Source organism: Lentisphaera marina (genome assembly GCF_028745505.1).
Classification (GTDB): domain Bacteria; phylum Verrucomicrobiota; class Lentisphaeria; order Lentisphaerales; family Lentisphaeraceae; genus Lentisphaera; species Lentisphaera marina.
Window position 1 is genome coordinate 115,343 of the sequence record NZ_JAQZZL010000003.1, and the last position, 52,430, is coordinate 167,772.

Below are 52,430 nucleotides of genomic sequence, written 5' to 3' on the forward strand. Positions count from 1 at the left end.
TTGCTGGACCTGAGAACTTCCAGATTGACTCATCAACACCAGCAGTTTTAACGATGCAGCCATCTAAAGCGATATTACCAAAGAGAACACCTAAACCACCATCCTGTGAATACGCATTTTCTATACTGCGGATACAGCCATTTTCACGATCGTCATCCAATGAATCGTAACGGCAGTCTTGACTAAAAGCTGTCTGAGTAGGAATACCGGCAGGGCCAGCGCGGAAAAATTCTTTTACTGCCTGATCTTTCGTGGTGATGATATCATAATTCTCAATAGCCTCGCCAAGGGTTGAAGTGTGAACTGTAGGAACATCTGTATTTAAAAGTCCTGCACGCTTTAACTCTCCAAGTAAAGCAAAGATACCACCCGCACGGTGAACATCTTCCATGTGGTAGTGCTGAACAGCAGGAGCTACTTTACTGAGGTTGGGAACATTTCTTGAAAGCTTATCAATATCTTCCATTGTGAAATCAACACCAGCTTCTTGAGCTGCAGCTAAAATGTGAAGAACTGTATTTGTCGAACCACCCATGGCGATATCGAGCGTCATGGCATTTTGGAAAGCCTCAAAAGTCGCAACAGAACGCGGAAGTACTGAGTCATCAAACTTCTCGTAGTAGCGCTTGGTGATATCAACAATCAATTCACCCGCTCTCAAAAAGAGTTGCTTACGATCTGCGTGGGTCGCAAGCGTCGAACCATTACCAGGAAGTGAAAGACCTAGAGCTTCAGTTAAGCAGTTCATTGAGTTTGCTGTGAACATACCTGAGCAAGAACCACAAGTTGGGCAAGCTGAACGTTCATAATTAAGCGCATCTTCATCACTTACATTGCGGTCAGCACCAGCAATCATTGCATCTACTAAATCAGTAGCATGCTCTGTACCATCAGCGAGTTTAGTTTTACCAGCTTCCATTGGGCCTCCAGACACAAAAACAGCAGGGATATTCAAACGCATCGCCGCCATAAGCATACCAGGAGTAATCTTATCGCAGTTGGATATACAAACAATAGCGTCGGCCTTGTGACCATTAACCATATACTCAACTGAGTCGGCAATAATCTCACGTGATGGCAAACTGTAAAGCATACCGTCATGCCCCATCGCAATACCATCATCAATAGCAATAGTGTTAAATTCTTTGGCTACACCACCGTGCTTTTCAATTTCTCTAGCCACTAACTGGCCCATATCTTTCAAGTGTACGTGACCTGGAACGAATTGAGTAAATGAGTTAACAACAGCAATGATTGGCTTACCAAAATCCTCATCTGTCATTCCCGTTGCACGCCAAAGTGCTCTTGCACCTGCCATATTGCGACCTTCTGTCGTCGTTTTAGAGCGATAATTACCCATGTCTTAATACCTTATATATAATATACTTTAATCTGCCCCTATTTTATCGCGCCTTATTACTTACTCAATTCACCGCGATCATTTTTTGTCTATTTTAGATAGTTTATCTAATGTTTTGAAGATGGGAGCTTAATTAAGTCAAAAAGATACCTATTTCGTATTTAATAAAAATAGTTTACATAATTGTAATTAAATGATATAAATATCATTTTTTACGTCATTTTTACTCTTAGTATAACTTTTTTATCGAAAAATGGCTTGGAAAATAATTCCTCATAACTACTTTCGATACGTAAATAGAAAATTTAATGAAGTTAATTACGAATTTGTAATAACTTAAAAATGCAGGTAAGTAAAATGAAAGAACAAATTGTTGTTATTGGTAATGGCATGGTCGGTTACAAATTTTGTGAGCGACTCCTCGAAAAAGACACACAGAAAAAATTTCAAATCACAAGTTTTTGCGAAGAGCCTCGCCCGGCTTATGACCGCGTTCACCTATCCTCTTACTTTGACGGTAAGAGCGCTGACGATCTTCTCATGGCAAAAATCGAATGGTACGAAGACAACGGCATCACTCTCCATCTCGGCGATAAAGCGACTATCATTGATCGCAAAGCCAAGCTCGTTACTTCTTCTAAAGGCTTAACAATCCCCTACGACAAACTCATTCTCGCCACTGGCTCCGACGCTTTTGTCCCTCCCGTTCCAGGCATCGACAAAGAAGGCGTATTTGTCTACAGAACTATTGAAGACCTCGAAGACATGCTCGAATACTCTAAAAAAGTAAAAACTTGTGCTGTCATTGGTGGTGGTCTTCTCGGACTTGAAGCTGCGAAAGCCGCACAAGATATGGGACTAGAAACAGAAGTCGTGGAATTTGCACCTCGCCTCATGCCTAGACAGGTTGACGAAGAAGGTGGCGAAATGCTCAAAAACCTTATCGAATCTCGCGGCATTAAAGTTAATTGCAGTAAAGCCACTTCAAATATTGCTGGTGAAGGCAAAGTAACTGCCATGGAATTTGCTGATGACAGCAAAATTGAAACTGAAATGATCATTGTTTCAGCTGGTATTCGTCCTCGTGATGAAATCGCTCGCGAAGCTGGACTCACTTTAGGCCCACGTGGTGGCATCCTCGTCAATGATCAACTCAAAACATCTGATGAAGACATTTACGCTATTGGTGAATGTGCGCTTTACAATAATATGATTTACGGTCTCGTAGCCCCAGGTTACGCCATGGCCGATGCCGTAACGGAACAACTTCTTGGTCGCGACGCTGAATTCAAAGGTGCCGACATGTCGACTAAACTCAAACTTCTCGGTACTGACGTAGCAAGTTTTGGTGATATCGATCCACAAGGAGTGGCAGTTAAACACTTAAAATTCAATAACCCTCACTCAGGCGTCTACAAAAAGATTGTCGTTTCTGAAGACGGTCAAAAGCTCTTAGGTGGCGTTCTCGTTGGTGATGCTGAAGAATACGGTACCCTCCTACAAATCTACCAAAATGGTATGAAACTCCCTGAAGACCCAATGTCCCTCATTTTGCCGGCGAATGATGATGCCCAAACTGGCATTGGCATTGGTGACCTCCCTGATACAGCACAAATTTGTTCTTGCGAAAACGTTACAAAAGGCGATGTTTGCAAAGCTATTGAAGAAGGCGCTTGTAGTGTAGGCGAACTTAAATCATGTACAAAAGCAGGTACTGGTTGCGGTGGTTGTATGCCACTTCTCACTGACCTCTTCAAGCACCAAATGGCTGAATCTGGTGTTGAAGTTTCTAATGCACTCTGTGATCACTTTGATATGTCTCGTTCTGAAATGTATGAACTCGTCCGTAAAACAGGTATTGATAACTACGCCACACTTCTTGCTAAGCACGGAAAAGGTATTGGTTGCGAAGTCTGCAAACCAACTGCAGCTTCGATTTTCGCCTCTGTCTTCAACCGCCCTATTCTCGAACACGCTCCCTTACAGGATACAAACGACATCTACTTAGCTAACATCCAAAAAGATGGTACTTACTCAGTCATCCCACGTATCCCAGGTGGAGAAATCACTCCTGACAAACTCATTGTTATCGGGCAAGTGGCTAAAGACTTTAACCTCTACACAAAGATTACTGGTGGCCAACGCGTTGACCTTCTCGGTGCTCGCTTAAATGACCTCCCTAAAATCTGGCAGATCCTCGTAGATGCTGGCTTCGAATCAGGTCACGCTTATGGTAAATCTCTCAGAACAGTAAAATCATGCGTCGGCGAAACCTGGTGTCGTTACGGTGTGGGCGATTCAACTTCACTTGCGATCCGCGTTGAAGAACGTTACCGTGGTTTGCGTTCTCCGCACAAACTTAAATCTGCAGTATCTGGCTGTACTCGTGAATGTGCTGAAGCTCAAAGTAAAGACTTTGGTATCATTGCAACTGAAAAAGGCTGGAACCTCTACGTCTGCGGTAATGGTGGTATGAAGCCACGTCACGCTGACCTACTTGCAGCTGACCTCGACGAAGAAACGCTAATCAAATATATCGACCGCTTCCTCATGTACTACATCAAAACGGCAGAACGTCTCGAGCGTACCTCTACATGGATGACCAAACTCGAAGGTGGCTTAGATTTCCTCAAAGATGTTGTCATTAACGATAGCTTGGGTATTAACGAGGAGCTAGAAGCCCAAATGCAACACGTGGTCAACACTTATGAATGCGAATGGAAGAACGCCATTAACGACCCAGTGAAAATGAAGCGATTCACTCACTTTAACAACTCAGAAGCTCAAGATGAAACAGTTGAGTTTGTCCTCGAACGCGATCAAATTCGCCCAGCAAACGAAACTGAAAAAATTCACGTCACAATTTAAGGAAAAATTTCATGTACACTCAATGGCACCCCGTAGGTAAAACTACTGACTTCCCCCAAGATTTGGGAACCAATGTAAAAGTTAACGATAAGCAAATCGCCATCTATCATCTCACTGATGGTCACTGGTACGCAGTACAAAACTTATGCCCTCACCAAAAGCGCATGGTTTTATCTAGAGGTTTAGTGGGCGGAGACTTTGAAAAACCCACAGTTATCTGTCCTTTACACAAACGCGCTTTTAGCCTAAAAGATGGCCAACTTGTGAGCGATAATAAGGATTGCGACAACATCAAGACTTACCCTGTTAAGCTCGAGAACGACCTAATCCTAATAGAAGTCTAAACTTAAAGGGCGCTGAGCGCCCAATGAGATGGAAAATGAAAAACTGTAAAACAACCTGCTCTTATTGCGGTGTTGGATGTGGTATTTCTTTAACAAAAGACAAAGATAACTTCCTCGAGCTCGAAGGAAACGAGCAGTACCCCGTTAATGGGGGTATGCTCTGCTCCAAGGGAATGAATTTACACAATGTCGTCATGGACAAAAGCGACCGTTTGCTAGAACCGCAAATGCGTACGGCTAAACACCACCCCATGCAGAAAGTCAATTGGGAAAGTGCCATGACACGTGCGGCAGCAGTCTTTAAATCTATCATAAAGAAATACGGCTCCGATTCAGTGGGACTGTACGTATCTGGTCAACTTTTGACGGAAGAATACTACTTAGCCAATAAGCTCACCAAAGGTTTCCTCGGCACCAACAATATCGATACAAATTCACGTTTGTGTATGAGTTCTGCCGTCGTTGGTTATAAAAAAACTATTGGTGACGATGCTCCTCCCATTTCCTACGACGATATTGAAGAGAGTGATTGCTTTTTTATTGCTGGGGCTAATCCAGCCTGGTGTCACCCCATACTTTTCCGTCGTATAGAGAAAAGAAAAGAACAATTTCCCGATGCCAAAATCATTGTCGTCGACCCCCGTAAAACACAAAGTGCTGAAATGGCGGACCTGCATCTGCCCCTTATTCCAGGCACAGATGTCTACCTCTTTAATGCCATCGCAAAACTTCTCGTACAATATGGTGCGGTGGATTATCATTTCTTAGAGAATCATTGTAATGGTGGACATCAACTACTCGAGTTTCTCAAAGACATTGACCTCTTTGAATCCGCTAAGAACTGTGGCCTTGAACTCAACTTAATTGAGCAAGCCGCAAAAATGATTGCTGAATCCAAAAGCTTACTCTCCATGTGGACCATGGGCTTAAATCAAAGCTCCATTGGAACAAATAAAAACTTAGCACTCATCAACCTCAATTTACTAACAGGCCGCATTGGCAAAGCCGGAAGTGGTCCATTTTCACTCACTGGTCAACCCAACGCCATGGGAGGACGCGAAGTCGGCGGCCTCTCCAACCTGCTAGCTGCCCATCACGACCTCGCTAACCCTGTTCATTGTAATAAAGTCGCCAATTACTGGGGTTGCGGGTCGGTTTCTTCTCAGCCAGGTCTAACTGCGACAGAGATGATTGATGCACTTGAAGATGGTCGCCTAAAAGCCGTCTGGATCATTTGTACCAATCCCGCTGTCAGTTTACCTGATCTTGAAAAAGTCGAACGCGCTTACAAAAAAGCTAAGTTTGTCATGGTGTCTGATATTTCATCAAAATCAGACACCTTAAAATTTGCCGACATGATTCTCCCCGCCGCTGGCTGGGCAGAGAAAGAAGGCACTATGACTAACTCCGAGCGTCGCATTTCATATTTGCCCAAGCTTATTGAGCCCCCTGGAAACGCCCGTCCTGACGTAGACATACTCATGCATTTTGCTCAAAAAATGGGCTTCGAAAAAGCATTTACTTATCCCAATGCCGAAAGTATTTTCAATGAACACAGAGAGCTCACTCGTGGAACAAACATCGACATCTGTGGAGTTTCTTACAAACGCTTAAAACAGCAGTCTATCCAATGGCCCTGCCCAAGTGAAGATCACCCAGGAACGCCACGTCTATTCGAAGATTTTAAATTCTTCACCAGTGATAAACGCGCCAAAGTTCACGTCGTTGAAGCCCCTCACAAATCAGAAAAAACAAACTCTGACTTCCCACTAATCCTTACTACTGGTCGCGTCCGTGATCAATGGCACACAATGACTCGCACGGGAAAAGTTCAACGCCTCAATCAACATATTCCAGCACCAAAACTCGAAATTCACCCCGATGATGCGCAGAGAATCGGACTTAATCATGGAGAGAATGCCGAAATCACTAGTCGCCGCTCTTCTGTTATTGTTGCCTGCCAAATCACTGACTCCATACGTCCAGGAACCGTCTTCCTACCCATGCACTGGGGATATATTGATGGCTCAAAAAAAGCTCGTGCCAATAATCTCACTTCCGACTTAGTCGATCCTATCTCAAAAGAACCCGATTTTAAGTACTCTGCTGTTCAAGTTCGTGCTCTAGCCAAGAAGAAACGTAAAATAGTTTTGGTTGGTGCGGGTGCTGCAGCACTAGAATTTATTCATAGCTACCGCAAAACAAACCAAGAAGATGAAGTTCATGTATTTGGTCGTGAACCCCACCTCTTCTATAATCGTGTCATGCTCCCAGATTACATCAATGATGAAAAGAGCTGGGAAGCTATTCTTTTATCAGAGAAGCAAGAACTCGAAAAACTCAAAATCACCTACCACGAAGGGACGGCTATTGATAAAATTGAGCGCAAGAATCAAACTATTATCGATAGCAAAGGCCTAAGCCATACTTACGACACTCTCATTTTAGCAACGGGCAGTCGCCCAACACAAACCATGCAAACACCCAAAGACATGCAGGGCTTTTTTGGTTTGCGTACTCGACGCGACGCCGATCGCATTAAATCTTATCTCAAAGATGGTGGCAAAGCTGTTATCATCGGCGGTGGACTCCTTGGACTCGAACTTGCAGGTTCATTGGCTTCGCTAGGAATAGAAGTCACTATTATCCAACGTTCTTCACGCCTCATGCGTGGTCAACTCGATGATACGGGCAGCGACATTTTAAACGATGAAATTGTCAATCGCAACATCGATATACTTTACAATGATGAAGTCGCTAATTTTGTTGGCGATAGCCACCTAAAAGCGATAGAGCTCAAATCCGGCAAGAAACTCGCTTGCGATGCACTCTTCTTTGCCGCTGGAATAAAACCCAATATTGAAATTGGCCAAGACGCTGGTTTAAAATGTGATCGTGGGATCATTGTCAACGATCAATTGCTAAGCTCTGATCCAAATATTTTTGCCATGGGAGAAATTGCCCAACACCGTAACAAGACTTATGGCACCACACCCTCAGCACAAGATCAAGCTCGAGTTGTTGCCGCTCACCTTAATGGCGATCGCTGGGCTAGCTATAAGGGATCTTTAAATTTCAACATCCTCAAACTCAAAGATCTACAACTCGCCTCCTTGGGACAAGTTCGCAAACCCGAAGGCCCCGAGTACGACGAAGTTACCTTAATTGACCGTAGGAAAAACTATTACAAAAAATGCATCTTGCGTAACGATGTTCTCATTGGCGCCATCCTCATCGGCGACAAATCTGAGTTCAATCACTTCAAAGACCTCATTGAGCAAAAAATTGAACTAGCTGATCAACGTCTTCCTTTACTAAAAGGCAGTGCTGAACCTACTGAACCTGCCATTGGAAAAATTGTTTGTGCATGTAACAATGTTGGGGAAGGTAACATAGAAAATATTATTAAAGAAGGCTGTTGTAATTTCCAAGAAATTTGTTCAAAATCTGGTGCTGGAACTGGATGTGGCTCTTGCCGTCCCGAAGTCAAAAGAATTCTCATGAAAAACATTGCTAATCAAGCCGAGGAGGTGAAATCATGAATATGAAAAACCTACTCACGATTAATGCTCCAGGCGGAATGTTAACTCCCAACGACCTGCTTAAATTAGTTGAGCCCGAATCAGTCGATGGCTTTATCTTGGGAAGACGTCAAAATATACTGATTGATTACCCTGGTTCTCCTCAAGGTTTATCTCGTCGTGTTAACGTTGATAAAGTCCCGCTTATCCATCCCAACATCATTTGCTCACACGCATCTGGTGGGATTGATCTGGAAAAAAATGATTGGGCATATATCAATGAAGATTACCAAACAATTTTTGATTCATTCAATTTTAAACCAACTATTTCTGTAAGTATTTGTAGTTATCAACAAAGCATGTTTGCCTTATTTTCTAGTAAGCTGAATTTCATCTCCTCAGATATTGAGGGTTTATGGCATTTAGTCATCATGCTGAAAGAAAAGCGCGTCCTACTTCCACATTTATTCAAAACGACGCAAGTAGCTCCTGCTGTTCAAGCCATGCAAAAATTCATCGAAGATGATCAATTCATCACTTCTCATCATCTGGCTGAACTTCTGGAAGCTTCGCTACCCCTAAGTGAAAACAAGAGCACTGAACTTATTTTACCTCCGCTTCTCAATAGAGACTTCGAAGGTTTTACCACCATGAAAAATGGACGTTTAGCACTCAATATTTTCTCTAACCACCGCCCGTGGAAAAGAGAATTTATTCAAGATTTTGCGAAGCTCGCAAAAGACCAAGGCCTCAATCGACTTTACGTAACTGCTGGGCGTTCTTTGCTTATGAAGCACATAAGTAAGAAGGACCTTCATTCATGGGAAGCTCTTCTCGGCAGACACAATATTAGTATCCGCCACTCAGAGCAAGACTTAGCCTGGATCGTTCCTTCACACAAACCCAATGCTATCAAGCTAAAAGAACAACTCATCCAAGAGTTAAACCGCGAAGGCTTCGCCTGCCATGGCCTTAATATTGCGATTGACCCTAGGGATTCAGATTGCGGCGCCCCCATCATTATTTATACATCAAAAAACTTCATGAGCCTCTCATGTAAAGTTATATATAAACCCAACTTTGACTACCGGAGTTCCGGCTTCAAGACGGCTGGGAAAAACCTTAATTTTGATGGACTCATTACTTGTCTAAGAGATTTACAACAACAATTCCATAACCGCCAAATTGATTCTTCAGGCCTGAGGATACAAGCCATAAGTCTTGAGGAAAACCAACCAGAGCATTATCAATGCCCCGATTGCCTTGGTGAATATCACAAAAACACCGGTGATCCAGACAATGATATTGCACCAAATACTGATTTTATCGACTTACCTGTATACTGGTCATGTGACTTATGTGAATGTCCAAAAACTAGATTCATCCCTATTTGATACTCACCTAATTAATCCTTACTAATCATTGAATTTCCTTTATAAAACCCAAAAACTATTCTCATAAATTATTGCTCACTCAAAAAGACGTACCATATTAGACCAACGTTTTAGGAGTTAGCATGAGTTCAGATTACAACACCCGACATACCTTAATCGCCAAAATACGCGATCAACATGACGATCGTTCTTGGGAAGATTTTGTTTATTTTTACCAACGCTACATTTATGTGGTCATCGCTAAAATGGGGGTGAATAATCAAGATGTAGAAGATTTAGTTCAACGCGTACTTCTAGCTCTTTGGGAAAAGCTGCCTACTTTCGAGTATGAACCCAACAAATGCAAGTTCAGAACTTGGATGAACCAAATCACTCGCAACACTGTGATTGCTTACTTCCGTAAACAAAAGCGTTACAAAAACGACCTTGATCGTGCGGCATCAATCCGACTCAACGAAGAAGACCCCGAGCAAAGCGAGCCAGAAATTTATAACATGGCCGAAAAGGAATGGAAGCTACACGTTTCCAACTTAGCTTGGGAGAATATCAAAGATGATTTCAAAGGTAAAGCGGCTCAAGTCTTCCTCGCTTTCAGCGAAGGCAAGGAAATCGAGCAGATCTGCGTGGATATGGATATCAAAAAGAACACGGCCTACGTTTTAAAAAACCGTGTTCAAGACAAACTCTACAAAGAGATCCGTCGCTTAGATGATGAACTGAGTTAGTAAAAGGCTCAATTAATCTTCAAATTAATTAGCTCTCATTCCCGTATTTGCCAATCTCGCAAAATAAGCACACCACTCTTGAATCAAAGGCCTAACTTGACTGTAGCGCTTCAACTTGCCTTGCAACTCTTGTTTGGGACTATTCTCTATTCGACGATCACTAAACATCATCAACATTTCTCCTGTTCCGCCATTAAAAACTTTACCTTCTATCGCCATTGTCCCACCTTTAATAGAGCCGATACCAGGAAAATATTTTTTAATCGGAACCAACTCAATTATCTGAACTTCCATTAAGAGAGTCTGATTATCTAAAAAAGTGTGAGGTACAAAGCGCACTTTTTTTTCTGGATCATTGAGAAAAGCCTGACGGATTTCAAAGTCGAACATCTTGGCAACCTCGGCTGCAACTTTGCGATTATCCCCATTATCAAAACCTGGGAACACGTCATTCTCCTCATAGCTTGTCGCATTTTTTTTATCCCACCAACCTAAGCGTCTCATATAGGTTACGCCCACAGGCTTCATTGCAAACTTAGTGTATTGACCAATATGAGCTCGTGGCGATTTCCAGACTAGCTGCAAGTTCCTGCCCTCTTCCATCTTCCAAGCATCTTCTAAAAAATTTGTTGGCGATGCCGGTGAAGTTCCACAAGCAGATAAAAAAATGGCTATAAGAAGTGCTCCAATAAACTTCATTTTGTTCTCCTAAATTAAAAATTAGTTTAAACATAACTCAAGTGATGATTTAGACTAGTACGATGCGCTATAGCACTTGTTTAATCTAAATAAAAAGTCATTTTAATAGGGTTAATTTGGAGTTATCATTTGGCGTATCAACATCGCAATACCTTAAGCATTGACCTAAAAGCTATCAAAAGAAACTTTCTCAAACTCGAAAATTTGAGTCAATCAGCCTCAGTCATGCCCGTACTCAAAGCCAACGCCTATGGCCTAGGAGCCAAGGAAATTGCAAGTACACTCAAAGACTCTGGCGCTCAAATCATCGCCGTTGCCGACCTCAACGAAGCCCTAGAACTTCGCGATTTAGATATTGATATCCTAATATTAGGTGACATTACCCCCGAAGAAATCCCTCTGGCCATAAGAAACAACTTCATTCTTCCAGTTGGCTCCTTTGAATCCGCACAAATCATTTCCCAACATGCGGGTGAGCGTCGAGTCTTCTGTCACCTCGTCATTGACTCAGGCATGGGAAGACTTGGTATCCCCATCAAGAATGCTCTTAAGGAATTTGCTGACATCGCAAAATTAGATAAACTACATTTCGATGGGGTCTACACACATTTCCCCGTAGCTTACAGCGACCGAGATTTCTCCCTTCAACAAATTGATCAATTCAAAGAATTCCTTGAATCATGCCCCATTAAGTTTAAATGCATTCACATTGCCAACTCAGATGGTATTCATAATATCCCTGAAGCCTGCCAAGCTCCTTTCAACTATGTCCGCACGGGTCTAAACCTTTATGGGTGCTTCGACCTAGAAGGTCAACAACGCGTCGAACTCGAAGAAGTTTTACAATTAGAGTCACGCCTTGTTCGTGTTCGCGAACTCGAGGCGGGCACTAGTATTGGTTATGGTCGTGAATGTATCCTCGATAAGAAAACTTTAGTTGGCACCGTCGCTCTCGGTTACGCCGACGGCTTCCCATTCAACAAACAAGCTTACGTTCTTTACAAAGGCTTTAAATGCCCCCTACTAGGACGTATCTCAATGGATTACATTACCATTGATCTTAGTCCGTACCCAACCGCTAAAAGTGGTGACTTGGTCCTTTGCCTAGGTGGAGAGGTCCCCATTTCAAAATGGGCAAAATGGAAAGGTACCATTACATACGAAATCATTTGTTCCTTGGGACAAAGAATTAAACGCATATATAAAAAATAGGAGAAAACATGAATAGAAGAACCTTTATCCAAGCGAGTTCCTTGACACTTATAGCGAGTTCATGTGCAACAAATACTGCAAAAGAAAAAGCCATGTACTTTGTTGGTGGTGGCTCAGGTAAAAAAGGCGGCCTCCACCTTTATAAAAGCATTGATCAAGGCGAAAACATAGAGCTTTGTTCTATTGCCGGTGAAGGCGAAAATCACGGTTTCCAAATTTTTCATAATGACACTCTTTATACTTGCGTAAATACAGGGAGTAAAAAAGACAAGCGTTACTCTGTACAGGCCTATAAATTCAACCCTAAAGAAGAAAACCTAGAAAAGATTAGCTGTTTTGATACGGCTGCTAGCCTGTGCCACCTTGCTGCACACGACTCATTACTCGTGGTCACAGCCTATGGCGGAGCTTATATAGAAAGTTTTCAAATCGCGAAAAGTGGTGAAATCCAGAAGCAATTACAAAAATATAGCTTCATTGGGGGCAGTAATGTTAACCCAAAACGCCAAAATGCCCCACATCCCCACTGCTTCACTTTTGACAATGAAGGCAAATTTGGCTTTATGCCCGACCTCGGCCGTGATTTAATCCAAGCTTTTGAAATAGAAAATAACAAGCTCACTTACCGTCGTGACCTAGATTACAAATCGGCTCCAGGTGCAGGACCTCGTCACTTCACTTTTCACCCAGATGGTATGCGTGCCTATTTGATCAATGAGCTCGACTTCACACTCATAGCTTTTATTTACCAAGAGGGTAAACTTACTGAAACTGATAATAAACGTTGCCTTCCAAAAGATTTCACTGAGTGGAATAGTTGCGCTGACGTACACGTTCACCCTAACGGCCACTACGTTTACGCATCAAACCGTGGGCACAATAGCCTAGCCATCTTCAAAATTGCTTATGATAAAATTGACTTTATTAAAAACGAGCCTACACAAGGAAGTATCCCTCGTAATTTCGCAATCCATGAAAACTTTGCCCTCGTAGCCAATCAAAAAAGTGACAACATCATTTTCTTTGATTTAGACCCCGAAACCGGCATGCTGACTTATAAATCTAAAACTGAAGGCATTGGAATGCCTAGTTGTGTCAACCTCATTGATTAAACTTAAGCAAATCAATCAATAAAGCTAAGGCCTTTCTCTGTCACAATTCTTGCAGTTGAAAGGCCTTCCTTTATATTGGCGCATCAACTGAAACCAGATTCTAATTCAAGGACAATTCAATGCCTGCGATTTCCGCACTCCAAGCTGCTCGCGCCGCTTACCAACCCAAATTACCCACTGTTTTTGCCAATGGCGCTGCCGTTAATATTATTGAGGGCGAAGCAACTACTGCTGCTGCTGACCTCGACCAAATTAAAGCCCTCTTTCCCGAAACTTATGGCGCTCCAAAGGTCACTTTTGAAGTAAACGCTACATCCGATTCAGCTGCGATTAACGTCGCCGTCATCCTCTCTGGTGGACAAGCTCCCGGTGGGCACAATGTTATTGCCGGTATTTTCGATGGGATCAAATCTTTAAATGCCGATTCAAAACTCTATGGCTTCCTCGGTGGACCTGGTGGTGCTGTAGATAATAAATACATGGAAATCGACTCTGCCATCATGGATGCCTACCGCAATACAGGTGGATTCGACATTATCGGTTCTGGACGAACTAAATTAGAAGAAACAGCTCAGTTCGACAAAGTCATTGCCAACTGTAAAGCACTAAACATTGGCGCCCTCGTAATCATTGGTGGAGATGACTCCAATACTAATGGCTGTGTACTCGCCGAATACTGTAAAGCTCAAAACTCTGGCATTCTCGTTATTGGTGCTCCAAAAACGATTGATGGCGATCTCAAAAATGAAGATATTGAAGCGTCTTTTGGCTTCGACACTGCCTGTAAAGTCTATAGTGAACTCATTGGCAATATCTCACGCGATGCATGTTCAGCTCGTAAGTACTGGCACTTTATCAAAGTCATGGGTCGTTCAGCATCACATATTGCTCTTGAATGCGGACTTCAAACTCGTGCTAACGTGACTTTAGTATCGGAAGAAGTTGAAGCCAAAGCGATGACTCTTAATGGCATCGTTGCGGATATCGCAGATAAAGCTGTGAAGCGTGCAAACAAAGGCGAGCACTTTGGTATTGTCGTCATCCCAGAAGGTGTTATTGAGTTCATCCCCCAAATGAAAGTGCTCATTGCTGAACTCAACGACTTACTCGCACATGACACTAGCCTTTCTGAATCTCTTCCAGTAGCTCAAGATATTGCCCAACTACAAGCTCATGGATTAAGTTCAGAATCTGCCGGCGTCTACCTCTCAATGCCAGCTAATATTCGTCAACAGCTCGTAATGGATCGCGATCCACACGGCAATGTACAAGTCTCCCGTATCGAAACTGAAAAGCTCATTGCAAGCATGGTCGAAATGTACATGCAAGAAAATCATAGCGATATTCATTTCTCTGAGCAGCACCACTTCTTTGGCTATGAGGGACGCTGTGCAGCTCCCTCAAACTTTGATGCCGATTACTGCTATAGCCTTGGCTACACGGCAGCCGCTCTCATTGGTGCCGGTAAAACAGCCTGTCTTGCCTCAGTTAAAAACTTAAAATCTCCTGCTTCTGAATGGATTGCAGGTGGCATCCCTCTGACTTCTATGATGAATGTTGAACGTCGCCACGGCGCAGATAAGCCAGTGATCAAAAAAGCTCTCGTAGAACTCGATGGTGCACCTTTCAAAGAACTCGCCGCCAATCGTGATCAATGGGCTCTTCACTCCGCTTACGTCTTCCCTGGACCTATCCAATACTTTGGTCCTACAGAAGTCTGCGATCAACCCACCATCACTCTGACTCTAGAACAGAGTTAGGTATATATAAGTTTCAATAAAAAAGCCCTGCTCATTTGAGCAGGGCTTTTTTATTGATTTCAAGGAACCAGTAGTACATCCTCTTCATAGTTATTTAGCAGCCAACGCATGGTACTGCCCATGAACAAGCGCTCTATACTTGAATGAGAAGAACTACCCATAACTAATAGTTCCGCATCAACTTCATCACATAGGCGTTTCACTCCATCTGCCGCTCCACCTGAAAGGATCTTTTCTGCATAACATAAGCCTTCCAAATCAAGTGAGGCCATCATATCGGCCATGACTTCAGACACTTTTGTATTCACTTCTTCCCTTTCTACATCTTCTTGAGGGTAATAAACATTTAATTGCCCCTCCAAATCTACATAACCCGTACTTTCGGGAATAACATGAACAAAATAAAGCTGTGCCGCACAAGATTTTGCCACCATAACAGCCACTTCTGCCGCACGTTTACAGTTTTCAGAAAAATCTAAGGCGCAAACTATCGTCTGAGGCAATCGACTAATATGTCTATGAGGATGAACCCAGACAGGAGTACTTGCATGGGCAATTATACGTTCCGCTTCCGTGGTCACGAATTTATGCATCATCCCCTCGTTGTGCCTACCTACTACTATAAGAGAATTATCATGCTCATTAGCCACGCGAACTAACTCATTGTGTATTCGACCTATTTGAACTACGGGTTCTTCTACATGACTCGCGCCATGTTTATTATATAAATGGTCTACATCGTCTTTAAACTTATCTAAAGCTTCTAAACGTGATTCTTCAGTTTCACGTGGATAAAAGGGGTTGAAACCAAGTGTTTCAATAACATGTACTGGACGAACTTTGGCTTTAAACACATTGGCTAATTTTTGAGACTCTCTAACAGCCATACTAAAATGATGTTCAGAGAAGACTCCAGTTATTATGTTGTCTACGTGCATCATAACTAAACTCCACTATTAGGTTATGTCTCAATATACAACATTTATTATGGCAATGGAAATTTCCTTTAAATATAAATCTTGATCTGGTTAACAAGCTATCTTATAGTATGTCACTATTAATATTAACTAAGGTCAGCCCATAATGAGAACTATCCTATTAACTCTAGCTATGCTATTTCTATCGAGTTGCGCACTCTTTCAACCCACCAATAAAGATCTCTTTTATACAGAGTATGAGACTAACCCGGATTATACTACGCGAAAAATGGGAAGCTATTTTGTTGTTTTGACCTTTAAACCAAAGTCCATATACAATAACTATAGTGTAGAAGATAATGAAACTAAATTCATTTGGCGCATTGGAGACAACGAAATCATCATTGAACAAGACAAACTCAGCATCAACAAGATTAAGTTTGGCAATGTTGAAAGTGCGCGAATTATCAAGATCACTGAAGGAAAAGTCTACATCGACAATAAATATCGACGCGCCGTAAAATAGTTCACTTTATTCATCCCTTACTTATTGCTAATTCATAGACTTAAGCATTAATTATCTTTAGATCTACTTGACGCTAGCATTCATAAGGTTATAGTACCGACCTTTAAAAGTCATTTAGGCTACAAATTTTTATATAAACATTTCAATATTAAGTAATAAAATACATAAACTTTAAGGAAAGTACATGCCATCAGAAGTTAGTGCAAAAAAAGGCGAGCCGATCGATAAAGCTCTTAGACGTCTTAAAAAGAAATTGGACCGCGAAGGTGTACTTCGTGAATTGCGTAACCGTCGCTGCTACGAAAAACCCAGCGAAATCAAAAGACGTGAAGGCAAAAGCCTCGCTAAACGCATCAGAAAAGAGAATCGCATTCGCTAAGCGAAAAGTTGATTTACCCCTTTCAAGCTGGTCTTAACGACCAGCTTTCTTTGTTTATGTCGATTCAAAAAGAACCCCACCATGAGTAAAAAACGCTTAATCACCTCAGCTCTTCCCTACGTTAATAATGAACCCCACCTCGGAAATTTAATCGGCTGTGTACTATCGGCTGACTGCTTCGCTCGCTTTTCGCGATCCAAGAACTACGAAACTCTATATATCTGTGGGACAGACGAATACGGAACAGCTACCGAGACCAAAGCAGCGCAAGAAGGCTTAAGCCCAAGAGAAATTTGCGACAAGTACCACGTCATTCACAAAAATATTTACGAGCACTTTAATATTAGTTTTGATGCTTTTGGACGCACATCTACTGACATCCATACCGAAACGGTTCAAGAGATCTTTAATCAAGTAGCCGATAATGATCACTTTAAAATTGTAGAGAACGAGCAATTCTACAGCGAAAGCATGAACAAATTCTTAGCTGATAGACTCATCAATGGCACCTGCCCAAAATGCGGCTATGACGATGCCAGAGGCGATCAATGCGATGGTTGCGGTGCACTTTTAACTCCCACAGAGCTCATCGACCCAAAGTGTAGTCTTGACAAATGCACGCCCGTTCTTCGCAGCACAAAACATCTTCATCTCAACTTACCTGAACTGAGCTCTAATTTAGAAGTATGGCAGAACCACTCTATTGAAACAGGACATTGGCCAAATAACGCTGATACAACAACACGTTCATGGATGAAGCGCGGTCTTGAATCTCGCGCCATTACAAGAGATTTAAAATGGGGCGTCCCCGTTCCTTATGAAGGTTTCACTGACAAAGTTTTTTATGTATGGTTTGATGCTCCTATTGGTTATGTTTCCATTACTCGTGGCGCATACCCCGACACCTGGAAAGATTGGTGGCACGACCCCGACAACACACAACTCTACCAATTCATGGCAAAAGATAACATCCCGTTCCATTCAGTTATTTTTCCTGCCACACAAATCGCCTCTGGTGATAAATGGACTATGTGCCATCATTTAGCCTCTACAGAATACTTGAACTACGAAGATACAAAATTTTCAAAATCTCGTAATATTGGTGTTTTCGGCTCAGATGTCATCGATTCCGGTATCGATGTCGACCTATGGCGCTTTTATCTCTTGGCTATTCGACCTGAAAAACAAGATTCTGCTTTTACTTGGCAGGAGTTTTTTGATAAAGTCAACAACGAATTTTTGGATAATATCGGCAACTTAGTCAATCGCTCATTGGTATACGCCAATAAAAACTTTCCCGGCCCCATCACTCTTTGCGATGCGAGCGAAGCTCAGGAAGAGTTTAAGAAGAAAGCACAGGAACTCATAAAAAGTATCACCGAAGCTTTTGAAGCCTGCTCATTCCGTGAAGCTATTCGTTTAACTCTTACACTCGGAAAACTTGGCAACAAATTCTTCCAGGATGAAGAACCCTGGGTAAAAATCAAAGAAGGTAAGGAAGACGAAGTACGTAGCTCAATCAACATTCTCGTTCATTTGGTCCGCGACATCTCTATTTTACTCTCTCCTGCCATGCCCGACACGGCTCAGAGAATCCAATCATTTATTGGTCTAAAAGATTTAAAATGGGATCAACTAGGCGACTTTAGCAATCTAGCTGGTCAAGAAGTCAGTAAGCCAAGTATTCTTTTCCCTAAACTCGATACTAAGCGCGTCGAAAAGCTACGCAGCAAGTTTTCTGGTGAAACGGATGTTTTTGAAAAAGTTGATCTTCGTGTAGGAAAAATCAATTCTGCAAAAATCCACCCCGAAGCCGATCACCTCTACGTTTTAGAAGTTGACCTCGGGGAAGATAAAACTCGTACAATATGCTCTGGCTTGGCCAAACAAATTGATGCAGATACACTCATCGACAAACATATTGTCGTTGTTGCCAATTTAGCTCCTGCGGAGTTACGTGGTGTAGCTTCTGAAGGTATGGTTTTATCTGTAGCGAAAAAGAAAAAGCTAGAAGTCTTGGACGCAGGAAACATATCTGTCGGCACTTACGTACTTCGCAAAGAAGATAAAGTCCAAAACAAAGAAGAAATCACGATTGATCAATTTAAAGAAGTCAGTCTTCGAGTTAAGGATGGTTTAGCTGTATGTGATGGCGAAACCCTCTATGCTGATGGACAAGAATTGAAAACTGTAGAAATCCTCAATGGTAAATTAGCCTAGTCATCACCATGACCTTAATTGAGTGAGTTTCACTTATTAAAACTCACTCACACTTAAGCTATTGCTCTAAGAAAAAAATGGCATATCTTATGCCAACTACATAAGGAACACGTAATGAAAAAAATGCTCAGCTTATTTACACTCATCTTTACTGCCTGCTCTAACCCGCAGTACAACGTAAAAGAAAAATCACTTCATGAATTCATCGTAAAAGATATCGATGGTAAAGAATTCAAATTAGATAGCCTCAAAGGTAAAACTGTATTAGTTGTCAATGTGGCAAGTAAATGCGGCCTCACAAAACAATACACTGATTTACAGAAACTCTATGAAAAATACAAGGGACAAAACTTTGTTATTGTGGGTTTCCCTGCGAATGACTTCATGGGACAAGAACCTGGTAGCAATGAAGACATCAAAACCTTCTGTGCTACTAAATATAATGTATCATTCCCAATGATGAGTAAAATTTCTGTAAAAGGCGACGAAATAGCCCCTATCTATAAATTCCTAGTATCGGACCCTAAACACGGTGGTAAGATCAAATGGAATTTTGATAAATTCCTCGTCGACAAAGATGGTAAAATCATCAATCGTTTTAGCCCTAGAACTAAACCACTTGATGCTAAACTCACAAAAGCGATTCAGGATACCCTATAAAGAATGCAGCAAATATCAGGATCTGGGCAAGGCTTCTTCTCTAGCTTAATGTTATTTTTAATGCGACTTTGGCGCTTTATTGCCCTTAGTCTCTTAGCAATTGTGGCACTTATTTTAGGTGCTGCTGCTTTCCTGATTATAATCGTACCACTGATTATTTACCTTCTCATTACCAAGAGAAAATTTATCAACGTCATGCGCAGTAGTACCTCTCGCTTTAACAATAAGAGCTCAGCTCAAACCTTCAAAAATTTTTCCTCACAACAGGCACCTCCATTTCAAAGCCAAGAAGAAGAGGTTGACATCGATATCCCTGCAAAAAAAGATTAATTAAAGAAAGCCACTTCTTCCGTGCTCAAATCTCGCCATTGGCCCTCAGCTAGATCTTCATCTAGGATTAAATCCCCTATCTGTTCACGATGAAGACTTTTGACCATATTACCAACAGCCTCGAACATACGTTTAACCTGATGATAGCGACCTTCCGTAATTTTTAAGCGATAGGTTTTTGCATCTATCTTCTCAATCTTGGCTGGCGCAGTAATCTTGTCATCTCCATCCAAATAGACGCCCTCTTCCAGCTCCTTCATATCCTCTAGACTCAATTCAGATGCACTGCCAACTAAATAAGTTTTCTCGCACTTCCTTTTTGGCGATGTAATTCCGTGTGCCCATGTCCCATCATCAGTCAGAATTACTAGACCCGTCGTATCAATATCCAAGCGACCACAGGAAAAAGGCTCTCGGCTTGCCAAAGCTGGTGGCAGTAAATCTAAGACAGTTTTCAAACGCTCATCTTTGGCTGCACACACATAAGCTTTGGGCTTATGTAACATGAAATAAATTGTTTCGCGATACTCTAAAATTTCGTCATCAAAAGTAACGACATCATTCTTTAGATCCACCATCGTCTTCCCCTGCTTCTGCGGAATGTTATTTAATTTCACAAAACCATTTTTCAGCGCCCTAGTCGCCTCGGAACGAGTTAGATCAGTACATTTGGCTATCAATTTATCCAAACGTACTTTTGACTTTACTTTTGCCATTTTTTCATCCTTGAATATTTTCTTTTCACATAAAGCCATATTGCGTATTCCGCAAGCCGGAAAGCATAGAATAAAACACTAGCCAAGCTTATAAACTTGAACTTGTAAGTCATTAAAACAGTCATATTTTCAGCTCAAAATAACAAGGAAATATAATGGACCCCGATCTATTCAATCTCAGTGGCCTCAGTGAACCACAAAGCGAAGAAGCCTCATCCGAGAACACCGAAATCTCTATGGCCGAGCTACTTGACCAACTCTACCAAGACATCAGCTCTATAGTAAATAACGAAGAGACCGATGCTCAATCTGTTGAAGTCGCTTGGTTTACAGGAGAAAAAGTTCGAAAAGTTCTCGGTTTCATCCAAGGCTCACCTAAAGCTCCCGAAGCTCTCAAAGAACTCACTAAACATCTCGACGAGATTACTAAGGGAAAAATCAACGAAGACAACACATTAAACTACGTTCGCTTTGCAGAAACTTTCCCTGATATCCAAATCGTCTCGCGCTTAAGTGAAAAACTCGACCTCAAACACTTCCTCATCATATGTGAATTAGATGACGACATGCACCGCATTTTCTATGGCGAAAAGTGCTTTGCCGAAAATTGGTCGACCGAAGCTCTAGAAGCCGCAATTAGCAATAAGTTATTTGAAGACGAGTACAAATAAAGTTTAGTTAAATCAGACAAGTTCCTCCTCAGCAGTATTTGCCGTGATTAACATAACATCTATGGGACAACCAATGACTGAGCCTTCTTCAAAACAAAAACATCCATCTAACAAATAGAAGTTGTTTACACGGAAAGATGTATTAAAGAGTTAGTTTTTCCTGTTCTATCAGATAACTGTATCAAAATTTCTAAAAAACTTTGTCCCTATAAAAAAAGCCCCGTACTCATATGAATACGGGACTTTAAAATTTTTAAGGTTTAACTAAAAAATTAGTTAAGGCCTTTACCGTTAAGGTCTGAGAATGCCTGCTCAATACGAGCAACATAAGACTCTTGACCTTTACGCAACCATACGCGCGGATCGTAGAATTTCTTATTTGGCTTGTCGTCACCCTCCGGGTTACCAATTTGACCTTGGAGGTAAGCTTCTTTTTCTTTATAGAAGTTCATTACACCTTCCCAAGTTGCCCACTGAGTATCTGTATCGATGTTCATTTTGATTACACCGTAAGAGATTGACTCTGTGATTTCTTCTTGGCTTGAACCTGAACCACCGTGGAAAACGAAGTTTACTGGGTTGTCAGATTCAGTATTGAATTTTTCTTTGATGTAAGCTTGTGAATCGCGGAGGATAGTAGGAGTAAGCTTTACGTTACCAGGCTTATAAACACCGTGAACGTTACCGAAAGATGCAGCAATTGTGAAGTTAGGGCTGATTTTGCTAAGACGCTCGTAAGCTTCTGCAACTTCTGAAGGCTGAGTGTAAAGTTTAGACTCATCCATGTCAGTGTTATCAACACCGTCTTCTTCACCACCTGTGCAACCAAGTTCGATTTCGAGAGTCATGTCCATTTTAGCCATACGCTCGAGGTATCTTTCGCAAGTAGAAAGGTTTTCTTCGAGTGACTCTTCTGAGAGGTCAATCATGTGTGAAGAGAAAAGTGGCTTACCAGTTTCAGCGAAATGCTTTTCTGATGCATCGAGGAGACCGTCGATCCAAGGAAGAAGCTTCTTAGCAGCGTGGTCAGTGTGAAGAATGACAGGGATTCCGTAAGCTTCTGCTAATTCGTGTACGTGCTTTGCACCAGCAACTGAACCGAGAACTTGAGCTTTTTGACCTTCAAGTTTAAGACCTTTACCAGCGTAGAAAGTACCGCCACCGTTAGAGAACTGAATGATAACTGGTGAGCCAACTTTTGCAGCGGCTTCCATAACACCATTTACAGACTCAGTACCTACACAGTTAACTGCAGGAAGAGCTGCTTTGTTTGCTTTACAAACTTCAAAGATTTTATTTAGGTCGTCACCAGTAGCAACACCGGGTTTTACGAGATCTAATACTTTAGCCATAATTTTGTTTACCTTATGTTTTCTTGTCTTTTTTGAGAATGTTGTTGTGTTTTATTAACGCCCTAACTGTAATTAAAGGGCTTCATAAAGCAAGTTATTTTTTTTCTCGAGTGTGTCTTAATTTTTCATGAAGTTTTTCTGGTAGAGAACAAAGGCATCACGATTACCCATCTCTGCAGATTTCTTCAACATCAGCTCTGCTTGATTACGGTTAGACTTCAGGTATTTACCATCAAGATAAATACGCCCTAATTCATAAAGTGCTCCAGCGTGATTTTGCACAGCTGCTTTCTGATAATTGATAATAGCTTTACTAATATCTTTTTTGACATCTTCACCAACTTCATACATATAAGCTAGGACATACAATGCTTGAGCATAGCCCTGATCAGCTGATCTTTGGTAATAATCCAAACCACGTTCAACATTGACTTTGGTTCCAATACCTCTCAAATGACAAACACCTGCATTATATAAACCACTTGAATCACCCAAACGCGCCGCTTTTTCGTACCAACTGTAAGCCGTTTCCAAATTAGATGGAACACCCATGCCAACTGAATAACAGTTACCTAAAGCCACTTGAGCTGGGGGGAAATTTTGATTCGCTGCACGCAAAAACCAATTGACGGCAATTTCATTGTCTTTACGAACACCAATGCCATTTTGGTAACAATAAGCAACGCGTGCCTCTGAAACCGGATTACCATTATCTGCCGATAACATCAACCATTTTAAAGCTTCCTTGGGATCATACACTGAAGGGTACTCGCTATTATTTGAGAACTCCGCCATTTTTAATTGTGCATCAGCATTTCCCTTCTGAGCACTTTCTTTATACAAATTAATAGCATCCAAGACTCTCTTTGGTCCGCCTAGGCCACGCTCATAATATTCGGCAAGACGACTAATCGCTCTGTAGTCTTTAATTAATGAAGCCTCCTGAAAATAACGGATTGCCTTTTCATAATCTTCTCTTCTATCCAAAAGTAAGGCCGCATTAATATTTGCTTGCGCTAATCCAAAGTCAGCTGCTTTCATATAATACTTCAAAGCGTCATCTTCATTTTTTTCAACGCCATCACCCCTTATATAAAGGTTGGCTAAGTTATACATGCATTGACGGTCATTCTTATCGGCACCACGACGCCACCATTGTGCTGCCATTGCAGTATCTTTCTCTAGGCCCAAACGTCCGTAGAAATAGTTGTTACCCAATTCCAAAATCGCCGATTTACTACCCGCTTGCGCAGCAGTTTCTAGTTTCTCTAAACGTTTTGCTTGGATTTTTTCACGTTCTTCTTTTTTCAATTCTTCATCGAGAATGGGATCCGCAGTCTTACCGCGATCAATAGGGTTCAAATCCAAATCCCTTTGGACTTGAGCGAAAATTGTTAGACTACTTAAAAAGAGAATCATCTGGACGATTCTTAGGCTTGTAAACATTTAGGACCTCTTTATTTGATAGATTTAGTCATTTTTAACTTCGCATATAATACTCTAGGAATTACTTTTTGCGATAAAATAAAAATTCAAACCATGGGTTTAAACGCATGAATCAGAAGAAGTCACTAGAAAGCCTCCTTAATCAGCTCGAAGAGAAAGGTATTAAGGAAAATAAAATCCTTCTTGAACTCGAACGCGCTTTTCTTAAAGCTGATCCCACCACTTTTATTGACCACCAACGCGAAGAGCGGTGTGGTTACCCTGAAGTCATTTACGGGCTACACAAAAATGCGCAAAGAATTCTTTCTGCCGCGGAAGAAATTTTGAAACTAAAATCACAAGTCCTTATTAGCCGCATTGACGAAAGCAAAGCTGAACTTATCCTTAAACACTACCCTAAGGCTTTTTATTCCCCCGAAGCACAGGTTCTTTTTATCGGTGAATTTGAACAAAAATTCCAGTCAAAGCTCCTTATAATTAGTGCCGGAACCAGCGATGAATCAGTCGTCAAAGAAGCCTATTATTGTGCCAAAGCTTTTGGCATAAACCCTCAGCTCATCCAAGACCTAGGGGTAGCCGGCTTACACCGCTTGCTCACTTATCAAAAAGAGATTTCTGAAGCCGATTGTATTATTATTGCCGCCGGAATGGAAGGCGCCCTCCCCAGTGTCATTGGTGGCTTAACTACCGCTCCCATTATCGCCATCCCCACGAGTGTTGGTTATGGCGCCAACATGGATGGAGTCACTACAGCGATGGCCATGCTTAGCTCCTGTGCATCCGGTCTATCAGTGGTCAATATAGATAATGGTTTTGGTGCAGCTTATGCCGCCCTTAGAATGATAAAAACTTTTGAAAAATAAATGAATAATCCACTCACTTTTGGCGATGCTGAAGAATACCTAGATTCACTCCTAGTTTTTGGAATAAAACTAGGTCTTGATAACATGATTCACCTAAACGATCTTCTTGGTGATCCAGCTTCAACATTAAATTTTGTCCATGTCGCCGGCACCAATGGCAAAGGCTCTACTTGTGCGATGATCGCAACTGCCTGTAAATACGCAGGCCTAAAAACTGCTTTTTATTCATCTCCATTCCTTGTCAATTTTCTCGAGAGATGGCGCATCAATGGCGCACCCGTTAAAGAAGCGAGCTATTTAAAGGCCCTTCAAAAAATCATTGACATCGAAGTACAACTCATTGAAAGAACAGGTGTACGCCCGACCTACTTTGAAGTCTTAACTGCAGTCGCATTGTTGATTTTCCAAGAAGAGAAATGCGAAGTCGTCATTTGGGAAACCGGCATGGGAGGCAGACTTGATGCCACAAATATTGTTCAACCCTTACTCACGATCATCACCAACATTGCCATGGATCATGGGTCTTATTTAGGTGATACACTCAGCGAAGTAGCTAAGGAGAAGGCGGGCATCATTAAAGATGGCGTTCCTTTTATTTGCGGAGAAAGCAAAGTTGAACTTCGCACTCTATTTGCGGAGAAAGCAAAAAATTGTCCTCAATATTATATAGATCAAGATTTCTCGAGCTCACAGGGAGATGACCAACTCACCTACCAAGGCAAAGAGACCATCAACTACAAACTGCGACTGCTTGGAGAACACCAAGTCTCTAACTCATCTTTGGCAATAAAAGCCTTGGAAGTCCTTGAAGAAAAAACACTCATAGAGTCCGCCACCATTGCGGCCCAAGGTATTCAGTATGCTCATTGGCCAGGAAGAATACAAAAGCTCCCAAACAACATATATGTAGATGGAGCTCACAACCCCGCTGCTATGGAGAAGCTAAGCAAATGCTTATCTGATCAAAAGTTCACGGTCATCTGTGGCATGATGGAAGACAAAGAAGTTGAGAGCACTCTAGAAAAGCTCGCACCCTTATGTGCTAATTTCATCGCTGTCCCCATCAAAATCCCACGTGCCCTTAAACCTAAAGAATTAGCTAAACGAGCATCATCAATACTCAATTGCTCCTGTGAAAGTTCTACAGATTGGGAAAGTTCCTTAGAAAAAATATCTGGACCCATCCTAATAACGGGTTCACTTTATTTATCTGGAGAGGTCTTGAAGAAACTTGCTCCCGACAGTGCACTAAAATGCGATATTCTTGAGTAACACTAACAAGATAACAATCAAGATTATCACACCTGCAAGATAGAGCTTATTAACTTTAAAACCTTCTTCTTGTGATGTTACTGCTTGCTTGTGCTCAGCCATCAAACGCTCAATCTCTTCTTTTTTCGTTCCTGCTAGGTCAAAACAAGTATCATAATGAATCGGTCTAACTGAATCGTGAAAACGATGTCTTAAATCAACCAAACCTTGATGGACCTCTTCCATAGTTTGGTAACGATCTTCAGCCTTGTAGGCCATGCATTTCTTTATTAATTGGCAAAAACCAGCACTCAAATCTTCGACAAGATCCCCCGCATCAGGAGCGCCTTTCTCAAAATTTTCGTTAATGATTGCTTGGACACCCTCATTATCGAAAGGTTTTTTCCCTGTCACCATAAAGTATAAGCTTGCACCCAAAGAAAAAATATCAGCTCTACCATCAGCATTTGCCGCATCTAATGCTTGTTCGGGCGACATGAAGTGAGGTGTTCCCAAGCCTGTTTTCGTCATTGTTAAACCCGGCGAGGTATTTTCTATATTTTGCAATTTCGCTAAGCCTAAATCACCGACTTTATAAAGCCCATCTACCGAGACCATAATATTATCCGGTTTGATATCTCTATGAATAATTCCATGACTATGAGCTACACTCATACCACGAGCGACTGATTCACCTATATCAATGGCCTCTCTCTCTGAACATGGGCCGTTCTTCTTAATTTCAAGAAAAACACTCGAGCTCATTTTTTCCATCACATAATAGGGGTGATCATCTTGATCATTTCCACATTCCATAACGCGAACTAAATTGATGTGCTCAATCGAAGCAGCTAAACGCGCCTCTTGAATAAAGCGTTTGGCTGAAGCCGGTTTTTCTGTCACATCACGAAAAAAAACTTTAACCGCAACGGGGATATTGAGAACCCTATGCCGAGCAGAATACACTTTTCCCATCCCCCCAACACCAAGGGGTCCCTCTATTTTATACGGCCCCACAAACTCTGGGATTTCTTCACTATCAGATTGCAGGTGGCTTTCATCCATATAATTATACTTACTTTATTAAAATCTATTACTTTAAATCTATTCAATCGTGTATATTTTAACAGGATGTAAGACAACTTCAATACTAACATAAAGGATTTATCTAATGTCTAACGAGTACCTATCAAAACAGGGCTACAGCAACGAGGATGCTTACATCCAACAAAAAGAAGCTGAACACCGCTTAGAAAGAGACAAAAAAAGAGCTAAACAACAACACGAGCAAGAAAAAGAGCTCCACTGGATGCGTTGCCCAAAATGCGGTAGCCAAATGGAAGAAAAAGAAATGGAAACAGTGAAAATTGATATTTGCACTTCATGCGAAGGAATGTACTTCGATAAGGGTGAATTCGAGATCGCTGCTAAATCACTTGAATCACACGACATGTTTGACAAAATCGCAGGTTTCTTAAAGTTTTAATGAGACATTCCGTTCGTGCATTTTCTGATCGACTTGTCACTAAAGAGCAACTTGAACAGGCCATAGATTACGCACGTTACGCCGCGTCATCCAAAAATATGCAACCTTGGCAAATTGCCATTTGCCAAGGCGACATACTAAAAAAACTCTCTCATGAGCTCATCCTTGCAGCTCAGTCAGGCCAAAAACCTGCTCCTGAATTAGGCGAGAGCAAAGACTCCCCTATACCCGACCTTTATATGAACCGAGCTCGCCAATGTGGCTACTCCCTCTTTCAACACAAAGGAATCGAGCGCCACGACAAAGAAGCTCGCCTAGATCATTGGTGTGAAAACTACCGCTTCTTCGGAGCAACAACGGTTATCTTTTTCTACTACGACCACACTCTCCCACAACACTGCCTCATTGACATGGGCATTTTTCTTGAACGGCTGATGCAAGGCCTTGAACAACAGGGACTCTCTTCCTGCCCACAAGCCTCCTTAGTTTCCTTTCCCGACATCCTCGATAAACACATCGATATGCCGCAAGAACTCAGCCCAATATTTGGTCTATCACTAGGCTATGAAGAAGTAGATCAACACATCAATACATTCCGCACTGAAAAATTGAGTGTAAATGAAATCACAAAATGGTTTAATTAGACTTGTAGATTCAACATTCTAGGGCACTTTCACCTGCTAAATGAATGGTTAAATCTGACAATGACAAGTTCGCGAATTTTTATTAAAATCATAAGCATCTGTATGATGTGCCTCTACCTACTCAACATGAGTGGTGCTAGAAGCTCTATTGTCTCGTCAATCATCACCCCATTACTCCCCTATAAATGCAGTGGCCATGGATGCGCATGCGACCTAGCAGGTAAAGAACTTCCTGGCTGCGCATGCTTCGGCATAGAAGATGAAACTAACGACAATTTGAACGACTCGAATAACTGTGGCCCTCCAGTTGAATCTTGCTGTTCACAAAAATCAGACCCTAAAGATACGCAAGTAAAACAAAATGGTCCCGAGTTAGATAAAGTTGCTTGTGACGGCATCTTAACTGACCTCTATGAAATGCTCGACCGCCATTTAAAGTTTGAAACACAAATACAAATTTTTTATAAAGAAATTACTTACCAAATAAGCCCAGTAAAATTACTGGCAAACACCACACCTAACTTAATTGCCTTAGGCAAGGTCCCAATAGTATAAACATGTTCGTAAAACAAGTATGGATGACGGTAGCTACTACCCTCCTCCCCAGACACGAAAGTTATTAGATCACTTTCGTAAAAAACAATGCAACATTACTCAAATATTGTAATGCTGTAGACATACACATATATACTAATATAAGATTTATAATGAAAAAACTTTTCGCTACATTAGCCTTAAGCTCTATGGGCTTAATGGCTCAAAATACTGAACACACATCCCACGATAATTCTTGCTCATGCAACGAATCTCACAATATCTCTCACTACGCTCCTGCTGGAGTCATGGGCGCTCATGTCCATAAGAAGGGTGAATGGATGATCGGCACACGATCCATGTTCATGGAAATGGATGGCCTAAGAGATGGCACTAACCGTGTCTCAAACAACAAGGCACATAAAGACTATATGGTCTTGCCAAAAGACATGAAAATGCAAATGCATATGCTAGATGTGATGTATGGTCTTAACGACGACTGGACTCTCACTCTCATGGTACCGTGGGTTCGCTATAGCATGAACCTCAATCGACGCATGACAATGATGGGAACCACTACCGACACAAAATTCAAAACTCGTAACGAAGGTTTGGGCGACATTAAAGTGGGTAGCATTTACCGCGCCTATGACGACGGAGATGAGCAAGTCTTGTTAGGCCTAACCCTTAATCTTCCTACTGCCAATTTTGACGAGGAATCAAACACTCCCATGAGAGATGACATGCGCTTAGGCTATCCTATGCAAATCGGCTCGGGAACTTGGGACCTCATCCCATCAATTGTCTATAACAAGTTTTACACGAACTGGTCTTGGGGTACTAAGCTCGAAGCGACGATTCACACTGGTGAAAATAGCGAAGGTTACCGTAGGGGTGACAAACTAACATACAACTTGTGGGCTTCACGAGAATTAAACCCCGTCCTCGCTCTAAATTCACGTGTCGAATTCAACGCTTGGGAAGATTACCGTGGCGACGACGACAACTTAGAACCCATGAGTGGGATGAATCCAGTGGCAGATGCTGACCTCCGCGGTGGTAAAGATGCTTCTTTTTTCGCAGGTTTCACCTGGAAGACATGCTCAAAAAGCAGAGTTCAATTTGAGGCGGGAATGCCCTTCTATCAAGAGATAGATGGCCCCAACCTAGAAAAAGACCTAACCGTCAATGTAAATTTCTTATATAGCTTCTAAGACAAGCAGTGACTTTTAGTCGCATTATAAATGCGACTAAAAGTACACAAAACCATTATAGCAAATAAGATGCGTCACTCCTTAGAATCCTCTTCATTTTAACATTTTTTTTCAGATAAAAATCTAGTCATTCTTTTTTTCATTTTTTATTAAGAATCAACTTGCAGAAAACAAGTACAGAATTACTTTGGCGTCGTTTCGGAGCGTAGCGCAGCCTGGTAGCGCGCTTGGTTTGGGTCCAAGAAGTCGCGAGTTCGAATCCCGCCGCTCCGACATTTTTTATTTCTGTAAAAAGAAGTAGTTTTAAAGTTTAGTTTCACCAGAACTAAATTATTACATCGGAGCGTAGCGCAGTCTGGTAGCGCGCTTGGTTTGGGTCCAAGAAGTCGCGAGTTCGAATCCCGCCGCTCCGACTCTTTTTGTTAACTTTAAATAAGATTATATGAGCTTATATAAATCCACATTCCCCGCAATACTTCTGATTGAAAGCGATCTTCAAATGAGTGAATTCTTCAGTCGAATGATAGGAAACTGTGGTTATGAAGTTTTAACAATTAGTAGTGAAGAAGAGTTTACATCACTCAATAAAGATGAAATTAGCATTATACATGCCTGCATCGTAAACGAACTTCGAAATTACGATGAGTTTTTCACGAACTACGAACAAAGCTTTCGTTCACACAACATCAAAAAAGCTCCTCTCATATTAATCACCTCTGGAGATGAAGATTTAGACCCCTCCGTAGTTGAGAAAACCTTCCACATCTCAAGAAAAGTAAACTTTAACTTTTCCGAATTAACTGAAAAAATTCACGACGCAATTTTAGTTTAATTCTCACAATTCCACCCAAGCTAATACTGAAAAATTTCTTTCTCCATTTATAGTCTTATAAAAATTTAAGGACATAAAAAATGGACAATTGTATTTATTGTAAAATCTCCGAAAAGAGAGAAGATGCCGACATAGTTTATCAAGATGAAACTTTTTGCGCCTTTCTACACCCCACCCCCATCAATCATGGTCACATCATCCTCACAACTTCAGAGCACTGCACTAGCCTTACCCTTCTTGATGACGAAACCTACTCCAAGCTGCAATGCTTAGCTCGAAAAATCGCAGTCGCCACTTTGAAAACTAAAGATTACGACGGCTTCAACATCCAATACAATCATGGTGAATGCGCAGGACAAGACGCCCTCCACGCTGCACTACATATTATTCCTCGAGTTGGCACCGATGGCTTCCACTTAAACTGGCGAATGCAAGAAGCTGCCGATGAAGATCAAAGAAAATCTTTAATAGACTTCATAAAAAACAAACTCTCTTAATGACCAACGACTACTCACTTTTCCTGCCTGCCTTAAGGGAAGAATACCCTGAGTGGCCTGAAGCAGCCTTGGCTTTCATCTGTCGTGGGGTCGAGTTCTTTAATCTATCGAATAAGGACACTGAGGCTATCGAAAGAGAAACTCTTATCGATCATCTTTGCATTCATGCGCTCAATGAATATGGATCTCTAGCTCTATACACACTAAACAAATTAAACTTTTCTGAAAAAAACGACCTATTAATCGTTTTAAATTTACTCATTGAGAAAAAAATCATCGTCGGCATCAAAAAAATAAATCTTTTTGAAATAAACGATAAGCAAAATCTAAACTCAAAAATGGCCAAAAAACCTCTTCTAGAGCGTGCTTTTTGGCCAAAAATAAAAAAAGTGAATAATTTTCAAAATTTTCGCTAAATCTGACTGGTAGAAAAACATTTTTGGTTTATTATCTACCCGTCGCCAGCATAGCTCAGTTGATAGAGCAGCTGACTTGTAATCAGCAGGTCGTCGGTTTGAGTCCGACTGCTGGCTCTTAAAAGCACTTACAGAAATGTAAGTGCTTTTTTATTTCCTCAGATCAACTTCGAGACTTATAATTATGTTAATTTTAGATTAAGTCAACAAACTCAACTAGACATTTACAGGAAATAAATCATCTAAGGTATTACTATAGAAGTCAATACTGAAGACAAATGGACCGCTCGCTTGAGAATCTTACGAATACTTTTTCTTACTCTTTCCTTTAAGTTCATCATACATACCGATGAACTGGAAAATGAATTGAGCTTGGAAGACTTAATGAACATTGAGGTAACAAGTGTCTCCAAAAATGAAGAGAGCTCCTTCACCGCAGCTTCAGCTATTTACGTCATCACCGAAGAGGAAATCAAAAATAAAGGTGCTCAAAATTTAGCTGAAGCTTTGAGAGGTACTCCTGGTGTACAAGTTTCACGCCGGACCAACAACTCATGGGAAGTCAGCATCAGAGGCTTTGATAATCTGTACTCTAATAAATTACTGGTTCTCATTGATGGCCGCACTGTCTACACTCCTATCTTCTCTGGAACTTATTGGAACTTCACCAACTATCCGATTGCGGACATAGAACGAATTGAAGTCATCAGAGGACCTGGTGCCACTATTTGGGGTTCCAATGCAGTCAACGGCGTCATAAACATCACAACAAAACACAGTAAGGACACCATTGGTGGCCTAAGTAAACTAGAGTATGGCGAAGATTTTCAACAAGCTTACTTACGCATCGGAGAGAGCTTAAACGATGAAAATACTTTGCATTTACGCGCCTACGGACAAGTTCAAAAATACGACAAACTAAACCCGGGAATACAAAATAAAAACTCTCAAAAAAATGATGATTGGGATCATCTGCAAGGTGGCTTTCGTTTAGATTATGATGTAACTCCCAAAGATTCCATACGCGTATCAGCCGATACGTACAGTGTCGATCAAGTCACCTATAACGCTATCAATAATAATAGTTTTTATGAAGATAGTGATGCCACCGGCTATAACCTCAGTGTAGACTACACTAAACAAATATCATCAGATGAAAAGTTTCACTCTCTCATCTATTATGATTTTTATGACTTCAACCAAGACATCACTGCTAACACTTATGTTCAAACTTGGAACTTTGAATTCGACTACCATTTCAGCCCAATAAAACACCACAACATCACACTCGGCGCCGGCACACGAATCTACCGTTCTCAAGTAAAAGATCCTAGCGGTCAACTTCTTATGTTCCCCGAAAATGAAACCACTCAAAATTATAACTTTTTTATCCAAGACAAAATCACTCTCCAACCCGATCGCTGGACTTTGACTTTAGGTTCAAAATTTGAAGAACACGACTATTCTGGTTTTGAATACCAACCCACAGCACGACTCGCTTTTACTCCTAATCGCAAAAACACTCTTTGGCTAGCGGCTTCACGAGCTATTAGAACCCCCAATCGCTATGAGCATGACTCCAACTTGTTTTTTGGCTCTGCAATCGGCAACCACGACGTCGATTCTGAAACCGTAGAAACCTACGAAGCGGGCTACAGGATATTGGCCAGTGAAAAGCTCTCTTTTGACATGACCATTTTCTACAACGATTACTCCGATCTAATTTCTACTGAAGTAACACCAGGCAATGACCCTATCGTCAACACCTCTAGCGCAGAAAGCTACGGCTTTGAAATCTCATCAAACTACTTAGTCACTACTGACTGGCAATTAAAGCTTTCCTATAGCTACTTTGACATTGATGTCGACCAGAAAGACGAGACTTCTGATCTATTTGCTACTGAATATGTTACGGCACAACACCAAGCCTCAGCCTATTCCTTTTACCAAATTTCGAAAAAACTACAATGGGATTTAATGGCCTATTACCAAGACAGTAAAAACCCTAGCTTAAACAATACCGACTATCCAAGCAATTCACCCTTTGTTAAATTGGACAGTAAACTCACATGGACTCAAAACTCTAAGCTCGAATTTTATATAATGGGTCAAAACCTCTTAGAGGATTCAACATCAGAAACGCTCTATTACGTAGAAGCACCACGAACATTTTTAATGGGCTTAAATTACCGCTTTTAAGGGAGAAATCCTGCTCAATTATTAATTATATATTAAAAGAGCTTATTTCAAGACCTTTAACTACACTCAGCTATTCCAAATTTTAACTTCATTTTGTAGAATAATTATAGGGGTTAATTTCTATTTGGGATATAAACATTGCGCTCATACTGTTTAAAATTGATTCTTCTGAGTCTTGGCTTTCAAACATTCGCACTTGATAGCGCGGAAGACTTTGACCTTGAATCTCTCATGAATATCGAAGTGACCTCTGTCTCAAAATCTGAGGAAAGTTCATTTACTGCCGCATCAGCCATATACGTTATTACCAACGAAGAAATCGCCAGAAAAGGTGCCCTTAATCTCGCAGAAGCTCTAAGAGGTACCCCTGGAGTTCAAGTATCTAGACGTACCAACAACACTTGGGAAGTCAGTATCAGAGGTTTTGACAATCTTTATTCCAATAAATTACTTGTCTTAATTGATGGTCGTAGTGTGTACTCGCCCATTTTTTCAGGAACTTACTGGGAATACACCAACTACCCCGTCGCTGATATCGATAGAATTGAAGTCATACGCGGTCCCGGTGCTAGTGTATGGGGCTCAAATGCCGTCAATGGCGTCATTAACATCACCACTAAATCAGCCAAAGAAACTAAAGGCGGCTTAGCTAAGCTCGACTATGGTGAATACAATGAATCCTATTACTTAAGGTATGGGGAGGCCTTGGACGAAGAAGAAAAACTCAATCTTCGAGTCTATGGACAATTCCAGCAAAACCATGAAATCGAACCTGGTGTTAGTCTAAAAAACACTCATGAAGATGATCGCTGGGACCATCTTCAAGGTGGCTTCCGCTTAGACTACGATGTTACATCAAAAGACACCCTAAGTGTAAGTTCAGATGTGTACCAATCTGATTTCAAACAATACAACGCACTTGTCATCAACAACTTTTATGAAGATGGGGATTCTACTGGCTATAATTTGACTTTAAATCACACAAGGCAATTTAACTCCAAAGAAAAATGGAGCACACTATTTTATTACGATTATCACAACATTGAGCAAGACATCACGCTTGATTCAACTGTTCATAGCTTCAATTTAGAATCCGATTATCACTTCTCTCCTTGGGATAATCACGAAGTGACTCTAGGTGCAGGCGTCCGATCATATCGCTCAAAATTAAAAGATGATTTAGGCCAACTCGTTTTCATCCCCGAAGATGACACCATTGTCAATTACACCCTATTCATTCAAGATAAAATCACTCTCCAACCCGATCGCTGGACTTTAACTCTCGGCTCTAAGTTTGAAAAAAGTGATTACACTGATTATGAATACCAACCGTCTGCTCGAGTAGCCTACACACCAAACAGGAAAAATACTTATTGGGCAGCTGTTAGCCGAGCAGTACGCACACCATCACGCTACGAATACGGATCTGACATCTTTAGTGGTGCCGCCATTGGTAATAGTGATGTGGATTCAGAAAATGTTACCACCTACGAATTGGGTCATCGTATCTTAGTCAATGAAAAACTCTCTTTTGACACGACCGTTTTCTATAACGACTACAATGATCTTGTCATCACAGAAGTTAATCCTGGAGCGGATATCATTGTGAACGATCTTTCCGCCGATAGTTACGGGCTTGAATTATCTTCCAACTATTTTGTAACTCCTGACTGGCAACTCAAATTATCCTACACATATATCGACTCTGATTTTGATTACAAAGACGGTACAGGAGACACCTTACCCGTCGAAAAAGTAGCCGCCAAAAACAAGGCCTCATTTTATTCTTTCTACTCGGTCACCAAAGATCTTAAATGGGATGTCATGGTTTATTACCAAGACTCAAAAAACCCTAGTTATAACTATGACCCACAGGATGGCACCCCCTCATTCATAAAACTTGATTCACGTATCTCCTGGTCGCCTAGAGAAGACCTAGAAGTCTACCTAGTTGGACAAAACCTCTGGGATCACTCCACTCGAGAAACCCTCTATTATGCCGAGACCCCGCGCACATTTTACCTCGGTCTCAATTATAAATTCTAGTATTCATTAGAATATAACACTTCTAAGCTTCACCCTGCCTTCTTTGAGCTTGATTTTAGCCTCAAATTCCCTATCTTTTTAGCTGTGAATTTGGGAATCAACAATATATGTTAAACAACTTTCTTTTGGCAGCTGACAAACCTGCCTTATTACATGGTGCTTCGGGCGAACTACTCGTTTCTATCATTTTAATTATCGGCATGCTTGCTGGTGTCACCGCGAAAAAGCTCAAGCTGCCTGTCCTAACGGGACAAATCATTGCGGGGATTCTGATTGGCCCCTATATGCTTAACCTCATAGGACACACCGAAGAGAAGAACCTCACTGCCGTCACGAGCTTTGCCATTGGCTTAATTGCCTTAACCGTGGGAAGTCATTTAAACTTCCAAAAACTACATAATTCATTTAATCGAAACCTACTCATTGCCGTTGGTGAATCCAGTTGTGCTTTCATCGCCGTATTCTTTGCCTTAGAATACTTCAACCCCATGGATTTCTCCGAAAAGACTCGACTGGCGGCTCACTTACTCATCTCATCCTTGGCCTGTAGTACTTCACCCGCAACCGTACTGCATGTTATCAAAGAGAAAAATGCGAAAGGCAACCTCGTAAGAACCCTGCTGATTGTTGTTGCTTTAGACAACATCATTTGCTTACTAGTTTTTGAAAGCGTCCGTGCTATCGCCCGACAAAAACTTTCAGGCGCAAGTCTTTTGACCACCGCACTCCCCGGCCTCATTAGCTTTTTCAGTTCAATCATTGTTGGCTTTCTTGTGGCAAAATGTTTCGAGTTTTGCCTCAAATACATCCAAAAAAAACAGGGGCAATCCCACTTTCGACGCAATTCACACACACTCGTTTTTACGCTATTAGTTGCCTCGATCATGATAACAAATGGACTCTGTGACTACATGGCTATGGTTACTGCGGAACTCCCACAAAAACTCACTCCTCTGCCCATTATGGCGAACCTAGTCCTTGGTTTGTGCCTCTCCAACTTTGCTATCTTTAAAAATGAAATGCTTGAGCAATTCGAGGTTTTGGAGCAATTTATTTTCACCGTCTTTTTCACCCTCGCGGGCATGCACCTAGATCTAACCACCATTAATTCGCAAACCATTAGTTCCGCGCTCATTTATCTCGTCGCTATGGCGGGTGGCAAGATGCTTGGGGCTACCTTTGGCGCCATAATGGGACGCTGCACGCCAAGAACAACGCTAAATATTGGGTCCATGCTCCTAGTTCAAGCGGGCATGACTATTGCCCTCCTCGTTGTCATCTATTCTGAAAAAGATTTCTCTGCACTGCACGCAAAAATTACTGCCATGATCCTACTGGTTGTCGTCTTCACTGAATTGGTTGGCACCATTCTGATCACCAAAACTTTAGATCGCGTTAAAGAAACGGGCAAGAAGCGAACTCGACTCATCGACTTCATTGATGAAGAGCATATTATCACGGGTCTCAATGCCAAAGATAAATGGGAAGTCTTACGTGAAATGTCTTACTTCTTAGTCAAAACTAACGACATCGAGATCGATCCCGAAGAACTGCTCAAAAGAATGGAAGTCCGGGAGAAGGAATTCTCTACTGGTTTTGGCCAGGGTATTGCCATTCCGCACTGCACAGTCAGCGATGAAGAAAGCCACGACGGCAAAATCCGAGGCATGCTCGCCGTATGTACCCCTGCAGTTGAATTCGAAGCAATGGATGATGAACCTGTCGAGATCATTGTCATGCTTGCCACTCCTGAGTCACAACGTGAAGCTCACCTCGAAATTCTCTCTACCCTAGGAAAAATGCTAAGCGACACCAAGATACGCGATCAGATTCTCAAGGCGAACTGCGCTGCTTCTATTTACGAAATTTTTCACTCCGAAGAAGCCGAAACTTTTAACTACTTCCTAAAATAAGGTATTTTATGTCTGACCAACCCTCAATTTTCGTCATCGATTCCATGGCATATATTTTTCGTGCTTTTTACGGTATCCGCGCCAACATGCACTCCAAAGATGGACTCCCCACCAATGCCCTATTTGGCTTCATCAATTCGTTCGAAAACATTGTACGCGACTTTAACCCGAGTCATTTGGTTGCCGTTTTTGATGCTGGTTCAGAAACTTTTCGTAATGAAATGTACTCCGAGTACAAAGCAAATCGTAAAGAATGCCCCGAAGATCTCAAGCCTCAATTTGATTTAGTAAAAGAATATATTGCCTTACGTGGCATTCCCTTACTCATACAAAAGGGTTTTGAAGCGGACGATATTATTGCGACTGTCGCCAAACAAGCCACGGGTTCACACATCAAAACTGTCATTTGTTCTGGCGATAAAGACTTAATGCAATTAGTGAATGATCACACACTTATTTGCCACACTCATAAAAATAATTTGATGATTGATGCCGAGAAAGTTATCGAGATCATGGGTGTACGCCCCGACCAAATCGTCGACTACCTCTCCATTTGTGGTGATAGTGCCGATAACATCCCCGGCCTCCCAGGGATAGGTCCAAAAGGTGCTGCTAAGCTATTAGCTGAATTCGATAATCTCGAAACAATTTTAGCTAGCCACGATAAAATCAAAGGCAAAAAACAATCTGAAACAATTCGCGAAAAAGCCGACCTCGCCATCCTATCAAAATCTCTCGTCATTCTCAAAGACGAAATGACTCTTGACAAATCTTATGACGAACTCGTGCCCTCACAACCAGATTTCGATGGCTTAGCAGAATTCTACGAACGTATGGGTTTCGCTCGTTTCCTACGTGACCTCCCCAACATCAAAGCGAGCTACGAAGGCAATAGTAAACCAACCCTCAAACAATCCTTGAGCGCCGGTGGACCAGTAACTTTACGAGTCGAAACCTTTGCTCCTCGTCCTTTTCAACATGAGATCCTCAAACTCAAAGCCGAGTTCGAAAGTGGATTGGAATTTGATGTCTTAGAAGAAATGAATCACTTAGGCAAAAATCCTGACGAGATTTTTATCGCCCTCAAAAATGCTTTCATTAACTGCGACCTCACTTTAGCTAGCGAAAACCACACCGTCATTCCAGAAGATCTTGATAGCAAAAGGAAGTGTACTCTAACTTGGGAATGGTTAGCCGCTTCATGGCTACATAACATTGAGCTCGGTCTCGAACAAATTGCTTCTCATCACATGCCTTTGATTCAAGAGCCTCTATTTCTTGATGCGAAATTCGCAGAATTATTAGCGACTGCAACAGTTGAATACAATTCACAAAGACACAGCTACAACATCGTCAGTTCTATCACTGAACTAAAGGCCATCTTAGCTGAAATTAGCAAAGCTCAACTCCCCGTTTCTTTTGATACAGAAACCACAGGACTAGATGTGCGTAGCGCGCAAATTGTTGGGCTTGGCTTAGCTATCCGTGATCACCATGCTTGGTACATCCCTTTTAATGGCGATCTCGACAAAAACGAAATCCTTGCCCAACTCACGCCCTTCTTTGCCAATCCTGAACTCAAATTTTTTGCGCAAAACGCAAAATTCGACCTCCAGATGTTACACTATGCTGGCATTGAAGTTAAAAACATTGACTTCGATACTTTAGTTGCCTCCTTTATCTGCAATCCTTCACGTCAATTCCACGACCTCGATTCACTCTCACTGCACTACCTCAATTATCGAAAAATCACCACCGAGTCACTCATTGGTAAAGGTAAAAAGCAAATCTCTATGGCCGACTTACCCATAGAAAAAGTTGCGACTTACTGCTGCGAAGATGTCGATATTACTTTGCGCTTAAGAAATGAACTCGAAGCCGAGCTTCACCGTCGTGACCTTCGCAATTTATTTGACGAGATGGACATCCCACTCATCCCCGTATTAAGTCATATGGAGAATAATGGCATAGCCGTTAACCTCGCTACTTTAGAAAAAATCTCTGCAGACTTTAGCCAAGAACTCAAAGTCTGCGAAGAGCAAATCTATGCTTTAGCTGGACATGAATTCAACATTAATTCCCCTAAGCAAGTGGGCGTCGTACTCTTTGAAGAAATGGGTTTAAAAGCAGGCAAAAAAACAGCCACTGGTTATTCCACAAGTGCCGATGTTTTGGAAAATCTTGCTGCAGAATCAGAAATCGTTCGCAGCATCTTACGCCATCGTACCTTGAGCAAACTTATTTCCACCTATGCTGAAGCACTACCCAAAGAAGTCAGCGAACTCGATCAACGCATTCACACGCGCTTCTCGCAAACTACAGCCGCAACTGGACGCCTTGCTTCAACTCAACCAAACTTACAAAACATCCCCACTCGTACTGCCGAAGGCAAAAGTATTCGCTCTGCCTTTGAAGCTCCCGAGGGACATCACTTTATCTCATGCGACTACTCACAAATTGAATTGCGCATCATGGCGGAACTCAGCCAAGACCCCGGCCTACTGGAAGCTTTTCACAATGACTTTGATGTCCACACACACACCGCCTCACTCGTTTTCGAGACCGAACTTGATCAGGTCAGCAAACAACAGCGTTACGCAGCCAAAGCAGTGAATTTTGGTATAATGTTTGGTCAAGGCCCCTATGGACTCGCCAAAGAAATTGGTGTCAGCGCCGATGAAGCGAAACAATTCATTTCAAATTATTTCAAGCGTTACCCAGACGTTCAAAAATTCATGGCAAAATGTGTTGATGATGCTCGTGAAAAAGGCTATTCAGAAACCTCCTTTGGCCGTCGTCGTTATTTGCCCGAAATGCTTTCTTCCAATGGACGTATCCGTTCAGGTGCTGAACGAATCTCAGTCAATTCCCCGATCCAAGGAACTGCGGCAGACATCATCAAGATTGCCATGATCAAAGTTGCTAAGGAACTTGAGAAGCGCCAACTTAAATCAAAAATGCTTCTACAAATCCACGATGAGCTTCTCTTTGAAGTCCCCGATGATGAACTCGAACTCATGCAGGAACTCATTCCACAAATCATGACTGATATACCACAAATCAAAGTCCCTTTAAAAGTTGATTGTGCTGTCGCGAAATCTTGGGATCAATGCGATTGATTTAAGTTCTATTTCTTGATTATGACTATGCTAGAAAAGATGGGCTATGACAAAGCCCTCTTCCCCTTCAATTCTACTGAACTCAGTATATTCGAGCAATGTGCTGATCAAATAAATAATCTCGAACTTGAACAAAGAAAAAATGTCTTTGCTTTATACCCTAAACTCAGAGTCTTAGTCAATCAGGCTTTACTAAAATGTGGGCTCAAGCTCATAACGACAAATTATTGTTTTTATATCGAAAAAAATATAAGCCAAAACTGGCCTCTAGCTCTACATCAGGATTTAAACTTCCCTAGCTACTTAGACGAAGATCAAGATCAAGACCTACAGAAAAGTGGTGTTTGGTTTAGACTTAATTTAGATAAAAGCGATCAGTTCAGCGGCGCTTTAAAAGTGATCCCAAAAAGCCATTTGGATTCGGGCGAGAAGGAAATAAGCTTTCTCAACAACGAGGCCGGCGAAGTCATTTTATTTAAACCCCTCTTATTTCACGGTTCAAATAAAATGACTCATGAACAAAGAAGACGCGTCTTCCAAGTTCTATGTAAAAAAATATAAGCTTAATGAAAGCTAATTACGCCTGAAAGAAGACGCGTTCAAGGCCGAACCACTGCTCACCTTCTGGGGTTCCTGGAAGACGCTTCTGACAAGGGTCTGTCTCCTTCCACCAACGAAGTGTTTCTTCATCCTGAGGGAATTTTCCCATGTCACCCTCTAAATCCGTGCCAATGTATTCAAAAAAGCTAAACAAGTACTTCTTACCAGCAATCGGAGCCACAAAAATATTGTAGTTACGCATATTACATTCATGGATTTTTGCCTGAACACCTTCCCACACATTCGCGTGCAGCTCACGGTAATAAGCTTCTTTCTCTGTGTCTAATTCAATCACAGATCCGAATCTTTGAATTCCATCTTTATCCACGGCTTCTTTGGGGTTCGTAGAACCATAAATTGCTTCACTCATTTCTCAGTCCTTGCTTAGTTTGATTTGATCTTCTCAATGTCTCTTTTTTCTATGTATTTTACAAGCTTGTTTAGTCACCAAAATTTCTAAATAGACTTTTGTCAAAATTTCGATCAGCAAAAAATGAAAGTCTTACAGACAAAAAAAGCCTCACTTCAAAAGAAGTGAGGCTCAGTAAATCAGTTTTTAGTAACGTTTGTTACGGTGGTGATGGCCACCATTTCTCTCTTGGTGACGAGAGCCTCCGCCTCTGCGGTTCCCCCCACCTTTATTACCACCACGTTTCTGAGCAAACTTACGTTCATTATGCTTTTTATCGTGATCATCAGTCATTCCTTCTGGTGGAACTTCTGCAGGTAATTGCATCTCGATATAACATTCAATTTCAGGAAGTTCAAAACCACTATTTTCATCTGCAAAGCTAATGGATTTACCCTTTGCAGAAGCACGGCCAGTACGACCAACACGGTGTACGTAATCTTCCGGTTCATAAGGCAACTCATAGTTAACAACGTGACTAACATCATCAACGTGAATACCACGCCCCGCCACATCAGTTGCAACCAAGACCTGCACAGCGCCTGAACGGAACTCTTCTAAAATACGCATGCGTTTCTTTTGTGGAACATCGCCGGTTAATAACTCTAATTTATCAACGCCATACTGATAAAGCCTATCTGCTAGGCGTTCACAATCAAATTTGCGGTTAGCAAAAATAATCATGCGCTTCACCTCTTCATTTTTGAGGTGCCATAAGATCACGTTCTCTTTTTGATTAGCCGTTACAGTGTAAACTTTTTGCGTGACGTTCTTAGAAACAATTGTTTCTGGATTGATTTCGACTTTCTCATATTTTTCGTTGAGCCAGCTCGATGCTAAATCAAGTACAGATTGATTCAAGGTTGCTGAATAAAGCTGCGTAATTCTTTTATCACGCCCAGGAAGGTAACCAACAATTTTTCTAACATCAGGTATGAAACCCATATCGAGCATGCGGTCAGCTTCGTCAATACAAAGGAACTCAACTTCGCGCAAGTTAATCATCTTGCGACGATGGTAATCCATTAAACGGCCAGGTGTTGCCACGGCAATATCAACTCGACCGCGAAGAATCTGTGCTTGCTTATCAAAATCCATGCCGCCAAAGAAAGTCTCAACGCGAATATCGCAATACTTACCTAAGCCCACTGCATCAGCGCCAATTTGAAGCGCTAGCTCACGTGTGGGGGCCAAGATAAGTGCACGTGGTGTACCCGCTTTAACTTCTGATTGTGGGTTATTGACAAAGTGATTGTACATGGAAATCAAAAATGCCGCCGTTTTACCCGTACCAGTCTGTGCCTTAGCCGCTACATCCTGGCCTTTCAATGAAATTGGAAGCACACCTTCTTGAACTGGAGTACAAAATTTGAAGTCCATTTCGTAAATAGCTCTTTGAACTGCTGGACACAAATCCATTGAGAGAAATGCTTTCTTGCCTTCTTCCACTGGGATTTCCGTGGGTGCTACCCAAGAATTATCAGTTTTGGCCGGCGTTAGTGGCGTTACATCTACATGAGCTGATTTGTGTGATTTCTGATTATTATTTTTAGGTTTAGAATCGCGCTTCTGATTATTCTTGTTATTATGATTTTGCTTACGGGGCTGATCTTTTTTCTGCCCATGCGACGATTGATTATTCTGTGATTTTTTCTGCTCGTCCTGCTTATTATTCTGACTCGAGCTTTGTTGGGCTTGGGGCTTACTTGCCTCTTGCTCTTTTGCAGGCGTTGATTCGCCTCCAAAAATTTTCTTTAAAAAGCCTAACAATATATTTCTCCGATTTTTTATTAATTCGCTGAATCTAGGGGGGATATGCCTATTCTACAAGCCCCTACACTTGTCCAGCCTACTTCACTTGAACTTATTATCGCACTTTAAAAGTCATAAGGCGATTATTAAGTGACAACGACTTCTTTAGCAACTGAATTCACTGACGAGGAAAAACCGCTCCTGCACCTTTCTTTTCGATCCCGCCCTTCTCCATACTCACTTCATAGTAGACAATTAAAGCACCTTCATGAACCACTGCCGTCGCTTCTAATTCGTATTTCCAACCATCTACTTCACCAGATGTTTCCAAAGGCTTGTTGAGTTTTACTCCCGTCGCCGGGAACTCCACTCTCGAGCCATCATTCAATTTGTAATAACACTCAATGCTATAGGCTCCATCATAAATTTCATACGCAGTCAAACGCCAATTCGGATCACTTTCGACTGGCGCAAAAAAGCTACATGACATTAAGAAAAATAGACTAAAGATACATAATATTTTTTTCATTTACTTACCTAATTTTTAAAGTTGCTAAGCCCACGGCGGCACATATAGCACCAATAATCCAAAAGCGTGTGACAATTTGAGTTTCAGACCAACCTTTCTTTTGAAAGTGATGATGCACGGGAGCCATCAAAAAGATGCGTTTACCCCCAGTTGCTTTGTAATACAGGGTTTGCAACAAAGAAGAACCCGCTTCCATCACAAAAACTCCACCAATGATCGGCAAAATCATTTCCTGCTTAACGATGATCGCCATAATGCCTAAAGAACCACCTAAAGCCAAACTTCCCGTATCACCCATAAACATCGCCGCGGGTTTACTATTGTACCACAAGAAACCCATACAGGCCCCAACAACTGCCGCACCAAAAACTGCCGCTTCACCACAACCCTTGATATAAGGCGTACTCAAATATTCCGCATAGTCCACATTACCGCACAAATAAGCGATTATCATATAACTCATCATAGCAATGATCATTGCCCCCGTTGCTAAGCCATCCATGCCATCACTAATATTCACGCCATTACCAGTTCCCCAAAGCACAAAGACACCATAAATCATCGCAAACCACATGGGCATATACAACAAGGCTTCTTTCATAAAGGGAATAGTTAAAAGCGGTGCACTATCACGTGTGTCCGGCGCACGATAAAGAATAAAAATTGCGGCAATCGCAATAATCATTTCTGCAAACAAACGCAATTTTCCCGAGACCCCATCTTTACCCAAAGGCCCTTGCATTCGTCTTACTTTTCGAAAGTCATCCCAAAAGCCCAGCAAGCCAAAACTCAACATCACCATGAGACAGAGTCGAGTCACCATAAGATCGAGACGAGCCCACAGTATCGTGGAGACAAACACGGCAATGATAATCAGAATCCCGCCCATTGCTGGAGTCTTACCCTTTATTGCGCACAACTCTTCTTCAGAGACAAATCCCGCCAAACGCTGTGGAGCCACGGCAAACTCCTTCAAGAAGCGAATCATGACTGGTGCAAAGACCACCACAATTAAAAAGGCGATCAAGGCTGCACCCGCAGATCTGAAAGTTAAATATTTAAAGATCCTAAGTGGAGAATCCTCGTATTGACTCAGCCAATAAAGCATGTTTAATCCCTAAGTTTATGATAAATTTTTTCCAATTGTATACCCCTTGATCCCTTAAAAAACAAGGTCTCATTTGTATTTATGCTTTGCTTTAAATATTCCCCGGCTTCAGTACTATTTAAAAAGGCTTTTTCACCCTGATGAACTTCCTGAAAACATTCTCCCACAGTGAGTAAATCAAAACCCTGCATTGCTTTCGCTTGTTCCAAAACCTCTTGGTGATACTTTTTTGCCATCGTCCCCAACTCAAGCATATCCCCCAAGACCAAAATCCCTGAAGAATACACTTCCTTCACCCATGCAAGAAAAGCTTTTGTACTTTGGGGATTAGCGTTATAACAATCCAAGACAAAAGTCTGCTCCCCGACTTGCTCAGTCTTCATGCGCATCCCGGGTAATTCTATGGAGGCAATTTGAGATGATAAATTTTTGATATCAAAAGAAAACTCTTGCTGATAGTTTTCGAGCAGAGCTAAGCAGGCACAAATATTGAGAAGCTGATGTTCACCGCTTAAAGAACTTTCTAGATTTAATACTTCACCACTCTTTAAACGTACCGAGAACTCACTTTTATCTAAAGCTAAATCATAATTCAATAAGCACACATCCGCAGTCGTTTCTTTACCGAAAGAAATAATACTTATATCACTTCGATCCTTCAATGCTCGCTTAATGCGTGCTGATAAGTATTCAGGAACCACCGCTATACCATCTGCATTCATATATCGGAAAATATCAATTTTCTCTTCAAATATGGCGTCTTCGTTGTCAAAGTTGCCAATATGCGAAGCACCTACTGAAGTCAGTATGGCAGCATGGGCTACAACGATCTTTGCGAGATCCGCAATTTCCCCTGGATGATTGGTCCCCATCTCTAGACTAAAGAACAACTCATCACCTTTGAGGCGCACAATATTTTGCGTAACTCCAATGTGGTTATTCGTATTGCCTAAAGTACTCAATACTCGATTGGGAACGATAGCCTCCAACAAATGACTCAAAATTGCATTCGTACTCGTTTTCCCTGAGCTACCCGTGATTCCAAACCTCTTAGCTTTTCTTTGTTTCTGCAGTAAATAGCGTCCTAATTTTTGCCAAGCTTCTACCGTGTCGGAGACTTTGATCATCGCCACAGAATCTAGACTTAACAACTCCATTTCTTTCGAGATCACCAAAACACGCGCGCCTTTTTCAACGGCTAAATCCAAGTAATCGTGAGCGTCGTAATTCTCTCCCTCAAAAGCAAAAAAGACTGCGTCATTTAAATCCTTGCGTGTATCACTTTCAAAAGCTCGGTAATCATCATAGCTTGTGTCGCTTACCAACACCTCTCCACCCACTGCTTGGCACAGCTCATTAAAGTCCAACATTAACTCTCTTCCTCAATAATTTTTCTACATAAACTACGATCACTAAAATGAACCCTGTGATCTTTAAAAATTTGCACTTCTTCATGCCCCTTGCCCGCAATAACAAGATAATCTTCACTTGCTAAGCCCTCGCAAACACTGCGAATAGCTTTTTCGCGATCCAGTATAATTCGCGCTGGCTTTCTTTTTGCTGATAATATTTCTTCGACAATTTTCTGGGGATCTTCACTGCGTGGATTATCATTCGTCAGAACAACTTCATCAGCTAAATCCGAAGCCTTGCCCATTCCTAAGCGGCGCCCGGGATCCCGATCTCCTCCACAACCAAATACGAGATGGAGTTTCCCTTGACAATATTTGCGAACTTCGCAAAGAACTTTTTCTAAAGCTTCTTCTGCATGAGCAAAATCGACTATAATTTTTGCCCCATTTTTTTTCTCGAAAAGTTCCATCCTACCGGGGATGCCTGGAAAAATCTTCATCGCTTCTTCTATTTCTGCCAAGCACTCATTACCCAAGAGTTCTATCACCAGTAGAATTGCTCCCGCTGCATTATAAATATTGTATTCTCCCAAAAATTGAGGCAAAGCAATTTCATGCCCTTCGAGTTTCACTGATTGACTCAATACTTGGCAGTCACTCTCAGCCTTCTGCGCAAATGTCTTCACTTGTGAATTCAATAATCTTTGGCCATGCTCATCGTCGCTATTCACCACCTGAATCTTTGATTCATATTCGTCAAAAATTTTTCTTTTGGCGGCAAAGTAATTCTCCATAGAGCCATGATACTGCAAATGATCTTCACTTAAATTTGTAAAAAGAATCGCTTCAAATCCTAAGCCATAGAGGCGCTGCTGATCTAAGCCATGGCTCGAAGCTTCTAAAACGATGTATTCCGCTCCCTGCTGATGCATCTCGTCAAGAAAAGCATGTAATTCTTCCGGGCCTGGTGTCGTCAAAGAGCTTGCCTTCACCTCTCCAGGCAAGCCATGCCCCAAAGTCCCCATGATGGCACTTCGCTTGCCTAATTGATTAAGCAAGTAATTAATAATAAACGCCGTGCTAGATTTCCCATTGCTTCCCGTCACCGCAATGATTTTTAATTCATCTTTGACTTCATCATGAAATAAACTCGCCAGCAAAGCATTGGCTTTACGTACGTCATCAACACAAATCTGGGGTATCGCCACATCCAAAAACTCATCACAGATAAAAACGGGCGCGCCCTTGGACAAAGCCTCGGTAATAAAGGACTCACCATTTTGCTGGTGACCTTTCAATACGGAAAAAATATATGATTCTTTTATTAATCGTGAATCGGCGCTAAAGCCTAAGAACTCATCCGCTAGTGGTGCACTCACCCTTGGGTTCAAGGATGCCAAACTCGCTAAAACTTCTTCACTTGACTTCATCAGTAATTTCGTCGGGTAAGTCGGGCTTAACATTTAAGTAACGTAAAGTTTTCTCTGCAATTCTTCTAAAAGTCGGTGCTGCTGCAGTTCCACCATATCGGTATTTGTATGCGGGCTCATCCACCACAATCATCAGTACAAATTCCGGATTATCTGCTGGCGCATATCCGACAAATGAAGCGACGTGAATTCGGTTAGAATAAGCATTGTTAACCCATTTCTGTGACGTTCCCGTTTTGCCCGCCACATAATAACCTGGCACATGCGCTTTTGGCGCCGTCCCTCCATCGCGTGTCACTGTCTTCAAGGCATTCGTCATTCCTTGCGTAACTCGCAAGGGTAAAACTCTTCTTTTTAGCACCGGTGGATACTCAATCACTTCCCCCGTGTCTGGCTTCTTTACTTTATCCACCACTCTGAGCTGCATCATATTGCCATCATTAGCAATAGCTCCCCAAGCCTGCATCATTTGCGGCACTGTAACCGCTATCCCCTGGCCGATCGACATACGACTTATGGATAAACCATCCCACTTGTCCACATGGCGAAATATGCCTCTTGATTCAGTACCAATATTTAAACCCGAACGTTCACCAAAACCAAAGCGACGCAAACCCGCATACATCGCATTCTTCCCTACACTAAGAGCCAATTTTGCCGTCCCAATATTACTAGACTTTTGAATCACCTGCCAAATCGGTATATTCCCATAATGGTGCCCCGCATCCCTCAAAGGCTTGCCTGCGTGATACCACATGCCATCCTCACAATCAATGCGATCATTAAAAGAATAATTCCGCAAGCCCATGACCACAGAAATACTGCAGGCCTTCATAATTGACCCCGGCTCAAAAACATCCTCTAGCAAGCGATTTGCATATTTATCACGAGTCATGGTAGAACGATCGTTGGCATTGAAAGTGGGTCTTTGCGCCATCGCTAAAATCGCTCCCGTGCGTGGATCCGTCATCATTGCGTAAACTGATTTACATGGTATTTCTGCGACGAGCCTATCCAACTCTTCTTCCATAAATGATTGAATCGGTTCCGAAATGGTCAAATACACATCCCAGCCATCTTTGGGATTGACGCTTTTCAAAGTCTGCAACTCTTTGTTCCGACGTGAGCGCTCAATAACCACTTCCCCACTCGTTGGCGTCATCTGCTTATTGTACTTCGACTCTATGCCCATAGCTCCATCGCCCGTGTGGCTAACAAAGCCCAAGAGATTTGAAGCTAGATTATTTTTGGGGTAGAAACGACTTTGCGACTCTTTATAATGTAAGCCAGGCAAGCTCATCTCACGCAACTTCATCACCTTATCAATAGTGATACCCTTGGCGACCACAACTTGAACGAGTTTTTCGTTTTCAAAACGCGGTCTTAACGCAGCATCACTCACACCCGTTTCTTTTTTGAGTATTTCAAAAATCTCCCATTTCCTAGCACCCATATGCCTAGGCTCCGCAAAGACTTCATAAGTCACACGAGTCATGGCTAAAATATTGGGAGCGGGAGAACGAGTGGAGTCAAAGATCATCCCACGACGACCCTTGGATAGCCTCTTGGAGGTGTATTTTTTTTGCGCTTTGCTCAAAAGCTCATCATGACGATGAACTTGCACATAATAAAAACGCGCCAACAAGACAGAAAAGAACATAAGGGCCAAAGTCGTAACTAAGACCAAACGTGCTCTAAATCCTTGGCGCATCTCTATTTATTAAGGTTGAACAGTCGTAACAGCGAGCTGACCTTCAGCATTCATCTGCTGCTCTAATGGATCAACTGGATCTTGAATATGGTAAAGCTCTGTTACATAACTAGGATTGGGAGAATGTAAATTTAAATTGTACTCTCTCACCTTTCTAAAAATATAACTACTTTGAGTCTTCTCTTCCAATTGCGCCTGTAAGTTGATACGACGAACCTGAGCCTCGTGAAGAAGTTTCTTTTGCAAAGTTAACTCAGACTGAATTTTATCTTCATGAGTTTCCATATATAAATAACCAAGTGCTAAAACTAACACCAATAAAGCATCAAAGATTAAGAGCCAGCTTCCACCGAATTTCGTGTCTTTCTTATTTTTCATTTACTTATCCTCTTACTATTAAATTTTTTCTGCTACACGTAGTTTGGCACATGCAGCACGAGTATTTTCGGCAAGCTCATTCGACTCAGCGGTCAAAGGCTTCCTAGTTATAATTTTCACTTGTGGCTTGCGCCCACAGACACACACCGGCATATCCGGAGGGCAGTCACAACTAATCGCTTTTTCCTTAAAGAATTCTTTCACCATGCGATCTTCTAAGGAATGAAAACTAATGACCGCTAAGCGTCCGCCCGGTTTAAGTAGATCGAATGCCGCTTTCATGCCGGATTCCAAAGCACCTAGCTCATCGTTAACGGCAATTCGCAAAGCCTGAAAAGCTAGTGTGGGCGCCGGATTCCTTTTACGACGATTGCGATTCACGCAAACACGATCCGCTAAACCCGCCAATTGCTCAGTGTGGGTGAAGAGTTGCTTCTCACGATCTGCAACAATGGCTTTAGCTAAACGGTACGCCTCTTTCATTTCTCCGTAGTCACGGAATATTTTGGTTAAACCCTCTAAGCTTTCCTTATTGAGGATCATCGAAGCCGTTACTTTAAGGCGACGATCCATGCGCATATCCAAGGGTCCATTTTCGCGATAGGTAAAACCGCGGCTCGCCTCATCTAAGTGATGTGAGCTAACGCCAATATCCATCAAAACACCATCGACTTGATTCCACTCGGAGTTATCTTGCAACTTATCCAAATCACGAAAGTTTAAACGCTTGCTCTGAAAGCGATCGCCAAATTTACTCAAGCGTTCTGCCGCAGCGCGCAAAGCATTGTCGTCACAGTCAAGCCCTAGCAGTCTTACGCCTTCATCACTCGAAAGAATCATAGAGCTATGCCCACCGCCACCAAGAGTGCAATCGATGTACTTACCACCCTCATGAGGCTGCAAGCCCTGGATCACTTGATCAGCTAAAACAGGTATGTGATGAAAGTCTGGCATTAGTTATTTTCTCCGAATAAATCATCTAAACTGACGTCTTGATTCATCAAACCATCTAGCATTGCATAGGGATCCATCTCATCATCTTGTTCAGTTTCCCATTGTTCCTTGGACCAAATTTGTGCAGTCGTTACAGCGCCGACTAAAACCGCTTCGCCTTTGATACCCGCATAATCTTTCATTTTAGCTGGCAAAGGCACACGTCCTTGCTTGTCGCACTGAACCTCTTGAATCTTGGCACCAAAGGCCGCCAGCGCTCTCGCCATCTTAGGGTTTGTAAAAGAAACTTTTTTTAGGCGCTCCCTCAAAACAGCAAACATGTACTCAGGGATGACTTGGATCATTTTTTCCTTTCCAGGCAGAAGGTACAAACGAGCTCCTTCCCCACCTCTCCAAGAGCGGGGAATCGCAAGCCGGCGTTGAGTATCGACCGAATGCTCGTACTCGCCAGTAAATATAATCTCGTCAGATTGCATTTGTAACTTCTTTCACCTATTTAAACCTATTTCCTCCTAAACTACCCTATTAAGCACAAAACATCAACTAGCTTCCACTATGAAAATGAATTTTATTTGAAATATTTTTTTCTACCGAAAAATTCGCAAAGCCCTTAAAAACAGCCATTTTCAAAAACTTAAGCCCTCCAAAAACCCCGTTTTAGACTCCGCCCCTATCCGCCCCTAGGAGTACATAGAATTTTAAATTCTCAATTTTTAATTTTTAATTTTGGATTTCACTTTGGTATCACAGGCGTCCCGCATGCTTCATACTTTTCTTTTCAATAAACTTCACACCATTCGCCCGTCGATGGCTGGCAAGCCTCGCTGGGAAGGGGACAGAGTCCCCAAACTACCTACATAAATTTAACTTCTCCCTACGCCTTCTACCGCCTGGTCGAGAAATGGCAATTCCTCGCGGGGTGTATGAGGGGCAGCGCTCCCTCATATCATAATCCCAAAACATCTCTATCCCCCCACCCTG

45 protein-coding genes and 3 tRNA genes (1 of these 48 cut by a window edge) are annotated in these 52,430 nt (G+C 41.9%); 31 read left to right on the forward strand and 17 right to left on the reverse strand.

The window, feature by feature from the left end; genetic code table 11:
• On the reverse strand, positions 1-1,360 hold the 5' portion of the coding sequence (gene ilvD / locus PQO01_RS21310; protein WP_274316250.1) for a dihydroxy-acid dehydratase. The gene continues 488 nt to the left of window position 1, outside the view; the window shows 1,360 of its 1,848 coding nt (coding positions 1-1,360); its start codon is at positions 1,358-1,360; the stop codon falls past the left edge of the window.
• A gap of 357 nt (positions 1,361-1,717) precedes the next feature.
• Between ilvD and nirB the strand changes: the two genes are divergently transcribed.
• The 5 genes from nirB to PQO01_RS21335 all read left to right on the forward strand — a co-directional run bounded on the left by nirB (position 1,718) and on the right by PQO01_RS21335 (position 10,212).
• The gene (nirB, locus tag PQO01_RS21315; protein WP_274316251.1) at positions 1,718-4,228 is read left to right on the forward strand and encodes a nitrite reductase large subunit NirB; all 2,511 of its coding nucleotides are present in this window, start codon (positions 1,718-1,720) and stop codon (positions 4,226-4,228) included.
• Between the two features lie 11 nt (positions 4,229-4,239).
• Positions 4,240-4,572, forward strand: coding sequence for a nitrite reductase small subunit NirD (gene nirD, locus PQO01_RS21320; RefSeq protein ID WP_274316252.1), 333 nt, complete (start codon positions 4,240-4,242; stop codon positions 4,570-4,572).
• Positions 4,573-4,607: 35 nt separating this feature from the next.
• The gene (locus PQO01_RS21325) at positions 4,608-8,114 is read left to right on the forward strand and encodes a nitrate reductase (RefSeq protein ID WP_274316253.1); all 3,507 of its coding nucleotides are present in this window, start codon (positions 4,608-4,610) and stop codon (positions 8,112-8,114) included.
• Positions 8,111-9,487 (forward strand): rubredoxin, encoded by a 1,377-nt coding sequence (locus tag PQO01_RS21330; protein ID WP_274316254.1) that lies wholly within the window; start codon positions 8,111-8,113, stop codon positions 9,485-9,487. Before PQO01_RS21325 ends, PQO01_RS21330 begins: the two co-directional genes overlap by 4 nt.
• A 122-nt stretch (positions 9,488-9,609) precedes the next feature.
• Positions 9,610-10,212, forward strand: coding sequence for an RNA polymerase sigma factor (locus tag PQO01_RS21335; protein WP_274316255.1), 603 nt, complete (start codon positions 9,610-9,612; stop codon positions 10,210-10,212).
• 24 nt (positions 10,213-10,236) lie between these two features.
• Here the strand turns inward: PQO01_RS21335 and PQO01_RS21340 are convergent, their stop codons facing one another.
• Positions 10,237-10,911 carry a DUF3313 family protein gene (locus PQO01_RS21340; RefSeq protein ID WP_274316256.1) on the reverse strand — a complete coding sequence of 225 codons (675 nt, stop codon included), beginning with the start codon at positions 10,909-10,911 and terminating at the stop codon, positions 10,237-10,239.
• Between the two features lie 129 nt (positions 10,912-11,040).
• Between PQO01_RS21340 and alr the strand changes: the two genes are divergently transcribed.
• From alr to PQO01_RS21355, 3 genes are all read left to right on the forward strand, one after another.
• Entirely contained in the window at positions 11,041-12,123 is a 1,083-nt protein-coding gene (alr, locus tag PQO01_RS21345) for an alanine racemase (RefSeq protein WP_274316257.1), read from the forward strand.
• 8 nt (positions 12,124-12,131) lie between these two features.
• Positions 12,132-13,235, forward strand: a complete 1,104-nt coding sequence (locus PQO01_RS21350; RefSeq protein ID WP_274316258.1) for a lactonase family protein — start codon at positions 12,132-12,134, stop codon at positions 13,233-13,235.
• Between the two features lie 119 nt (positions 13,236-13,354).
• On the forward strand, positions 13,355-14,995 hold the full coding sequence (locus tag PQO01_RS21355; protein WP_274316259.1) for a diphosphate--fructose-6-phosphate 1-phosphotransferase: 1,641 nt from the start codon (positions 13,355-13,357) through the stop codon (positions 14,993-14,995).
• Positions 14,996-15,054: 59 nt separating this feature from the next.
• Here PQO01_RS21355 and PQO01_RS21360 read toward each other — a convergent pair whose 3' ends face one another.
• Positions 15,055-15,936: a universal stress protein gene (locus tag PQO01_RS21360; protein WP_274316260.1), complete on the reverse strand. Its 882-nt coding sequence runs from the start codon at positions 15,934-15,936 to the stop codon at positions 15,055-15,057.
• 142 nt (positions 15,937-16,078) lie between these two features.
• Here PQO01_RS21360 and PQO01_RS21365 point away from each other — a divergent pair, with 142 nt between their 5' ends.
• The 5 genes from PQO01_RS21365 (at position 16,079) to PQO01_RS21385 (ending at position 20,027) form a co-directional block, all read left to right on the forward strand.
• Entirely contained in the window at positions 16,079-16,438 is a 360-nt protein-coding gene (locus PQO01_RS21365; protein ID WP_274316261.1) for a hypothetical protein, read from the forward strand.
• 184 nt (positions 16,439-16,622) lie between these two features.
• Positions 16,623-16,817, forward strand: a complete 195-nt coding sequence (gene rpsU / locus PQO01_RS21370; protein WP_007279090.1) for a 30S ribosomal protein S21 — start codon at positions 16,623-16,625, stop codon at positions 16,815-16,817.
• 81 nt (positions 16,818-16,898) lie between these two features.
• The gene (gene metG, locus PQO01_RS21375) at positions 16,899-19,037 is read left to right on the forward strand and encodes a methionine--tRNA ligase (protein WP_274316262.1); all 2,139 of its coding nucleotides are present in this window, start codon (positions 16,899-16,901) and stop codon (positions 19,035-19,037) included.
• A gap of 123 nt (positions 19,038-19,160) precedes the next feature.
• On the forward strand, positions 19,161-19,697 hold the full coding sequence (locus PQO01_RS21380; RefSeq protein WP_420792941.1) for a glutathione peroxidase: 537 nt from the start codon (positions 19,161-19,163) through the stop codon (positions 19,695-19,697).
• 3 nt (positions 19,698-19,700) lie between these two features.
• Complete coding sequence (locus PQO01_RS21385) at positions 19,701-20,027, forward strand: hypothetical protein (RefSeq protein ID WP_274316264.1); 327 nt, start codon at positions 19,701-19,703, stop codon at positions 20,025-20,027.
• On the opposite strand, the gene PQO01_RS21390 is transcribed toward PQO01_RS21385, so the two are convergent.
• Positions 20,024-20,743, reverse strand: a complete 720-nt coding sequence (locus tag PQO01_RS21390) for a pseudouridine synthase (RefSeq protein WP_274316265.1) — start codon at positions 20,741-20,743, stop codon at positions 20,024-20,026. The two genes, PQO01_RS21385 and PQO01_RS21390, sit on opposite strands and share 4 nt — an antisense overlap.
• Before the next feature lie 155 nt (positions 20,744-20,898).
• On the opposite strand from PQO01_RS21390, the gene PQO01_RS21395 reads away from it, so the two are divergent.
• On the forward strand, positions 20,899-21,414 hold the full coding sequence (locus tag PQO01_RS21395; RefSeq protein ID WP_274316266.1) for a DUF1016 N-terminal domain-containing protein: 516 nt from the start codon (positions 20,899-20,901) through the stop codon (positions 21,412-21,414).
• Positions 21,415-21,686: 272 nt separating this feature from the next.
• Here PQO01_RS21395 and fbaA read toward each other — a convergent pair whose 3' ends face one another.
• Both fbaA and PQO01_RS21405 read right to left on the reverse strand, forming a co-directional pair.
• A complete protein-coding gene (fbaA, locus tag PQO01_RS21400) occupies positions 21,687-22,766 on the reverse strand; it encodes a class II fructose-bisphosphate aldolase (protein ID WP_274316267.1) in 1,080 nt (359 codons plus the stop codon).
• 117 nt (positions 22,767-22,883) lie between these two features.
• Complete coding sequence (locus tag PQO01_RS21405; protein ID WP_274316268.1) at positions 22,884-24,212, reverse strand: tetratricopeptide repeat protein; 1,329 nt, start codon at positions 24,210-24,212, stop codon at positions 22,884-22,886.
• A 107-nt stretch (positions 24,213-24,319) separates the two neighbouring features.
• On the opposite strand from PQO01_RS21405, the gene larB reads away from it, so the two are divergent.
• Together larB and PQO01_RS21415 are read left to right on the forward strand one after the other, a co-directional pair.
• A complete protein-coding gene (larB, locus tag PQO01_RS21410; protein WP_274316269.1) occupies positions 24,320-25,075 on the forward strand; it encodes a nickel pincer cofactor biosynthesis protein LarB in 756 nt (251 codons plus the stop codon).
• Positions 25,076-26,347 (forward strand): bifunctional folylpolyglutamate synthase/dihydrofolate synthase, encoded by a 1,272-nt coding sequence (locus PQO01_RS21415; RefSeq protein WP_274316270.1) that lies wholly within the window; start codon positions 25,076-25,078, stop codon positions 26,345-26,347. It begins immediately after the preceding gene.
• On the opposite strand, the gene PQO01_RS21420 is transcribed toward PQO01_RS21415, so the two are convergent.
• Positions 26,324-27,391, reverse strand: a complete 1,068-nt coding sequence (locus PQO01_RS21420) for a serine/threonine protein kinase (protein ID WP_274316271.1) — start codon at positions 27,389-27,391, stop codon at positions 26,324-26,326. The genes PQO01_RS21415 and PQO01_RS21420 overlap by 24 nt on opposite strands.
• 106 nt (positions 27,392-27,497) lie before the next feature.
• Between PQO01_RS21420 and PQO01_RS21425 the strand changes: the two genes are divergently transcribed.
• The 15 genes from PQO01_RS21425 to PQO01_RS21495 all read left to right on the forward strand — a co-directional run bounded on the left by PQO01_RS21425 (position 27,498) and on the right by PQO01_RS21495 (position 41,787).
• Positions 27,498-27,812, forward strand: a complete 315-nt coding sequence (locus PQO01_RS21425) for a TFIIB-type zinc ribbon-containing protein (protein ID WP_274316272.1) — start codon at positions 27,498-27,500, stop codon at positions 27,810-27,812.
• The gene (locus tag PQO01_RS21430) at positions 27,812-28,456 is read left to right on the forward strand and encodes a nitroreductase (protein ID WP_274316273.1); all 645 of its coding nucleotides are present in this window, start codon (positions 27,812-27,814) and stop codon (positions 28,454-28,456) included. Before PQO01_RS21425 ends, PQO01_RS21430 begins: the two co-directional genes overlap by 1 nt.
• 60 nt (positions 28,457-28,516) lie before the next feature.
• Positions 28,517-29,011: a hypothetical protein gene (locus PQO01_RS21435; protein ID WP_274316274.1), complete on the forward strand. Its 495-nt coding sequence runs from the start codon at positions 28,517-28,519 to the stop codon at positions 29,009-29,011.
• A 152-nt stretch (positions 29,012-29,163) separates the two neighbouring features.
• The gene (locus tag PQO01_RS21440; protein WP_274316275.1) at positions 29,164-30,204 is read left to right on the forward strand and encodes a transporter; all 1,041 of its coding nucleotides are present in this window, start codon (positions 29,164-29,166) and stop codon (positions 30,202-30,204) included.
• Between the two features lie 199 nt (positions 30,205-30,403).
• Positions 30,404-30,477 (forward strand) — tRNA-Pro (locus PQO01_RS21445).
• A 66-nt stretch (positions 30,478-30,543) separates the two neighbouring features.
• A tRNA-Pro gene (locus PQO01_RS21450) sits at positions 30,544-30,617 on the forward strand.
• An 86-nt stretch (positions 30,618-30,703) separates the two neighbouring features.
• On the forward strand, positions 30,704-31,036 hold the full coding sequence (locus tag PQO01_RS21455) for a hypothetical protein (protein ID WP_274316276.1): 333 nt from the start codon (positions 30,704-30,706) through the stop codon (positions 31,034-31,036).
• 80 nt (positions 31,037-31,116) lie between these two features.
• Positions 31,117-31,533, forward strand: a complete 417-nt coding sequence (locus tag PQO01_RS21460; RefSeq protein ID WP_274316277.1) for an HIT family protein — start codon at positions 31,117-31,119, stop codon at positions 31,531-31,533.
• The gene (locus tag PQO01_RS21465; protein ID WP_274316278.1) at positions 31,533-31,949 is read left to right on the forward strand and encodes a hypothetical protein; all 417 of its coding nucleotides are present in this window, start codon (positions 31,533-31,535) and stop codon (positions 31,947-31,949) included. The genes PQO01_RS21460 and PQO01_RS21465 overlap by 1 nt, the downstream gene beginning before the upstream one ends.
• 44 nt (positions 31,950-31,993) lie before the next feature.
• A tRNA-Thr gene (locus PQO01_RS21470) sits at positions 31,994-32,066 on the forward strand.
• A 267-nt stretch (positions 32,067-32,333) separates the two neighbouring features.
• Complete coding sequence (locus tag PQO01_RS21475) at positions 32,334-34,148, forward strand: TonB-dependent receptor plug domain-containing protein (protein WP_274316279.1); 1,815 nt, start codon at positions 32,334-32,336, stop codon at positions 34,146-34,148.
• Positions 34,149-34,286: 138 nt separating this feature from the next.
• Complete coding sequence (locus PQO01_RS21480; RefSeq protein ID WP_274316280.1) at positions 34,287-36,194, forward strand: TonB-dependent receptor plug domain-containing protein; 1,908 nt, start codon at positions 34,287-34,289, stop codon at positions 36,192-36,194.
• Positions 36,195-36,301: 107 nt separating this feature from the next.
• Complete coding sequence (locus PQO01_RS21485) at positions 36,302-38,107, forward strand: PTS sugar transporter subunit IIA (RefSeq protein WP_274316281.1); 1,806 nt, start codon at positions 36,302-36,304, stop codon at positions 38,105-38,107.
• 8 nt (positions 38,108-38,115) lie between these two features.
• Entirely contained in the window at positions 38,116-41,226 is a 3,111-nt protein-coding gene (gene polA / locus PQO01_RS21490; protein WP_274316282.1) for a DNA polymerase I, read from the forward strand.
• A 27-nt stretch (positions 41,227-41,253) separates the two neighbouring features.
• Entirely contained in the window at positions 41,254-41,787 is a 534-nt protein-coding gene (locus tag PQO01_RS21495) for a phytanoyl-CoA dioxygenase family protein (protein WP_274316283.1), read from the forward strand.
• A gap of 16 nt (positions 41,788-41,803) precedes the next feature.
• Here PQO01_RS21495 and PQO01_RS21500 read toward each other — a convergent pair whose 3' ends face one another.
• From PQO01_RS21500 to PQO01_RS21545, 10 genes are all read right to left on the reverse strand, one after another.
• A complete protein-coding gene (locus tag PQO01_RS21500) occupies positions 41,804-42,196 on the reverse strand; it encodes an L-rhamnose mutarotase (protein ID WP_274316284.1) in 393 nt (130 codons plus the stop codon).
• A 186-nt stretch (positions 42,197-42,382) separates the two neighbouring features.
• Positions 42,383-44,005, reverse strand: coding sequence for a DEAD/DEAH box helicase (locus PQO01_RS21505; protein WP_274316285.1), 1,623 nt, complete (start codon positions 44,003-44,005; stop codon positions 42,383-42,385).
• Positions 44,006-44,165: 160 nt separating this feature from the next.
• The gene (locus PQO01_RS21510; RefSeq protein WP_274316286.1) at positions 44,166-44,516 is read right to left on the reverse strand and encodes a hypothetical protein; all 351 of its coding nucleotides are present in this window, start codon (positions 44,514-44,516) and stop codon (positions 44,166-44,168) included.
• Between the two features lie 4 nt (positions 44,517-44,520).
• Complete coding sequence (gene mraY, locus PQO01_RS21515; RefSeq protein WP_274316287.1) at positions 44,521-45,624, reverse strand: phospho-N-acetylmuramoyl-pentapeptide-transferase; 1,104 nt, start codon at positions 45,622-45,624, stop codon at positions 44,521-44,523.
• Positions 45,625-45,626: 2 nt separating this feature from the next.
• Positions 45,627-46,994, reverse strand: a complete 1,368-nt coding sequence (locus PQO01_RS21520) for a UDP-N-acetylmuramoyl-tripeptide--D-alanyl-D-alanine ligase (RefSeq protein ID WP_274316288.1) — start codon at positions 46,992-46,994, stop codon at positions 45,627-45,629.
• Positions 46,994-48,406 carry a UDP-N-acetylmuramoyl-L-alanyl-D-glutamate--2,6-diaminopimelate ligase gene (locus tag PQO01_RS21525; protein WP_274316289.1) on the reverse strand — a complete coding sequence of 471 codons (1,413 nt, stop codon included), beginning with the start codon at positions 48,404-48,406 and terminating at the stop codon, positions 46,994-46,996. The genes PQO01_RS21520 and PQO01_RS21525 overlap by 1 nt, the downstream gene beginning before the upstream one ends.
• A complete protein-coding gene (locus PQO01_RS21530) occupies positions 48,393-50,117 on the reverse strand; it encodes a peptidoglycan D,D-transpeptidase FtsI family protein (RefSeq protein ID WP_274316290.1) in 1,725 nt (574 codons plus the stop codon). Before PQO01_RS21530 ends, PQO01_RS21525 begins: the two co-directional genes overlap by 14 nt.
• 9 nt (positions 50,118-50,126) lie before the next feature.
• Positions 50,127-50,495 (reverse strand): hypothetical protein, encoded by a 369-nt coding sequence (locus PQO01_RS21535; protein WP_274316291.1) that lies wholly within the window; start codon positions 50,493-50,495, stop codon positions 50,127-50,129.
• An 18-nt stretch (positions 50,496-50,513) separates the two neighbouring features.
• Positions 50,514-51,449 (reverse strand): 16S rRNA (cytosine(1402)-N(4))-methyltransferase RsmH, encoded by a 936-nt coding sequence (gene rsmH, locus PQO01_RS21540; RefSeq protein ID WP_274316292.1) that lies wholly within the window; start codon positions 51,447-51,449, stop codon positions 50,514-50,516.
• Positions 51,449-51,925, reverse strand: coding sequence for a division/cell wall cluster transcriptional repressor MraZ (locus PQO01_RS21545; protein ID WP_274316293.1), 477 nt, complete (start codon positions 51,923-51,925; stop codon positions 51,449-51,451). The genes rsmH and PQO01_RS21545 overlap by 1 nt, the downstream gene beginning before the upstream one ends.
• Between the last annotated feature and the right edge of the window lie 505 nt (positions 51,926-52,430).

Coding starts and splice junctions, on each gene's coding strand:
- PQO01_RS21510 (WP_274316286.1), bottom strand. CDS start 44,516: ATGAAAAAAATATTATGTATCTTTAGTCTATTTTTCTTAATGTCATGT.
- PQO01_RS21395 (WP_274316266.1), top strand. CDS start 20,899: ATGGACCCCGATCTATTCAATCTCAGTGGCCTCAGTGAACCACAAAGC.
- PQO01_RS21330 (WP_274316254.1), top strand. CDS start 8,111: ATGAATATGAAAAACCTACTCACGATTAATGCTCCAGGCGGAATGTTA.
- PQO01_RS21535 (WP_274316291.1), bottom strand. CDS start 50,495: ATGAAAAATAAGAAAGACACGAAATTCGGTGGAAGCTGGCTCTTAATC.
- PQO01_RS21405 (WP_274316268.1), bottom strand. CDS start 24,212: ATGTTTACAAGCCTAAGAATCGTCCAGATGATTCTCTTTTTAAGTAGT.
- polA (WP_274316282.1), top strand. CDS start 38,116: ATGTCTGACCAACCCTCAATTTTCGTCATCGATTCCATGGCATATATT.
- PQO01_RS21380 (WP_420792941.1), top strand. CDS start 19,161: ATGCTCAGCTTATTTACACTCATCTTTACTGCCTGCTCTAACCCGCAG.
- PQO01_RS21420 (WP_274316271.1), bottom strand. CDS start 27,391: ATGGATGAAAGCCACCTGCAATCTGATAGTGAAGAAATCCCAGAGTTT.
- PQO01_RS21545 (WP_274316293.1), bottom strand. CDS start 51,925: ATGCAATCTGACGAGATTATATTTACTGGCGAGTACGAGCATTCGGTC.
- PQO01_RS21500 (WP_274316284.1), bottom strand. CDS start 42,196: ATGAGTGAAGCAATTTATGGTTCTACGAACCCCAAAGAAGCCGTGGAT.
- PQO01_RS21460 (WP_274316277.1), top strand. CDS start 31,117: ATGGACAATTGTATTTATTGTAAAATCTCCGAAAAGAGAGAAGATGCC.
- PQO01_RS21390 (WP_274316265.1), bottom strand. CDS start 20,743: ATGGCAAAAGTAAAGTCAAAAGTACGTTTGGATAAATTGATAGCCAAA.
- rsmH (WP_274316292.1), bottom strand. CDS start 51,449: ATGCCAGACTTTCATCACATACCTGTTTTAGCTGATCAAGTGATCCAG.
- mraY (WP_274316287.1), bottom strand. CDS start 45,624: ATGCTTTATTGGCTGAGTCAATACGAGGATTCTCCACTTAGGATCTTT.
- PQO01_RS21435 (WP_274316274.1), top strand. CDS start 28,517: ATGACAAGTTCGCGAATTTTTATTAAAATCATAAGCATCTGTATGATG.
- PQO01_RS21340 (WP_274316256.1), bottom strand. CDS start 10,911: ATGAAGTTTATTGGAGCACTTCTTATAGCCATTTTTTTATCTGCTTGT.
- PQO01_RS21425 (WP_274316272.1), top strand. CDS start 27,498: ATGTCTAACGAGTACCTATCAAAACAGGGCTACAGCAACGAGGATGCT.
- nirD (WP_274316252.1), top strand. CDS start 4,240: ATGTACACTCAATGGCACCCCGTAGGTAAAACTACTGACTTCCCCCAA.
- PQO01_RS21495 (WP_274316283.1), top strand. CDS start 41,254: ATGCTAGAAAAGATGGGCTATGACAAAGCCCTCTTCCCCTTCAATTCT.
- PQO01_RS21465 (WP_274316278.1), top strand. CDS start 31,533: ATGACCAACGACTACTCACTTTTCCTGCCTGCCTTAAGGGAAGAATAC.
- nirB (WP_274316251.1), top strand. CDS start 1,718: ATGAAAGAACAAATTGTTGTTATTGGTAATGGCATGGTCGGTTACAAA.
- metG (WP_274316262.1), top strand. CDS start 16,899: ATGAGTAAAAAACGCTTAATCACCTCAGCTCTTCCCTACGTTAATAAT.
- PQO01_RS21365 (WP_274316261.1), top strand. CDS start 16,079: ATGAGAACTATCCTATTAACTCTAGCTATGCTATTTCTATCGAGTTGC.
- PQO01_RS21430 (WP_274316273.1), top strand. CDS start 27,812: ATGAGACATTCCGTTCGTGCATTTTCTGATCGACTTGTCACTAAAGAG.
- PQO01_RS21360 (WP_274316260.1), bottom strand. CDS start 15,936: ATGATGCACGTAGACAACATAATAACTGGAGTCTTCTCTGAACATCAT.
- PQO01_RS21525 (WP_274316289.1), bottom strand. CDS start 48,406: ATGAAGTCAAGTGAAGAAGTTTTAGCGAGTTTGGCATCCTTGAACCCA.
- PQO01_RS21355 (WP_274316259.1), top strand. CDS start 13,355: ATGCCTGCGATTTCCGCACTCCAAGCTGCTCGCGCCGCTTACCAACCC.
- PQO01_RS21335 (WP_274316255.1), top strand. CDS start 9,610: ATGAGTTCAGATTACAACACCCGACATACCTTAATCGCCAAAATACGC.
- PQO01_RS21415 (WP_274316270.1), top strand. CDS start 25,076: ATGAATAATCCACTCACTTTTGGCGATGCTGAAGAATACCTAGATTCA.
- PQO01_RS21385 (WP_274316264.1), top strand. CDS start 19,701: ATGCAGCAAATATCAGGATCTGGGCAAGGCTTCTTCTCTAGCTTAATG.
- rpsU (WP_007279090.1), top strand. CDS start 16,623: ATGCCATCAGAAGTTAGTGCAAAAAAAGGCGAGCCGATCGATAAAGCT.
- PQO01_RS21485 (WP_274316281.1), top strand. CDS start 36,302: ATGTTAAACAACTTTCTTTTGGCAGCTGACAAACCTGCCTTATTACAT.
- larB (WP_274316269.1), top strand. CDS start 24,320: ATGAATCAGAAGAAGTCACTAGAAAGCCTCCTTAATCAGCTCGAAGAG.
- PQO01_RS21350 (WP_274316258.1), top strand. CDS start 12,132: ATGAATAGAAGAACCTTTATCCAAGCGAGTTCCTTGACACTTATAGCG.
- PQO01_RS21530 (WP_274316290.1), bottom strand. CDS start 50,117: ATGCGCCAAGGATTTAGAGCACGTTTGGTCTTAGTTACGACTTTGGCC.
- PQO01_RS21440 (WP_274316275.1), top strand. CDS start 29,164: ATGAAAAAACTTTTCGCTACATTAGCCTTAAGCTCTATGGGCTTAATG.
- PQO01_RS21475 (WP_274316279.1), top strand. CDS start 32,334: ATGAACATTGAGGTAACAAGTGTCTCCAAAAATGAAGAGAGCTCCTTC.
- fbaA (WP_274316267.1), bottom strand. CDS start 22,766: ATGGCTAAAGTATTAGATCTCGTAAAACCCGGTGTTGCTACTGGTGAC.
- PQO01_RS21520 (WP_274316288.1), bottom strand. CDS start 46,994: ATGTTGGACTTTAATGAGCTGTGCCAAGCAGTGGGTGGAGAGGTGTTG.
- PQO01_RS21455 (WP_274316276.1), top strand. CDS start 30,704: ATGAGTGAATTCTTCAGTCGAATGATAGGAAACTGTGGTTATGAAGTT.
- PQO01_RS21325 (WP_274316253.1), top strand. CDS start 4,608: ATGAAAAACTGTAAAACAACCTGCTCTTATTGCGGTGTTGGATGTGGT.